The sequence below is a fragment of the Erwinia sp. S43 genome, from assembly GCF_016624745.1.
In the GTDB taxonomy this organism is placed as follows: domain Bacteria; phylum Pseudomonadota; class Gammaproteobacteria; order Enterobacterales; family Enterobacteriaceae; genus Erwinia; species Erwinia coffeiphila.
This window is the reverse complement of record NZ_JACVTX010000008.1, coordinates 115344-173014: the sequence shown is the minus strand read 5'-3', so window position 1 is coordinate 173014 and position 57671 is coordinate 115344. Positions and strand designations below refer to the sequence as shown.

The window sequence follows — 57671 nt, the reverse complement described above, 5'->3', positions numbered from 1 at the left end:
TGACCGGTGCCAACGGGGCCGGTAAATCAACGCTGATGGCCGTCTTGTCAGGCGCCTACGATCACTTTACCGGTGAAATTCTGCTCGACGGTCAGCCGGTGAGCATTCGCTCCCCGCGTGATGCCAAACAGCTGGGCATTCACCTGGTTCAGCAGGAAGTGGATGTGGCGCTGGTTCCCGGCCTGAGCGTGGCGGAAAATATCATGCTGGACCGGCTGGCCGAAGGCGGCCAGCTGTATCGCTGGGGAGCCATGCGCCGCCAGGCCCGTTCGCTGCTGGAACAGCTGGATGTGCAGATAGATGTCCGCCGTAAGGTTGAGCACTGCACGCTGGCGGAAAAACAGCAGATTTTACTGGCCCGCGCGCTATCGCATCACTGCCGCTTCCTGATTCTGGATGAACCAACGGCACCGCTGGATCAGCATGAAAGCGAGCGCCTGTTTGCAGTGGTTCGTCGGCTACAGGACAGCGGGATTGGCGTGGTGTTTATCTCGCACCGCATCCACGAACTGAAGGCGATCTGCGATCGCCTGACGGTGCTGCGCGATGGCGAGCAGATTGAAAGCGGACCCATGCAGGATCTGAGCGGCGAACAGATTGTGGAAAAAATGCTGGGCCACCAGTTGGACGACATCTATCCACCGCGCCGCCCACCGTTCAGCGAGGAGATCCTGCTGCATATTGACGGTCTGCACGATGAACAGCTGCTGAAGGATATTACGCTGACGCTGCGTAAGGGCGAGATCCTGGGCATTGCCGGACTGGCGGGCGCAGGGAAAACCGAGCTGTGCAAGGCACTGTTCGGTGCCAGCGCCAGCCGGGTTACGCGCGGCGAGCTGCGCGGCAGGCCATGGAAGCCTTCAACGCCCCATGCCGCCGTTGAAAAGGGCATGGCGCTGATCCCCGAGGAGCGGCGCAAAGAGGGCATCTTTGTTGATGAATCGGTGGTGATGAATCTTAGCGTCAGCGCCGACAACAGCTTTTCCCGCTGGAGCCTGTTCGGCCATCGCCAGGCATGGCGCTGGGCGGAAGAGGTCATCAACAGGCTGGGTATTCGCACCACCGGCCCGCGACAAACGCTGCGCCGCCTGTCCGGCGGTAACCAGCAGAAAGTGGCGATTGGTAAATGGCTGCGAAACGATGCCGACGTGCTGATTTTCGACGAGCCGACAAAGGGCGTTGATATCAAAGCAAAAACAGACCTGTTTGAACTGATCGACGGACTGGCTCGCCAGGGTAGAGGGGTGATTTATGCCTCCGGCGAATTTGCCGAACTGGTCGGACTGTGCGACCGCATCTGCGTACTGTGGGACGGGCGCATTGTGGCCGAAATGGCCGCCAGTGAAACCGACGAAGAAACACTTTTACTTTATTCCACCGGAGGAACACCTGCGTGAGCAGCAAAGAAATTTCCCTCAAGCCGACAGCATCTGTCCGGCACCAGCTGTTTGATTTTCTCTATAAGTGGGGAATGTTGCTGACGGTAGCGGCGCTGATTATCGGTTTTGGCCTGGCGTCAGACAGTTTCCTGGAACCGAGTAACATCATCAATATTCTGCGATCTATCGCTATCGTGACGGTGATTGCAATTGGCGTATCGATATCGCTGACTATCGGCGGTTTTGACCTCTCCGTCGGCTCAACCGCATCGCTGGCCAACTCGCTGGTGATCTCCTTTTTCGTCTGGTACGGATTCGGCCCCACGGCGGCGATTGCACTGACGCTGCTGCTTTGTACGCTGGTTGGCCTGTTTAACGCCTTTATGATCGTCGTGCTAAAGATCCCTGACATGCTGGCCACGCTCGCCAGTCTGTTTGTGGTGCAGGGTGTGGCGATGACCTATAGCTTTGGCGGCTCCATTACCGAAAACATGGTGTTACCAAGCGGTGATATGGCCGAAGGCACCATTCCGGCGGTGTTCTCGCTGCTGGGCCAGGTACCAATTATCGTTATCGTAATGTTGGTGGTGACGGTGCTGGCGCAGCTGCTGCTCTCCCTTACCAAGCACGGACGCCGTATGTACGCCATCGGTGGTAATCCGGAGGCTGCACGCCTGTCCGGTATTCGTACCAACCGTTATCGCGTGGTGGCGTACGTTATCGCCTCGCTGCTGGCCGGGCTGGGCGGTATTCTGCTGGCATCCCGTATCGGTTCTTCGCAGGTTAACGCCGGCGGTGGATACTTAATGGATGCCGTTGCCGCAGCGTGGATTGGGCTTTCTCTGGCCGGGGCCGGGAAGCCAAACGCGCTGGGAACCCTGCTTGGAGCGGTAATCCTCGGCGTGCTGCAAAACGGCCTGGTGATGCTATCCGTTCCCTACTATGCCATGGATATTATTAAAGGCCTGGTGCTGGCGGTTGCGCTGGCGATAACCTACGTTCAGCGTCGGCAGTAACGACTGCCGGACCCACCCTGGCCCGAATAAAACGGTTTATATGCCTTGCGCAGTAAACCGTTTTTTCATTCATCATTACAAACATACAGTGGGGTAGTCAGCCCCGAAACCAGCCATGCATGTTGATTAAATCGCGTCAGATACAGGATAAAAGATCGGCTCTTCATCAGGTTACGATAAAAAACCTCATCCGGAACCGTATCTGTCTCACTGACAATACTCTGGCCCCAGGACAGTTCCAGTGCGTGGTTTTCAGGATGATAACGGTAATCCATTAGCAGTGTTCTGCTCAATATGAAGCGCCCCTCAGGTGCAACCAGACGACCGGTATACAGTAATGCCAGCCTTTTGCTGCCCAACGTGGTCAGGCTCAGACGCCCCTCCATATGTGCCAATGCATCAGGCTGTCTTATCTCAATATCCACCTTCGCGCTACAGGAAAGCACCAGCTTATTATTAGCAAAATAGGTATTTTTTTTGCCCGGGATGATAATGCCTCCCGCAATTAAACATAGAGCAGCGAAGCAGAAAAAAAGTATTTTCTTCATGGTTTATGTATGGTTAGTGAAAGATAGTTCTCACACTTCGATTTATTTTCTCTCTGGTCAGAGAAGCATTGCACAAGAAAAGCCGCCTGCTGATTATGCTCTGCATCATTTGTAAATTGAGTCGTCTTGAGATAAATGTGACTTTTTTTATTAACGCAGTTAATGTTTTTTTGATTGATGATTTTCTTAACGATATCCATTTTATTCTTATCGACAATTTCCCTACCTGATTCTAAATCAAAAACATGGCACAGCCCAACTGAAGAAAATGCGCTTTTATCTCTGGAGAAAAAACCATTCGGGAAACGGGACGTGATAATAACCAACGAGAATAAAATGACTGCCAGAATAATGAAATTGATATTAAAAATTTCTCGTCTAATGAAAATATTTATGAAGCGTTGAAATCTTTTTATTTTACCTTCTCTGGTATCAGGCTTTAATTCCGTAAAACTATCTTCCTCCTCCTCCTCCTCAATTCTTTCTTCTTGCCTACACTGACTGTCGATGACTATCAGAACCTCAGCTTCAAGCCTGAACCCCTCTCTTGGGGAGGTAATGATGATATCCTCCATCCCCAGCTGTGAAAAAATCTTTCTCAGAAAGCTGATATGATTACTAAGATTGTTACTGGAGGGGCTCAATCCGTGATTTCCCCAAACATTTTGTAGTAACTCATCACGTGTTAACGTAATACCCGAATGAGTAACCAGTTCATTCAAAAGCCTGCAGCCCGGTTTTGAAAGCTGTACTGGGATATTTTCTTCCCCTAACAGAATCAGCATTCCAGTGCAAGCATCAAACTCCACCAAATTATTTATTGAGTATTTCATTAGGTATCTGTATGTGAGGGTTCATTGATATATTCATGAGTATCATTTCTTTCAGGACCAAAACAATCTCATCTGACATTCTTAACGCCTTACTTATAAGGATCATTCATTTAATCATTAGGTTTTTAAGTAATGCCACATCTTAATTTTGCGAGCTAATGTTCTTAATAAATTACATTTTTAACCAAAAGACAGAATATAATGCTGAAATAAATTAAAAAATTGGATTATTGTTATGTAATTTTTAACTAATTGATATTAAGTTTTGATTTATGAAAACAAAAGTTATCATTGAACCACTTGATTATCAGGGGGTTTGTTTTTTATTAATCGGCAGGAGCCGGGTTTACTAAGAAGGAGTTATAAAATGATTGAATCCACCAGGGGTTTTCAAAGAGCAACATCCGTAGAACGTGTTATCAATGCACTTCATGATTTTTTTAAAGAAAGTGATTCAAATGATGATGCCACGGCATATGCCAGTACCAGAGATATCGCCGACAGATCTGAACTCAGCATCTATAATGCACGGCATATTTTAATCAAGCTGGAAAAAGAAGGCGTTATTACTTCCGTTAAACTGCGGAAGAGTCTTTACTGGAATAAAACCGACTCATTCACGGGTTAACTCAAAACAAAATGACGCATTCAGTTCTACTGAATGCGTTTTTATATACCCAATTAAAAAATCTGCACCAACATTACTTTTTCGCATTTTCTGGATAAACATCTGAAACGCGCAGATCATAAACCATAGTTGCATTAGGCGGTACTTTAGGCGGATATCCTTTATCACCATACGCCAGCGCAGGCGGAACAACAATGGTAATAGACCCATGGTTTTTAAGCTTTGACAACGCTTCGCGGAATACCGGCGGGAATGCTGATATCGGCTGAGTCAGCACAATACCTTTAGCATCCATATCCTCAATAACCATGCCATTGGCCAGACTCTCTTTTACAACGACATCAATTGTTGCGCCCGAAGGAATAGGCGTATCTCCCGTATACCCGAGACGATACCAAAAACCAGATTCACTTTTTTTGACATTCTTCTGTTTGGTAAAATTAGCCATGAAGTTTTTAGTCGACTTGTCTAAATCGCCCATGTACTTCTCACGACCCGATTTTACCCGTTCGCTGATGTTCATTAATGCCTTATGCAACTCAGCTGGAGGAAGCTTTTCCTTCCCCTGGAAGGAATCGATGATCCCAGCAAGAACGCTCGGTTTATCACTATCCGTTGATGCCCAGTTACGGTTTTCGGCCTGGAGCTGGAGAATCTCTGTTCCAAGAGAAACACCTATTGCATATGCCTCACGGGTTGATTTCTTCTTCAGCGTTTCAGAGTTAATCTCCAGCAAGCCTTTAGCTTTGGATGAAACATTCTGTTTTGTCGCTTCGGTAAGCTCGGCCTGAGTTGCATCCAGTTTTAGCTGCAGCTCCTTAATCTTATTCTCTGCCGCCTTGTTCTCTGCGGTGAGTTTTGAATCATCAGTTTTGACCGCCTCTCCGCCGGTAGTAACAGCTTTTTTCTGCAGCATCAACGCAGTATCTAACTGCCCCTGAAGGGCTTTTATTTTAAGCTGACTATCAGCCAGTTGAGCCGCACCAGGTGCGTTATCTAACTGGTGCTGTAATTTATCTTTCTCTGACTGAATAGCGCTTTGCTGTTCCTGGGCTGAAACCAGTTTGCCCTGCAGCTCTTTTAACTGCATAACAAGAGCGGCATGACTTGCCTCATTACCCTTAAGATCGCTTTGTAGCTTCTGCTGGAATTCCTGTTTTTCAGCAAGCAGAGCCGTCTGCTGAACCTGTAATGCATCCAGTTTTTCCTGAAGCGCCTTAATTGTATTATCAGCCAATTGCTTCTCTGCCAGCAGAATGACATTGCTAGCTTTCACCTGTTGGCTGGTGCTGATTTCCTTTTTCTGCAGCTGTATAGCGCTGGCATCCAGCTCACTTTGCAGGGCCTTCACCTTCTGCTGGCTGTCGGCCAACTGCGCAGGGGTGGGGGCATGTTCAATCTGACGCTGAAGTTTTTCTTTATCTGCCAACAAAACCGTTTGCTGCTGCTGGGCGGTGGTCAATTTATCCTGCAGCTCTTTAAGCTGCACGGCTATCGCTGCGCTATTTGCTTCTTTACTAAGCAGATTGTTTTGCAGCTTTTGCTGAAGTTGTTTCTGTTCTGACTCCAGAGCCGCTTGCTGAATTTGGGATGCGGCCAGCTTCTCCTGTAGCGCTTTAATCTTATCTTCCGCTGATTTTTTCTCAGCGATTAGCATTTCGCTGCTCGATTTAGCCTGCTCAGCGGCGCTGCGTTCTTGTTTCTGTAGCAGCTGGGCATGGGCATCCAGCTGATTTTTCAGCTTAATAACCTGCTGCTGACTATCGGAAAGTTGGGCAGGCGTAGGAGCCGCCGCCAGCTGTTGCTGCAGCTGCTGCTTTTCGTTTTCTAAATCAGTGAGTTGCTGCTGCCGGGAAGCCAGCTCTTCCTCAAGTTTATTCTGCTGTTTTTTGACTCTTTCAAGCGTTTCACTTACGCTGCCATGCCCGGAGATCTGCAACATAAGCTGTTTATTATCGTCAGCATACTGCTTGTTTTCGTTCTCTAACTTGCGCATGGAAGCTTCAAGTTGTTGAACCTGTGCCGACGCCTGTGATGATTTCTGGCGGCTTGCAGCAAGGTCCGATTCCAGCCGGTCTTTTTCCTTGTTCAGCTTTTCAAGCCTGGCACTCAGCGATGTTTCACGTACGCCGTGCAACTCAGCATTGTTCTTCTTGAGAACCACGGTTTTGTTTTGTAAATCATCAAGCTGTAATTTCAGCTCTTTTTGCTTTTCTTGCATCGCAGCTTCTGCCAGCCGGGCATCTGCCGCCCGCTGATTAGCCTGCTTCAGATTTTCAGCAAGAGCGTCAGGTGCAGGGCGTAAAGTGAAAGTCCTGTAGAGGCTCTCAATCATATTTTGAACCATCTTCACATCTTGCGGTGAAGCCGCTGGAACAGCAGCTACTGCCGCAGACGCTTTCTCAGCTGCCTGCTTGAGTGTAGTAAGTTGCTTTTCGAGTTTTTGAATGGTCTGACTTTGCGCCGCAATCTCACGCTCTTTTTGGACAACATGCCCCTTTAACTGGAATAGCTGACGCCGTTCAGACTCAGTCATCAGAGCCTGATTGACTACGGGTGCAGGCACAGGTTTTTTAGGTACAGACGACACATTACGCTTCGGTTTAGGCGCTTTTTTGGCGGGTTTGTACCGCGGAGTGTCGATCTGTTCTTGCTGATACTTACGCGCAAACTGAAGAACCGCAGGTGCTTCATTTGGCTCGGCATAGGCTGGCCTGCCAACAACCGTCAGGCTAAATATGAGCAACGCAATCTGGGAATGAACGAAAGGGAATGCGCCTGGCTTACGGTTCATGGACGAGCCTCACCTCGGCGCGTCAGTCCATCCAATAATGTTTGAGCGATCTGAGCACAAAGCAGATTAGCTCGATAACGATACAGGGCATCTACTGTGTCCTGCGTATCGGCATTAATCTTTTGGCGGAGGTTAGCGTATTGAGCAGCGCCATTCATCAGGTAGTCGAAAGAATTACGCATACGCGTGTACTGCGCCGGGCTCATCACTTTCAGTGCCTCCAACTGAGACTGGCACTGCTGTAGCTTTTCACTTTCCGTCTGATATTTTTCGCTGTGCGTCTCCGCATTGCTATTCTGCCGGGCAAGCACCGGCTTTCCGCTGTCAATAGCAGCGGAAGCAGATACAGCACCCGCAGTGGCAGATTGCACTTGTGCAGTATTGGATGATGAACGGACCATCGATTTACCTGTATTTGATGTGGTCTGACAACCCAATAAAAAAAATGCAAAAAATAATATTGCATTATTTCTTGCATACAAAAATAAATTGGAAGATGTTTTAATCATGAATATCTCAGTTATTTTTCACGGGCACGCCATGATTCACACCACCCTTCCTGAAGAAGCCAATAGTTCAGCTCGGCAGGACGAATCATGTTCAGCTTAGACATAATATTTCGTTTATGGGCACTTACTGTTTTTTCACTGATGTGAAGAAAACGGGCCACCGCACCATTACTAATACCCCGAGCGAGATAACGAAGTATCTCCGTTTCACGCCTGGTAAGATTGTTTTTAGATCGTACTGAACACGGTGGTATTAAAATGTTGCGCAAATCAGATTGTGGCTCAAGGTGATTACGGATAGCTTTAGCAACATCATCAACGGCCTGATCTCTGTATAACGAAGTATACTGATTTAACTTGCTGATTTTCAGTGTGTTTGCTGTATTACTCGATGCAGCATCATGAATGATAAACACGCTTAATGCGCGAGAAGCCAATCTACGATTCAAATAGTGAAGATTCGCAACCGATACTGTGTCAGCAGACAAAAATATTAGTTTGGCCCGACTGTTAAAAACGCAGTCGGTAAACTCTACGTTCAGCCCCATTGATGATGAATTATCACTGATGCAATTCATTAGCCCTTCAGCAAAAAAGCGATTAGGGTCATTGATGACAACTGTTAAATGGTTTCTTTTCATAAATAGATCCTGATGTTATCCCTAACCCGAGAAGTTGTTATTTAATCTCAACAACTACCCCGCTATCTCCTGATGGCAATCGTTGGGATTGTATCTCAGAGCATTTAATAAAAAAAGCAAGCCGTCATTAATACATAAACTGCGATATAATATATCGCACATATTTTATTGATAGTTTAGATCGTCGCAAGAGGTTATTTTTTATTTTAATGGCGATGTTTAGTTTCTTACTTAATGACATATTTTTAAGTAAGAAGCCATCTGTGGATACTGAGTGAAACCTACTGTTTTAACTGGAAAAATCAACCGTTAAAAAGGAAAGTGTTGCTGAGCATCTTTTTAATGTTTTTAAAAATTAATGTCAAGACACTCAGCCAACACACAACTTAGAAAGAATAATTAATGCAGAAGGGATTTCATTTCTACTGTCATGTCATTACCAAAATCATTGAATAATTAGATTATTCATATTCGAGATAAAATGTTGCAACAGCGGTAAATGGACCCAACACAATGTTTTTTTTAGTTATGGCTTCCGGTTCCGCCTGAACGTATGCTTTAAAGTAAATTTCATTGCTTCCCTCTTTCAGCTGGTAATCCGAAGTCTTTTTACCGAGCGGAAGAGATGAACCATCAGCCGTTTCAAGCCCAACCGCAATACCTGATGTTTTCCCCCCTTCCGTTATCGCAAGGAGGTTAGGCAGTGCAATGCTTCTCTGTCCATCGAAAGATATTCTTACATTCTTGCCTACGCTCAAATCGCACTCAGACAGTAATAGACTGAATTGGCGAGAGTATGATCGCCCGTAAATATAAAGTGACTTTTCAATAACTGAATCAAAATTAAGACTAAGCGACTCATTACCCTGATCTATGATACAGGGCTGAGCAACTAACTGCCCCGAAAAGCGCAGATTGTCTGCACCACTACTATCCTCTACAGAATATGCAGATGAACCAGCTGATAAGGTCGATATCAGCAGGCTGGTATATAAAAAAGATCGGCTAAGTCTGAGATATCTTTTCATCCAGCCAGCTCCTGTTAGTGATATTCAGCCTTTAATGTAGCCGTTGCTTCAAAAGTACCATCCGTTAATGTTCCTCCGGATTTATTCACAGGAACAGCCCATATTTCCGGTTGACTATTATAATTAATATCAATAGGTTTGTTCAGGCTAAATTTAGTCTTCGAACCACCGCTACCATAGTAAATTTGAATTCCAAGATCGCCAAGATTGGTTTTAATGACACCATCACCGTAGGCACCGCTCCCAACCAGCGTTAACTGTAGATCCAAACCTGAAGTACCGTCACCACATTTTAGTTTATAAGGAACAGGCTGCATAAAATTAACCCCATCGATTTTACTAATAGGCATACGACCTGGGAACGCAATAACGATCTGTGATCCGGTTTCATCCACACCAATAGTACATTGTGGTGGAATAACTAACGTTCCGGTAAATTTCAAATTATCTGCAGCGTTAACCTGATTACATAATAAAATAGCCAGTGCGAATGCGGTGCCATTTTTCAATAAATTCATCATTACTTTCCTTGTTATCTGATTATTGGTAATCCAGTCCAACATTAATCAGTGACCACCAGTTACCGGCAACTAAGCTTGCACGCGTACGCTCGGGGGCGATTATATAGACTAACTGATTATTCCCCGGTGTGAGTTGTAAAGGAGTGGCATGGCCACCAACACGGACATCTCTTCCGAGCATATCCTTAAGTCGCAATGCCAATCCGCTGGCTCCGTTGACCTGAATCAACTCCGGATTATCAGGGTCCAAAGGAGCCTTAAAGCTAATGGAAACGGATGGTTGCCTGTTGCTCCAGTTGACGTTGCCCGTGAAGCTATCACTCACTCTTGAAGCAGAAGATGCACAATCCTCCAGCTTTATTTCAAACCTCACGGCTTTACCACGTTCACCAATATGTCGTAGCTGTGCAGTTCCTATATTTCCCATGGAGATATCTTGCCAGGCAGAGCTGGTAGCCAAACGGCAGGCACTTTCCGTTAGCGAACCATGAACGTGTATTTCGCCATGTGCACCGTCTACCTCCCAGTTATCCGCGGCCAGAATGGCAGGATGATATAAAGTACATGCAGCAAAAATTGCAGACGCAACGGCGCACCTGATTGAATGAGAGGGCCTTTCATTCTGTACCAACGGGCTGCAATTTATTTTTCTCTGCTGTTTTTGCACACCTGATCTCCTTATCCCGCAGTTTATTCTTTATATCCGTTATTAAGATTTAATCGGCGTCGCCTTGCAGGTAATGCCACTACAGGTAAATTTCAGCTGAGGGCGCCCACCGTAGTCATTGATATAAGTTAATACCGGACTATCGCCTAATACTGCTGCACCAGATTTAATCGGAGCCTGGCCGTTTGGAGCAATCATTACGGCTTCAAAATCTTTTGCAGACGGTCCCTTCACGCGACTACTGGCATCGACGAGAGTGACATAGTATGGCGTCGGATTATTAACCACATAACGATCTCCCTGGCGAGTCAGCGTGAGTTTTTCCTGCCACGGTATGCTGTTGCTCTGAATCATCAGCGCAGCAGGACGGTAAAAGAGTTTTACACGTGTCTGGAGTGCGATTTGCAGTGTATTTGGCTTATCGCTGCGTGGTGGAATCTCTCGCAGGTTAAAATAGAACAGCGATTCGCGTTCCTGGGGCAGGCTCTTTTCTGCGCCCACCGACTGAATCCTAACCTGGCTTTGAGCACCAGGCTCAATGCGCTGAACTGGTGGTAATACAGTTAATGGCGAAGATACTTTGTTACCTTTCTCATCTTCAAGCCATGCCTGAGCCAGATAGGGCAGCTGTTTATTTTCGTTACTGACGCTAAGACTCACCGATTTTTGGCCACCGTCAAATACAATGCGGGTACGATCTAACGCAATAGCCGCAAATGCAGACTGGATCATCAATGGAGCCAGTACCAGCCCCATAATAATTTTTTGTTTCATTTTCTCATCTCATCTATTTTTTATTACCAGCCACCATGTGGCATGGCAACAGTAAATTTGTCTCTTCGCTGATTAACAGATTCTTAGGCAGTGACAATTCACATTTTTCTTTGCCATCCCAGAATACTTTCATGGTTTCACCTGCTTTAATGCCAGACAGATATACGCTACCGCCATCATTAACAATCCCGACGCTCTGATTTCTGCTATTTCTGACGGTGGCACCAAATGGCGGTGTAGACCCATCTGCCAGACGGAGTACCGCCATCGCTTTTTCCCCAGAAATAACTTCGAATTTACGATAACCAATTGCGCCTTCAGTCAGGGTCGCCTGAGTGACAGAACGAATAGCTTCAGAATTCTTTGGTAACTTATTGAGATCGATTCTAAGTTTGTTTCGGTAATAATTACTCACGTCAGCTATTACAACTTTTCCGAAGCGGTTAGACGAGCTCGTTGCGCCATAACCACTAACTGGAACATCCGCCACACCATCGGTATCCAGAAGAATACGGGTTCCCCCAATAATACTGGTTCTGTGCAATGCTGCACCTTTCAGTGTTGCAGTTGCCCCACCCTGGACGCTCAATCCCACCGAGCTGTATTCTCCTTCCTGATAAGTGGCATTAGCATCAATCTGGGCAATATCACCTTCATGAGTATAATAACCACTTGCCAGCGCCTTACTGTGTGATAGTCCACTACTGACCTGATAGTTGTTATGTTCATCGATCCGTCTGTAATAGCTCGCTTTATTTGTATTTTCAGAACGCCCCCAACTGCCGTTATAGCTCAGGCTGGCATCGGTGCCGATCGGTAATGATAGCGACAAGTACATCCCGTCATCAGTATGACCGTTATATTTATTTCGGAAAGCAGTTAATGACAGACTTAAGTTTTTTAAGCGACCTAAGTCAAAATAGCTTGACACTGTCATATCGTAGCGATCGTTATCTGGTCTGTCCCAATATGTCTGATGGTTATAATTAAGGTACGCACTAACGCCAGTATCACGGAACTGCTGGTTAAAGGAGATGGTATACATCTCTTTACTGTTTTGCGTGCGGACTCCGGTTATTCTGGCATCGAGATATTCACTCATGCTCATGTAGTTTTTCTGCGAGAAGCGATATCCCGCAAAGGTCACCTGATTATCATAGTCATCAAAGCGCTTCGAATAGCTCAAGCGATATGAACCGCCCGAGTATAGCTCATCACTATGAGGCAATTTTGCCCTGGATTGCGTTGCGTCAAATGAAAGAGCGCCAAGGAATAACAGATCGCGACCAATACCTAATGCAAGAGCATTATATCTGCCGTCGGATACACCACCGCCATATAAAGACCAGCCGTTATTAATACCCCAAGAGAACTCTCCGGAGCCAAACATCGGTCCATTAGCATGATGTCGCCAGTCTGTAGGGCGACCAGATGCAATTTTGTAACGGATTGTTCCTGGACGAGTCAGATAAGGAATGTTCGCCGTATTGATCGAAAATTCCTGCACGCTTCCGTCCTGCTCTTCAACGCGTACATCTAATTTACCGGTAACCGCATCGTTAATATCCTGAATACGGAATGGACCAGATGCGACCTGAGTTTGCTGTAACACACGCCCTTGCTGAGTGATAATGACTTTTGCGTTAGTTTTCGCTACGCCGGTAACTTCTGGCGCATAGCCACGTAGATTGGGCGGCAGCATCGCATCATCGGTTGCCAGCGAAGCGCCGGTAAAACGGAAGCTGTCAAAAATATCAGAGTTGAGGTAGTTCTCACCCAACGTCAGTTTTGCACCAAGACGAGCTATGGTCCTGTAGGCGTAATAACGACTCCAGTCCCAGGTCATCTTGTTAGATGCTCCATTACCTGACTGATGATTGTAACGGCTTTGCCAATCGGCACGAAAACGCCATACGTCAAAGTTGGCACCTACGGTACCATTGCCACTAACATCATAACTCTTTTCTCCGCCCTTACTTTGGCGTTGTCCCTGAGCATTGACGTTATAGTCGAACAACAGCCCTGGAATACCATTGTCCCAGCGCGAGGGCGGGTCCCAGTCATCAGAGGTATATTCCAGGTAAGCCTGCGGAATGCTGAGATAAACCGTCGATACGGACAGATCGCTTTTAACCACCGTTCCTTTCAGACTGTCAGCAACCAGGCAGCGTCCATTGTGCCACCAGGTCAGTTTGTTCTTCATTGGTGGCTTCAGGCCAATTTGCTCTACCAGCTCTGGTGTAATACATGCTTCACTGCCTTTAGGATCGTTATCCGGAGCATAAAAGCTAACTGGCTGTTCTCTCAGCTGCTGCTTGTTAATATTGACGGACATGATGTAATCACCCGGCATAACGAAACCAGCACGGGAAAACTGATTGAGGTCGATATTTTTACGATCGTTAACATCGAGTACATCGACGTTAAAATTGAAGTCCTGGGATTTAGCGGGAAAGACAGCGCCGCTGATGATGCAACTAATGATTAATCCCAGAATATGCGGGCGTGTAGAAAAAGACCTAAAATAATATGGCGTCATCATTCCCTGACCTTTTTTATTCCATTCAGCGCCATAGAGTCATCTACATCAATGGTTCTGCGCCATGCCGAATATTCATTTCAGCAAAGGATTAATTTATCGAAAGGATAACGCGGATTAGTAGTAGTCCATTTTATATTTAACTATGGAATTGTACTCACCAGCGTGCAGTGCTTTATGGTTGCTCACAAGCTGAATAGAATAGTTAAGTGACATCTTTCCCGACTTAAGCTCACCAGAAGGAAGCGGCGCTCCTGGCTTTGCAACGTTTCCATCACTGTCAATTATTCTTAATGCAATACCTTTTGCATCGCCCTCGATGTTAAATAATCCTTCATCATTCATACCATCGAAAGTTATCGTGAAATATTTCCACTGATTTAAATTTTCATCATTTTTATTTAAAATGCATTTTACCAGATTTATAGTGATACTTTTTTTTAAGCTATAACCATCTCGAATAATTCGGCCAATCGGGACTACGCCCATATCAAGTGTCTGATCGATACTGTTAATATCAATTGCACAGGCCGTATCAATGATGCTACCAGCCATCTTTACGTGCCCAGATCCCATATCAGAGGACCAAGTCTGGCTGACAGCACTCATGTTCAACAATAAAACTAAAATGCTTATTTTCTTGAACATAGAGGAAATCCAACAATCGCAGATTAAATCAGTACATGTGGAGTTATCCCCCACATGTACTCTTCATCAATAATGAATATTACTGATAAGCGAGGGTGAAGCTAGCGATACTATCGAACTGACCCAGCTGAACGGTTTCACCCGGGTTGCCCTGTACATAAGCGGAGAAGGCCAGGGTGTTAGAACCGTTTGCCAAAGTCTGCAGTGCAGTAGGGGTACCCAGCTTGATTTTGTTACTCGCGCCATCTTGCATAATGATGCTGGCACCAGTCGCTTTGCTCATACCCAGAGAGTTTTCAATTTTACCTTCGGCACCGGTAAAGGTAACGCTAACAGTTTTATATTTATCTGCCAGATTACAGTTTGCCAGTTCGATTTTGAAGCTCGCAGGGACTGAAGTACCGCCATTAGCCAGCGCTGAGTTAGAGATCTGTCCCATTTCAACAGACTGATCTTTATTACCAACGATAGAACAAGGTGCATCAATAATAGAACCTTTAAAGGTTACAGTACCGCTACCCTGGTCGGTTGGAGTTACTGGCTCTTCAGCAGCCTGAGCAAAAGTAGCAGCACCCATAGCTAAAGCAACGCCAAGTACGATTTTTTTCAGTTCCATTACACTATTCCTTTATTGATATGAAGATATCTTTTGTCCGTTTTCAAGAATGCAAAAAAACATCTTGCACTGAATTCTTTCAGAGAAAATATTTAACGAACCTATGCATGACTAATATTACATGACATCTATAGTCACGGATAAATAACCACCAGTGGTTGCTCGTTGAAAAGAATTATTGCAAATCCAGTTCTTCATTTGAAGAGAAAAAATACATTCACCAGAATTCGATATATCTCTCTGGAACTTTAAAAACGAAATAATAATTTCGGATTTAGTCTCTTTTATGCATTTAATTTGCGATGTCCTTTAACCGTACAGATGACGTTTGGCAGAATTTAGCACTATGGAAAACACCGTTAACAGATAATGAAACTGGTTTTTGAGAAAAAATGGGCTAATGAGGAAATTTTTTAATACAAAAGCGCAAAAGGTGAGAGTTTATGAGGATATTTAAGGAAGTTTGATTTCATCAACCAATTGTTTTAGATGAAAAAACCGATGACTTAAGATACCCGGAGCTAAGTCCGGGCAGTGTTCTTAAAACTCAGACTTCGCAAACCCTGTCATCTCTTTAAGGCCCATTTCGCGGCCCAAAGCAGTAGTGGGATGTACGACAATCAGGCCACGTACGCTCTTTTTCAGCGCCCCCATATTAGCCTGCTCTTTCTTGGTGATAGCCCGGCTGAAGGGCAGTTTTTTCAACTGCTGAGCTTCTTTACTCAGCTTCTCTGCCCGCACATTACGCAGACGTTCGATCTCAGCGGTCAGTTTGTCTTTCTCATTCAGTAGTTCACCCAGTTTTTCGCTGTCGCCCGATGCCAGCAGGCCAGGTTCTTTGTGATTAAGAGCATCCAGCTTGTCACTAAGGATTTTAATTTCTGACTGTACTTGTTCTTTCATAACGATTAACCGTAACAATGATTCATTGCTGCAAAGGATACACCAAACCGGTGTAAAGCGGGTAAAGAGAGGTTATTTTTTGAAGGCCTGTTTCTGGCTTATCAACGAAATCAACGCGGTGAGCGACAGGACCATAGTTGAGCGCACCACCTGCTGGTAGCGCAACTGCTGCATATTGCGTAGTTCCGCATCTTCGATGGCGAAGTCAGGGCGAGGAGGAAGGGGGGTTACGCAGTGCAGTTCACCAAAAGGACCCAGAATTTCATCATCAGTGAAACGGTATTCATGGCCATCATAGTTCAGCTCCTCACGCAGCGCCATGAGCAGCTCACAGTCTTCATATTCACTACGATTAATCATCCCTAAGCCATAAATCAGCTTAAGACGAACAGACAGCTCACCGAGCGGGCCATCGCCGTGTAACAGCGGCTCTACCGCGTACTTTACGGCATAGTCATCTTTACGGAACACCTGGATAACCAGAATATTAATCGCCTCTGCCAGCAATTCGACGGCAGCGATCAAAAAACTTCTTACCGATCGCCCGGCGTTAAGGCGCTCCAGCACTCTGTTTTCAAAAGCCTGAGGTTGTTCCATGAGTGCCTGCATATCATTCATCGTATGGCGGAGTAATGCCAGCGCGGGCACAGCGGTGGAGCTGTGCCCTGATTGTTCGTCCCTGAGGAGCGCGTTCACCGGCATTATGCCATAGCGCTCCAGACTTTCACTACGGCCTTAACCACATCACTATTGGCATCAAGGCCAGAGATCTGCGCCAGCGTGGTCGCGACATCCTGCTTCGCAAGGAGCTCTGCCAGTTCCTGCGCCTGCGGGTCCTGCTCACTGTGATAACGCAGCGCGGCGGCAATTCCGGTTACCAGGTTCTCATGAGGAAGCTGATATTCCAGCGTACCCAGCGTTGGCTTAATCAGGCGATCCCCGGCGCTGAGTTTACGCAGCGGCTGGCGCCCCACCCGCTCAACGTCATCTTTCAGGTAGGGGTTTTCAAAACGGCCCAGGATTTTCTGGATATATGCCGCGTGCTTATCCGCTTCAAATCCGTAACGCTTGATCAGCACCGCACCGCTTTCTTCCATTGCACCTTTAACCACCGTACGCACCTGTGGGTCAAGAATCGCTTCACGAATGGTGTTATGCCCCGCCAGCTGTCCAAGGTAGGCGGTAATGGCATGCCCCGTATTGAGCGTGAACAGTTTACGTTCAACAAATGCCATCAGATTGTCAGTCAGCTCCATACCCGGGATAGCAGGCAGTGGTCCTTTAAACTGGGTTTGATCGACAATCCATTCGCTGAAGGTTTCTACCGTCACTTCCAGCGGATCGCTGCTGCCCGCTTCAGAAGGCGGAACGATGCGGTCAACGGCGGAATCCACAAAGCCCACGTTCGCTTCAACCCAGGCATGATACTGCTCGGGTAGCGCTTTCAGCACGTGGCCTTTTAACTGTGTAGTACCGCGAACCATGTTTTCACAGGCGATAATATTCAGAGGACGGGAATTAGCGTTATCACTGCGTTTGGCCAACCCTTTTGCGATGCCGCTGGCAATGCGTTCGAGGATCTGTGGACCAACCGCCGTGGTAACGATATCAACCTCAGCCACCAGGTCGACAATATCGTCGCTGGTGCTGTTAACTGCATTCACACCTTTTACTACCTCAACCTGTGCCTGTTCACCCACCACGTGAACCGGGTACTCATGGCGAGCATTAATTGCGTCCAGTACAACCTGGTTTACATCAGCAAACGTCAGCTGAATACCGGCGTCGGCCAGCAGCTTACCAATAAATCCCCGGCCAATGTTACCCGCGCCAAAATGTAAAGCTTTCATGATATTACCCACTTAAATTATTCAGGAATCGATCCAAAAAAGGCCGGGCATGCCCGGCCCTTACGGAAATACATCACCACTCGCTGAATCAGGCGCTGGTCTTACCGGACAGCAGATCCAACACTTCCTGCACGCTGGTCGTGGTCGCCAGTCGGGCAATCACGCTGTCATCGTCAAGGGCATTGGTCAGGCTGGTAATTACCTGGATATGCTCATTGTTACGGGCAGCAATACCAATCACCAGGCGAGCGATGTCGTCTTCTTCCTCACCGAAGCGTACGCCTTCCGGATACTGGCAAAATACCACGCCGGTTTTCAGCACGCGGTCTTTAGCGGCAATGGTACCGTGCGGCACGGCAATCGACTCACCCAGGTAGGTTGGCGTCAGTTTTTCACGTTCCAGCATCGCTTCAACGTATTCCGGCTCAACGTAACCGCCTTTCACCAGCTGCTCGCCGGCAAAGCGAATGGCCTGCTCTTTGTCGCTAGCATGATTGCCGAGAAACACGTTGCTGGCGGTCAGCTGGAACAGATGCTCCTGGCCTTCATCAAAACTGTCGCTGAGGGTGGTGCTCACTTTTTCGCGATGTTCAGCGCTGCGGTTGGCTTCAACCAGACGTGCGGTCAGATCGTTATACAGGCCGCTGTCGAGGAAGTTGGTCAGGGAAATATGCTGCGCATGAGGCGCCTGGCGCATCGCACGTTCCGTCAGATCGCGATGAGTAATCACCAGATCGACGTCACCCGGCAGACTGTTAATCGCCGTATTGGTCACCGAGATATTACTCAGACCCGCATCGTTCACTTTCTTACGCAGTACGCCCGCACCCATCGCGCTGGAACCCATACCCGCATCACAGGCAACGATGATTTTGCGCACGTGGGATAAATCAGAGTGCAGTGCATCGGCACCGGCGACAGTTGCTGACTGGCCTTTTGATTCAGCTTTCATTTCCTGCATACGACGTGTTGCCGCTTCGATGTCGTCTTCTTCTTTAACCTTGCTGGTTTTCAGCAGAACGGCTGAAACCACAAAGGACACGGCGAAGGCAGCTACAATCGCCGCGATATTAGCGAAGTAGGCCCCTTTAGGCGTCATCGCCAGTACGGCAAGGATTGAACCCGGAGATGCCGGTGAAACCAGCCCACCGTTCAGCAGGGTCAGGGTAAAGACACCGGTCATACCGCCAAGAATAACGGCCAGGATCAGGCGCGGATTCATCAGCACATAAGGGAAGTAAATCTCATGAATACCACCCAGGAAGTGGATAATCGCAGCGCCACCGGCAGACTGTTTTGCGTTGCCCCGGCCGAAGAACATATAGGCCATCAGCACGCCCATGCCCGGGCCCGGGTTCGCTTCAATCAGGAAGAAGATGGACTTACCGGCTTCACTGGCCTGCTGGATACCCAGCGGCGAGAAGATACCGTGGTTAATCGCATTGTTCAGGAAGAGGATTTTTGCCGGTTCAACAAAGATAGAGGTCAGCGGCAGCAGGTTATTCTGCACCATCAGATTCACGCCGGCGGCAAGGATATGCGACAGGCCTTCAACCAATGGGCCAATAGCCAGGAATGCCAGGATAGCCAACAGCATGCCGATAATACCGGCAGAGAAGTTGTTAACCAGCATTTCAAAGCCACTTTTAATCTTACCATCAACCTGACGGTCGAAGGTTTTGATTGCCCAGCCGCCCAGCGGGCCGGCAATCATTGAGCCGAGGAACATTGGCATATCAGCACCAACGATCACGCCCATAGTCGTAATGGCACCAACCACACCGCCGCGATCGCCACCGACCAGGCGTCCACCGGTATAACCGATCAGCAATGGCAGCAGATAGGTAATCATTGGGCCAACCAGCTTGGCCAGCGTTTCGTTTGGCAGCCATCCGGTTGGAATAAACAGCGCGGTGATAATACCCCAGGCAATAAATGCCCCGATATTTGGCATTACCATATTACTCAGAAAGCGACCAAAGTTCTGAACCTTGATCTTGATATCTGATGAGGACATAAAAGCACACCTCTTATTGGTACGCGCTGACCATGTAAGAGAGCGCGCTGATGTTGTTTGAAGACGGTTACGGCGAAAAAGCCGTCAGTATCACTGTATGCAAGCGGACTCTATCACGCGAATATGACGCTGCGTAGTCGCACAATAATATGTGATCAAGATCACTATAAATGAATGGGAATGGGGGGTTATTTGGTGATAATGATCACATTTTTACTGTGTAAAAAAAGAGCACGGCTCACTTAAAAGCCTTAATCGGCTAAAAAATGTGATTTTCATCACATAGTTAAAAGCCATATTTGTTTCCAAAGTGTGATTTAGATCACAAGAAATTTTTGTGCAAAAATCCCTTATTCCGACTTAAAAGCTTAGCTCATCAGGAGCGGAGCCAGGTCTGTAGCAAACAGCGCCGCAAGCGGTAATATCATGCTTTGATATGTTGAAAGGAAAACGCTAATCCCAAATCTAACAATATGAATCTCGTTTTTTAGATAATCTAATTAGTGCTATAAGGTGCATAATATTTCCATTAAAATTTAGATATTAACCGCTATGAAACATCTATCCATTTTTAATAAAAATCAGTCATTAACTTCATCCAATTATGGATACGATGCTATTTATTTAAATTAAATTCAATTTAATATTGGCGCGTTGACCCCAAGTCAGCGCTAATATCAAAAAATAGGGAGATTAAAAAATGAGCCTTCGTGAACTAACCACTTCAGAACTTTCACAGGTTAGCGGTGCAGGATGCGGCGTTATAGGCATGCATGAAGAGCGCGCAACAGCAACGCATCTTCAGTCATTGCTGGAAGTTGCCAAGCTTTATTCCCAAGTCGACCCACGATATCGCGGTATGGATTATCGTATGGTTGCTGCGACAGAGCCAAGTGTACGCAGCGCACTGATCAAAATTGTTGACGATCTGGGTGCCGGTGGTAAAGAAACAGCTAACGCATGGGCAAACGGCTGCTGGTAACATTCACTATATTCACGTGAATGGGTAAAAATCGAGGCCACAGTAATGTGGCCTTTTTCATATCGAGAGAAATAAAATTCAGCAGGGAAAATAGTTCCCCACCTCTTCTATTACTGAACGCTGTTCAGTACGCTTTGCGCCTGATTAAGTGCCTGAGCATTCATGCTCAGATTGCTCATTAACGTGTTGTAAGCGGATGCCTGCTCCTGCGTGGGGAACTGCACCGCCGAGCCGTTAAAGGTGACGCGCGTCCCCTGCTGCTGCAGGAAATCACCCGCCTGAATCACATCCTGGCTCAGCGTTTGTAGGGTAGGCAGCAGAGGCATTAATGCGTCCGCTGGCTGGGTCACCACTTTATTAAAGACGTTGTCATAGACTGTTTTCAGATCTTCCGGCTGTTTCAGCGTTGCTTTACTGCTGTCGGCCTGGGTTTTAGCAGTCTGAATCTGCTGATTCAGCACGGCCAGAGAGCCGCTGGCCTGGCGCAGCGAATCACGGCGAGTCAGATAGTCCTGCGGAGTACGAATGGCGGAAAGCTCATCCACAACCGGTTTTAATCCGGAATCAACCGCCTTATTCACCTGCTGAGAAAAACCGTAGATGATGGCGTAGTCGCTAACGTAGTTGCCGAACTTCTGCTTCTGATCTTCGCTCAGCGAAGGCAGGTGCTCACCGCTGCGCATCACCGTATTTTGCAGAAAATCGATAAACGCCTTGCGTTGGTCGGCTTCTTTATCACCGCAGCCGGTCAGCTGCAGCACCAGAAACAGCGCCATAAACGGCACCAGCAAACGCATCCAGATGCGTGCAGGTCCTTTGGTCATGGAAAAAACTCCTGTTAACTATCTTGCGGGTTGTGAAGAAGATAAATCCTGAATGAAGGATAGTCGAACTCGTTTTCGAAGGATAGCGCGATCGTTGATGTGACCGTCCAGTATCAATCATTGCCGATGCGGGTGGGCAGATTGGCTGATTGGCTGATTGGCTGATTGGCAGGACTGTGACAAGTAAGTATGGCTTATGCGACCTAAGCCAATGACATCTAAGCCAACGGAGATAACGCCCTTCAGTTTTTGCAAAGCAGAACGAAAAAATAATTAAAAAATATGATCTGAATCACCAGGATTAGTCTAATACTTAAGCTCCTGGCGTTTCCCTGTGCTGCCTCGCAGTTTTCCAGCGGTTGATGTCCGCCAGTATTCTGAGCCTGAGCTTGAGGCTCTACCCCTCTGGTTGTTCACATTAAGTGAGTTTAATGAGGTGTGTGCTTATGGAAACAAAAGATCCAATGCTTGAATTACTCTCCAGCCTGGAACAAATCGTGTTAACGCGTGATGTGGTGCGGGCTGGCGCGATGACAGAAAGTGAAGCAGCGATGCCGGAACCGAGACGGATCAGGGAAATTAGCGGCATGCAGATTGATGAGTTTGCCCTGGCGATGGGCGTGAGCGTTTCATCAGTAAAAAGCTGGGAAGCGCAGCGAACCAAACCGTCAGGTAGCGCACAGAAGCTGATGCAGTTGATTCATTCGAATCCGTATCTGGGACGACAGTTGCTGGAAAGATAAAAGAACGAAAAAACAAACCCGCCACAGGGCGGGTTTTATGCAGGAGAGTCTTAGCGTCCCGCTTTCATATCAATGACAAAACGGTACTTCACATCACCCTTCAGCATCCGCTCAAACGCATCTTCCACCTGATCCAGACGAATCACCTCCACATCCGATACGATATTGTGCTGGCCGCAGAAATCGAGCATCTGCTGCGTTTCCTTGATGCTGCCGATCGAAGTGCCGGAAATACTCAGGCGTTTGAACACAATGGGTGTGACGTTGGGTGACTTATGCGGGGAGTCAGGAATGCCGACCAGAACCAGATGACCGTTGGTTTTCAGCGCATTGAGGTAGGGGTCCAGATCGTGCGGTGCGGCTACGCAATCGAGGATCATATCCAGACTGTTCTTCACGCTCTCCATCTGCTCTGCATCTTTCGACACCACGACCTGGCTGGCACCCAGGCGCAGCGCATCGGCACCTTTCGCCGGTGAGGTGGTAAACAGCACCACTTCGGCCCCCAGTGCACTCGCCAGCTTCACCGCCATATGGCCCAGGCCACCCAGCCCGATAATTCCCACACGTTGGCCCGGCTGCACGTTCCAGTGCTGAAGCGGTGACCACGTGGTCACACCGGCGCACAGCAGCGGTGCTACCGCGCTCAATTCCAGGTTATCCGGAACGGAGACGACAAATTTACTGTCGACCACGATACTGTCGGAGTAACCGCCGAAGGTCATACCGCCGATGGTTTTCTCTTCACTGTTATAGGTTGCGGTAAAGCCTTCTTCGCAGTACTGCTCTTCACCGCCGTGGCACTGAGCGCAGTGGCCGCAGGAGTCGACCATCACGCCCACACCCACCAAATCGCCCGCTTTAAACGCGGTAACGTCGCTACCGGTGGCGACAACGCGCCCAACGATTTCATGTCCCGGCACCAGCGGGAACTGGCTGACGCCCCATTCGTTACGCGCCATATGCAGGTCAGAGTGGCAGACGCCGCAATAGTGGATGTCGATATGGACATCACCGGCCTGCAGGTCGCGGCGCTTGAATTCGAAGGGTTCGAGAGGGGTGTTGGCTGCCTTTGCAGCGTATCCAAAGGATTGCATAACTGTCTTAACCTGAATGGCAAAAACCGCACAGGGTAAGGAAATGGAGCTTCAGGGGCAAGGTGGAATTGTAAGGCGGGGTGTCTGTGCGATAAAAAAGGCGGACCGATGGCCCGCCTCTTAGGGTAGCGACTTACTGCAGCAGGGAGATATCCGCAACCTGCAGGAACAGCTCGCGCAGCTTAGCCAGCAGCGTCAGGCGGTTAATACGCACCGCCTGATCGTCGGCATTCACCATCACCTTGTCGAAGAAATTATCCACCGTCTCGCGCAGCTCAGCCAGCTCGATCAGTGCTTCCTGATAGCGGCCTTCTGCAAAGTAAGGCTGCAGCTTGCTGCTCAGTGCAGACACATAGGTCGCCAGCTTGATCTCTTCATTCTCTTTTAGCAGCACGGCCTGCACGCTGTCGTTCAGCGGTTCGCTCGACTTGGCAAGAATGTTAGAAACACGCTTGTTGGCGGCGGCCAGCGTGGCTGCGGCTTCCAGCGTACGGAAGTGAGACACTGCCTTCATACGGGCATCGAAATCCGCCGGACGGGTCGGACGACGCGCCAGCACGGCCTGGATGGTATCCACGCTGTGGCCTTCTTCCTGATACCAGGTACGGAAACGACCCAGCATAAAGTCGATCACTTCGTCCACGACCTTAGCGTTAGACAGCTTGCTGCCGTACAGGCGCACCGCTTCTTCCGTCAGGGTTTGCAGATCCAGCGGCAGGTTTTTCTCGACGATAATACGCAGCACGCCAAGCGCGGCGCGGCGCAGAGCGAACGGGTCTTTGTCGCCTTTCGGATGCTGACCAATGCCGAAAATCCCGGCCAGGGTATCCATCTTATCGGCAATCGCCAGCGCGCAGGCAATTGGGTTAGACGGCAGCTCGTCACCGGCAAAGCGCGGCTGATACTGCTCGTTCAGCGCGACCGCAACGTCTTCGGCTTCGCCATCGTGACGCGCATAGTGCATGCCCATCACGCCTTGGGTGTCGGTAAATTCGAACACCATGTTGGTCATCAGATCGCACTTGGACAGCAGGCCAGCGCGGGTCGCATGATTCACATCCGCGCCGATCTGGGCAGCAATCCAACCGGCCAGCGCCTGAATGCGGTCGGTTTTATCGCGCAGGGTGCCCAGCTCTTTCTGGAACAGCACGGTTTCCAGACGCGGCAGGTTATCTTCCAGACGACGCTTACGATCGCTGTTGAAGAAGAACTCGGCGTCGGCGAGGCGTGGACGCACCACCTTCTCGTTACCGGAGATAATCTGCTGCGGATCTTTCGAAATAATGTTCGACACGAAGATGAAGTTTGGCAGTAGCTTGCCCGCGTTGTCGTACACCGGGAAATACTTCTGGTCGCCCTTCATGGTGTACACCAGCGCTTCAGCCGGAACCGCGAGGAACTTCTCTTCAAACTTCGCCGTCAGCACCACCGGCCACTCTACCAGGGAGGTGACTTCTTCCAGCAGGCTGTCGCTCAGATCGGCAACGCCGCCGATTTTACGGGCAGCTTCTTCGGCATCGGCTTTAATCGTCGCTTTACGGGCGTCGAAATCCGCCTGCACTTTACCGCGCTCCAGCAGGATCGCCGGATACTGGTCGGCGTTATCGATGGTGAATTCCGGCTCGCCCATAAAGCGGTGGCCGCGAATGGTACGCGCTGAGTCGATGCCCAGAATGGTGGCCGGGATCAGCTCATCGCCGAGCAGGATGGTCACGGTATGCACCGGACGCACGAACTGCACGTCAGACGCGCCCCAGCGCATCAGTTTCGGGATCGGCAGCTTAGCCAGTGAAGTAGCGATCATCGCCGGCAGCAGCGCCTGCGCGCTTTCACCGGTCACTTTCGCACGGTACACCAGCCATTCACCTTTATCGGTGCTCAGACGCTCGGCCTGATCGACGGTGATACCGCAGCCGCGTGCCCAGCCTTCGGCGGCTTTGGTGGCCACGCCGTTGGCATCAAACGCGGCGGCAATCGCCGGGCCACGTTTTTCCACTTCGCGATCCGGCTGCGCGGTGCTCAGGCTGGCGACTTTCAGCGCCAGGCGGCGCGGCGCGGCGAACCACTTCACGTCGCCATGGGCCAGGCCTGCGGCATCCAGTTCAGCGGTAAAGTTAGCCGCGAAGGACTCCGCCAGACTGCGCAGGGCTTTCGGAGGCAGCTCTTCGGTGCCGATTTCCACCAGGAAGGTTTTTTCAGTCATGGCTGCCTCTTATTTCTTGTTATTGCACATCGGGAAGCCCAGCGCCTCGCGGGAGGCATAGTAGGCTTCAGCCACGGATTTCGTCAGGGTGCGGATACGCAGAATATAACGCTGACGCTCGGTGACGGAGATGGCTTTACGGGCATCCAGCAGGTTAAAGCTGTGTGCGGCTTTCAGAATACGCTCGTAGGCAGGCAGCGGCAGCGGTTTTTCCAGCGCCAGCAGGCTCTGCGCCTCTTTCTCGTACTGCTCGAAGCAGGCGAAGAGGAAATCGACGTCGGCGTATTCGAAGTTATAGGTGGACTGCTCCACTTCGTTCTGATGGAACACGTCGCCGTAGGTGGTTTTACCCAGCGGACCGTCGCTCCACACCAGATCGTAAACGCTATCCACGCCCTGGATGTACATCGCCAGGCGTTCCAGACCGTAAGTGATTTCACCGGTAACCGGTTTGCACTCCAGGCCGCCAACCTGCTGGAAGTAGGTGAACTGCGTTACTTCCATGCCGTTCAGCCACACTTCCCAGCCCAGACCCCAGGCACCCAGCGTTGGGTTTTCCCAGTTGTCTTCCACAAAGCGGATATCGTGGATGGTCGGGTCCATGCCCAGCTCTTTCAGCGAGCCAAGGTACAGCTCCTGAATGTTGTCCGGCGATGGCTTGATGATCACCTGGAACTGGTAGTAGTGCTGTAAGCGGTTCGGGTTTTCACCGTAGCGGCCGTCGGTAGGGCGGCGCGACGGCTGCACGTAGGCCACCGCCGTTGGCTCTGGCCCCAGCGCCCGCAGGCAGGTCATCGGGTGAGAAGTACCAGCGCCCACTTCCATATCCAGCGGTTGGATGATGGTGCAGCCCTGGCGCGCCCAGTAATCCTGTAAGGTCAGGATCAGGCCCTGGAAAGTCTTGGTATCAAACTTTTGCATGTTGATTTCGCACGCGATACGAGTGGTTAAAAAAGTGGGCGTCAGTATACCCTTTGACCGGGTTGATTACCAAAATGGTAATGATAACGGCGGTGATTTAATCGAATTCGCTGCTTTTGTCGGCGACGCCACACATTTTATTCGTCCTGTTCCGAGTTTTTGCTCGTCGGGTTGTTGAAGTCCGTTCCCCTGGCCAGGCTTAGCGGGCATCGATACGGATTTTTTCCCGACAAACAGGATTGAAATAATGCAGAAAATTGGCTGGATAGATAATTTGCGCGCGGTGGCGTGTTTGATGGTGATAATGATCCACACCACCACCTGGTACGTGACCACCGGGATGTCGGTCGGCGAGCACAGTTGGGATCTGTCAAACCTGCTGAACTCGGCATCCAGGGTGTGCGTGCCGATCTTCTTTATGATCTCCGGCTACCTGTTTTTTGGCGAGCGCAGCGCGCAGAAGCGCCATTTCCTGCGCGTAGTGCTGTGCCTGCTGTTCTACAGCGCGATTGCGCTGGCCTATATCACCCTGCTGACGCCAATTAATGAAGTCACCTCGGTGAAAAACCTGCTGCAAAAACCAATCTTTTACCACCTGTGGTTTTTCTTTGCGATTATCGCCATCTATATGTTTTCACCGCTGATTCAGGTGAAGCCGGTCAGCGCGGGCTATATGGCGATTGTCATTCTGGTGCTGGCTGTGCTGGCGAACCCGAATACCGTCGACGGTTCGATCGCCCGCTTTCACTGGCTACCGGTAAACCTCTATATCAACGGGGATTCCATCTACTATCTGCTGTACGCGCTGACCGGTCGGGCCATCGGCACGATGAAAACCGACAGGCCGGGCGTAAGCTGGCTGGCGGCGATAACCTTTATCGTCTGCGTGCTGGTGATTGCCTTCGGCACCAAACGCCAGTTCGCGATTAACGGGGCCTTCGCCGATACCTGGTATCTCTACTGCGGCCCGGCGGTGTTTATTGCCGCCGTTAGTCTACTGGTGCTGTTTAAAAACACGCTAAACGACCGTCCTTTGCCGATTTTAGCCACCATTTCGCGCTATTCATTGCCGATTTACGGCTTCCACGCGCTGTTTATCCACTATATGCGCACCCACGGGCTGGATAATACCGACCATCCGTTGATCGACATCCCGCTGGTGTTTGCCATCACCCTCGGCGGCAGTCTGCTGCTGGCCATTGGCCTGCAGCGCATCGATAAACATCACCTGGTGAGCTAGTCCGCCTGCCAGCGCTGCTGCGCGCGGCGCAGCTGGCGGGAGGAGGAGAACCCTGCCGCCAGCGCCGCCTGCTCGTTACCTTCGCCCTGCTGGCGGCGCTGCTGGACAATCGCCAGCCGCAGCTGCTCGTGATACTCACGTACGCTGATGCCGAGATGCTGGCGGAACAGCCGCGTCAGATGGCGCGCGCTGACATGGACTCGCTCGGCGATATCATCCAGCGACCACTCCTGCTCCGGCTGCTGGATCAGCAGATCCTGGGTGCGGTGAATGGCCGGATGCATATGGTTGCGGTAGCGCAGCCACGGCGAGAGCTGCGGATCATCCCCCGAGCGGCGGAAATAAACCACCATTTCCCGCGCCACGTTTAGCGCCATCTGCGAGCCACACAGGTGGTTAATCAGATGCAGCGACAGATCGATACCGGCGGTAATCCCCGCGCTGGTCCAGATACCGCGATCTTCGATAAAGATGCGATTTTCCCGCACGATAGCGGCAGGTTCGGCGTTTTTAAGACGCGCAATCACTTCATGATGGGTGGTGCATTCAACGCCGTGCATCAGCCCGGCGCGGGCGGCAAGCAGGGAGCCGGAGCAGACGCAGATCAGGGTAATATGCCGGGCATGAATCGCGGGCTGGATGCGCATCAGCCAGTTACGGGCGGCAATCGCCTGCGGGGTGTCAAACCATACCGAGGAGTCCTGCACGCCCGGCACCACCAACAGGCTGCCGGGGGGTAACGTTTCCGGCAGCGGCTGGATGCGGCTGATGGCCATATCCGTGGAGCTCAGCACGGTTTCATCGGGGCCAATATAGTGCAGGCTGAAGGCCCCATCGGCCAGCTTCAGCGTCTCCGCCGGGCCGGTCAGATCGAGGGTCATCACACCGGGCAGAGTCAAAAACCACACCGGAATCGTCATATTATGCAAGCTCCTGCAGGCACTCCTCCACCGTGCGGATCGCGGCGAAGCGATCGATCAGCACGCTTTCGGTACGATGGCGCAAATCCGCCACGCTGAGCGTAATGCCGTTATGGGTAATGGGGAACGTCAGCGTCGCTTCCGTCACAAACGTCACGCGGTAGCCGAGGTCCGACGCCACGCGCGCGGTAGTTTCACAGCACTGCTCGGTACGGATACCGCTCACAATCACGTGCTTCACCTGCCGCTGCTCCAGCCACTGTAGCAGACCGGATTCCGTCAGCGCATTATGTACCGTTTTTTTCACGCTGTGCGCCGCCTGATGGGTCAGAAACGGCAGGCGAACCACCAGGCCGGACGCCGGTGAAAACGGGCCTTCCGTTTCCACATGCAGCACGTCCACCACCAGAATTTCTTTCTGCTGACAGCCCGCAATGAGCCTGCTTAGCGCCTGTTCAAATGCGGGCGTTTCCGGGGTTTGCTGATAGCCACGATGATAGAACGACTGCTGCGCGTCAATTACCAGTAAAACGGTATCGGTCATTTTCGGACTCCTTACCTGAGAGGGATAACCCTATGATGGCAAGGATAAGCGGGGGAAAGAAGGTCAGAAACGGACACGTTGCTGCCGCTGCGGGACATCAAACATCTTATTTAATGAAACCATGGTTTTTATAAGGGTATCACCGATGGTATACTCGCCGCGCTTCTGTATTAAAAGGAAGATCGTCGTCTCCGGTGAGGCGGCTGGACTTCAAATTCAGTTGGGGCCGCCAGCGGTCCCGGGCAGGTTCGACTCCTGTGATCTTCCGCCAATTCCGGCAAAAGAACCATCGTTGGTAGCGGTGGTTTTTTTGTTTACAGGGCGAGATTACGCGCGAAAAAAGGATCTCAAGAAGATGCTTTTTGAAGTGGATATGATTAACGATAAAACAGACCTGTACTTTGACTAAACCGAATCCACAGGCGGGGATGTTTTTCGATACATCTTGCCTCTACGGACATTTCATCAAAGCACAGTAGATCAGAATCTTCATCCGTTCCTCTGTCGATACGATACCCCTCACCAAAGTCCATAATGACTACACTGTAATAATCAGCTTCGCCTTTACCCGGTATACCGTATTTAGCCTGGATCATGTCCTTGTTAGCTTCCCACCAGGCGATTTGACGGCTTTTCAGATACGGAAAATGTCTGACAAGCATAACGTTTCTATGTACAGCCACAATCTCAACCGGTGTCAGGTACTGCCAGAGTAGACAACCGCTGATAGCTGTGGCGATAACCCCCGCGATCAGTCGCTTATTCACCCCGCCTCCCGCTGATTTCTACCGTGGCATTCATCTCGGTGATAAACGGTCTGTAGCCGTATTCATCCCAGCGCTGAAGCGTGAACCATAGCCGGAAGATACGAAATTCCCGGTATAGCGGGTTCAGTACATCATCATCATCGAGGCCAAAGTGATCCTGAATGCGATAATGCACCTTTGCCCTGAAACTCTCTCTCTCAACTTCCAGCGACTCCAGCCTAATATGCGTCGACCAGGTATCATGGATGGTAATCACCAGCCCGTTAGTCCGATCTGTAAGATGGTCAAATTTAGGCAGTACAGCACCGCTAAAGTCCTTAAAGTTGCCCTTCTCATCAAATAACTTGTCCTTTTTATCGAGTGGAATAAATCCATACTCGTAGTTAATAGCAGGCGTCAGAATATCTCGAATTAGTAGCAAAGAGCTTTGCTCGGAACGGTCATTCAGAATTTGCTCTTTCAGCGCCCTGTCGAGTAGTGGACTGCTGTACGGTGTGCCGCTGTTGCCCTGCATATGACCGATCATTTCCGTAATGATGTTCTGATATTCCCCCTGGAAGGAGAACACCTTCGCCAACGCCCGGAATTCATCAAACATCAGCCCCGCGCTTTCCTCCTTGCTCACCGTCCTGGCAGGTTCATCCGGCAGCATGGCCCGCTCATAAGGGGACAAAAATGGATAAGAGTTAAACAACTCCTTTGCTGTCAGGGTGTATGGATTAACCTTTGTTGAGACATTATCAACATCGATGCGAAAATGGTTCCTGAGCGTCAGGATATCCAGATCGCCGTGATGCATGTCCCTGGCCTGATAGTCATCCATCCGGTTCTTTGTCTGATAAATCAGGGCTGGAACAGGCATAGGTTCAAGCCCCTTTTCCTTCGCCTCAGCCAGTTTTTTCTTGCGGGCAGTATTCTCCCGCTCTGCCATCCTGCCGGAATTACAGTTACTTTCGTAGGCATGCGTCTGAACTGACGGGATAAAGCGTGCGCGGCACGGGCAGGAGCTGTAACTATCCAGCGAACCCGCCCACTCCTTCAGCTCGCCACCGACCTCATAAGTGTCACCCATGCCGCCACAGACGCGGAAACGACCTTCATGCTTCCCGCTGGTTACAGGGTCGCCCGCCCTGACCTGCTGACGTTCGATGCCACCGATTTCGTAGGTGTCATCGGATGCGCCAGCAAGAATGCGCCCGCCGCAGGTGGTTTTATCCAGGTGATACAGAAAAAATCCCGTTGCCATAATCCCTCACGGCCTAAGTGGTTATAAAACCAGCATCATACAGAAGCCACAACCCGAACTGAATTGGGTTTGCCCCTATATATCCAGACGCAAGCGTCTTGTGATCTATGGGGCCAGTCTAATTAGCACATTATTTCTCATCCTCAGATCCCCCCTTTCCCTTCAAAACCCCAGCCTCATCAACCGTCCATTTTTCATCCAAAAACAACGACTACTTAACACTTACGCTAAGTCGATTTGACAATTTTTTGTGTCGATTGCAAATGTATATACAGGAAAATACATGAACAGAAGACACATATTGCAACATCACAACGGGCGGGGGTTACATGGTTTATTCGGGTAAAGTGAATATCCAACAGGCAATCGACGAAGCACCGGTTTCACGCTTTCACTGGGTGATTATCATCCTGGGATTTCTGATCCTCGCCATCGACGGGTTCGACACGGCGGCGATGGGCTATATCGCCCCCACGCTGTCCAGCGACTGGGGAATTAAAAGGCAGGACCTCGGGCCGGTATTAAGCGCCGCGCTGCTCGGGCTTTCCATCGGTGCGCTAATCGCCGGGCCGGCCTCGGACAGGCTGGGGCGTAAAAAGGTGCTGGTTTTCTCCTGCCTGTTCTTCGGGCTTGCCAGCCTGGGTACCGCCTATGCACAAACACTGAATACACTGACGCTGTGGCGCTTTCTGACCGGCCTCGGGCTGGGTGCGGCGATGCCGAATGCGATTACGCTCGTCTCGGAGTTTGCCCCGAAGCGCTGCCGTTCTATGGCAATAAACACCATGTACTGTGGCTTTCCGCTGGGTGCGGCGGGCGGCGGGGCGATCTCGTCCTGGCTGATCCCTAACTATGGCTGGCACAGCGTGCTGCTGGCCGGAGCGATTGCGCCGCTGGCGCTCACCGTGTTGTTGGTTCTGTTCCTGCCGGAGTCGGTCAAATTTCTGGTGCATCGCGGTAAAGACATTGTGCAAATCCGGCGCATTGCCCAGCGGTTTATTGCCGGGAACCTGGCGCAGGTGACGCATTTTTATCTGGACGAGGATCGTACCACCGGCAAAAAAGGCAGCGTGGCGCAGTTGTTCAGCCAGCCGTGGCTGGCCGGTACACTGATGTTGTGGATGACCTATTTTATGGGGCTGGTGATCTATTACGTGCTGCTGAGCTGGATGCCGACACTGATGTTGGGGATGGGCTATCCACTGGCGGAATCCGCCTGGCTGACCTCGCTGTTTACCTTCGGCGGCACGGCGGGGATCCTGCTGGCGGGCTGGATGATGGACAGGTGGGAAGCACACAAAGTGGTGATGACCGGTTTTGCCCTGACAATGCTGTTTGCGCTGGCGCTGGGCTTTGAGAACAACCATATCGTCCTGTTCGGCGGGCTGATCTTCCTGATGGGCATTACCATGAACGGTGCGCAGTCGGGCCTGCAAACCCTGGCAGCCACCTTTTATCCAACCCACTGCCGTGCCACGGGAATTGCGTGGATGCAGGGCGTCGGGCGCTTTGGCGGCGTGGCAGGCACCATGATGAGCGCACAGCTGCTTTCTCAGCAATGGCAGGCCGACAGTATCCTGATGTTCCTCAGCGTGCCGGCACTGCTCGCGGCGGCAGCCACGCTGTATAAGCTGCAGCGCTATAAAACGCAGAATCTGAGCGTTGCATAAACCCCGTTATCCTGCTCCCGCCGGGGCAGGATAAGCTTCACCTCCCCCCGTAATAAGTAAATTAAGATGGATTAATTACCATTCTTGATATCCATCAAGATGTGCATGCCTGTTTTTGTTCAAAAAGGAGGTAGGGGAAAATAAAGGGAAATAATGATGACTGAACAAGTGCAGGTAAAACTGGCATTTCCACTGTGGAAGGGCGTTTTAACGCTCTTTGTGGGCCTGCTAATCTGGTTTATGCCACCACCCACCGGCCTGGATATTGTTGCGTGGCATATGTTTGCGGTCTTCGCCGCGACCATTCTGGCGATTATTTTAAAAGTGATGCCGATGGGCGCGGTAACCATGGTGGCGCTGGTCGTCTCGGCAATGACCGGGCTGACGCCGATCTCCGGCGGTGGCAGCGGCAAAGTAGCCGCGCTGTCCGGCTTTGCCAACGGCACGATCTGGCTGATCGGTATCGCCATGTTTATCTCCCGCGCGGTGATTAAAACCGGGCTGGGCAGGCGCATCGCGCTGTGGTTTATCTCGAAATGCGGGCACAGCATGCTCGGCGTGGCTTACGGTCTGGCACTGTCCGATATGGTACTCGGCCCGGGCATTCCTTCCGCCTCGGCGCGCGGCGGCGGCATTATGTATCCCATCACCCAGTCGATTGCTACCGCATACCAGTCCGAGCCGGGGCCAACGGCCAGAAAGGCCGGGGCGTTTCTGATGATCTGCGTTTCGCAGATTGATGCCATTATCTGCGCAATGTTCCTGACGGCGATGGCCGGGAACCCGCTGATTGCCGAGCTGGCTGCCAGCCAGGGGATTCAGGTTAACTGGGGGATCTGGTTCTTAGGTGCCATCGTACCCGGTCTGCTGACGCTGCTGATTATTCCTCTGTGCCTCTATTATATTTATCCACCGGAACTGAAAAAAACGCCGGAAATACCGGGCATCGCGCGGGAAGAACTGCGCAAAATGGGTCCGATGTCCCTTGCCGAAAAAATTCTGGCGTTCGACTTCGTGCTGCTGATCGTGCTGTGGACCGCGGGCGATATCTTCTTCCAGATCCCCGCCACGCTGTCAGCCTTTATTGGCCTGGCGATCCTGCTGCTCTCCAACATCATGTCGTGGAAGAACATTATTGAAGAGAAAACGGCGTGGGATACGATGTTCTGGTTCGCTGTGCTGGTGATGATGGCCAACGCCCTGAACAAATACGGCATGATTGCCTGGATCTCTAAGGGCATCGTGGGCTACATCGGCCACTTTGACTGGCTGCTGGTGTTCCTGGTGCTGATTCTGGTTTATTTCTACACCCGCTATTTCTTTGCCTCGGCGATGGCGCATATTTCAGCGATGTATCTGGCCTTCCTGGCGGTATCCGTTTCGGTCGGCGTGCCGCCGCTGCTGGCCGCGCTGACGCTGGGCTACACCTCCAATCTGTCGATGGGCCTGACCCAGTACTCCGGCGGCCCCGGCCCGGCACTGTTCGGCTCCGGCTATAACTCTACCGGCCAGTGGTGGGGCGTCAGCTTCCTGGTATCGATCGTGTCTATCGCCATCTGGCTGCTGGCCGGCGGCGCATGGATGAAAATCGTGGGCATCTGGTAATACTCACGTTCGCCAGCGGGCAGGCGCTCAGCCTGTCCGCTGCTGAGCGCCGGTCTGCCTTGCCTGTCTGCAACTTAATCGTTATCCGTATATGCCTGGTTATCCTAGTTTTTTTATCGATATCAGCGTCAGCAGCGCCACTATTACCGGCACCAGCGATCCCCACAGTACGGCATTCCAGCCGAAAAGATGCAGCAGCGCGCCGGAAGAAAATGAACCAATAATCATCACGCCAAAGACGATGAAATCATTCAGCGACTGCACCTGAGTTTTCTCTTCGGGGCGATGGAAATCAACGATCTGCGCGGAAGCACCGGTAAAGCCAAAGTTCCAGCCAACGCCCAGCAGGATCAGCGACACCCAGTAATGTACGATCTCCGTTCCGGCAAGCCCGGCCAGCACAGAAAGAGCCGTAATCACCAGCCCCGCAGCAGCAACGCGAGAAGCACCGAAGCGGCTAATCAGCCCGCCGGTAAAGAAACCCGGCGCGTACATGGCAATCACGTGCCACTGGATGCCCAGGTTAGATGCCTCCTGAGAGATGCCGTGCATATGCATCGCCAACGGTGCGGCGGTCATCAGAAAGTTCATCACCATATAGGCAACCGCGCCGGTAAACACCACGCGGGCAAAACCCGGCTGGCGAATAATTTCAGCCAGCGCGCGGCCAGCGGCCCCAGCTTTATTCTGCGCCACCGGCTCGGCCGACTTCACGCCGGAAAGCACCAGCGCGGAAATCGCAGCCACCAGCGCCTGGGCAATAAAGGTCACCGCGAAGGTATGCGGCGGCCAGAGATCCATCGTGCCGGTCACCAGCATCGGGCCGATAACGCCCGCCGCCACGCCGCCGCCCATCACCAGCGAAAGCGCCCGTGCCCGCCGTTCTTTGCCCACGCCATCGGTGGCCGCAAAACGAAATGACAGCCCCACCGCCGCATAGGCTCCGCCCATAAACGCGGCAAGGCAAAACAGAGAGAACGAACCTATGACCACCGCCAGTGCGGCGGCCAGGCCGGTGATCACCCCGGTACCGGTGCCCAGCAGAAAGGCCGCTCTGCGGCCATACCGACGGGTAAACGCGCCGAGCGGTAAAATACAGGCGGCCATCCCCAGCACAAAAATCGTCAGCGGCAGGGTTGCCAGCGTGCTGTCCGGTGCAATGCTATTACCGACAATCGCACCCGTCGTATAGAACACCACCGCATTCGCACCCGCCAGCGCCTGAGCGGTGGCAAGGCGAAGAATATTGCTATTCTGCTGCCGCAGGGGCAGGGTTATTTCAGCGTTCATTGAGTCTCTTTGCACCTGTTAAATGCCCGGTCCCGGGCATAATTTATCCGCTTATCAGATAACAATAATGTCGCCGCCGCCGCAATGTCAGGAGTTGTCCTTGACAATCACGCACTCATACAAATCGCTAAAACTGACTACAAAATACGTGAAGTTCAACACAGATAAACGCTTTATCGCCGCCATTTTGCCGGATATGATCCTGAGAACGAATAAGGATGGTCTATGGCAAACTACACATTGCGTCAGCTGAAGTATTTCGTCACGACGGTTGAATGTGGCAGCGTGGCGGAAGCTTCCCGCAAGTTATTTATCGCACAGCCGTCGATCTCAACGGCAATAAAGATTCTGGAAGAGAGCTTCGGCGTACAGCTTTTTATTCGCCATCACGCGCAGGGCGTGTCGCTAACGCCTTCCGGCACCCGTTTTCATCGTAAGGCGGTCAGGCTGCTGCGAATGGCCCATGAATTTGAGCAAAATGCGCTGGCCGATACGGACATTGTGGCGGGTAAAATCGATATCGGCTGCTTTGAAACGGTCGCTCCACTGATTCTGCCAAAGCTGATCCACGGCTTTAAGGCTCTGTATCCCGGCGTGGAGATTATGATCCGCGACGGCGAGCAGCACGAACTGTTGCAGGGGCTGGCCGCAGGCCGCTTCGACGTGGCGCTGCTCTATCAGCACGATCTCGACAACAGCCTGAGCGTGGAACCGCTGGTCGCACCAAGGAAACCGTACATTCTGCTGCCTGCGGCGCACCGACTGGCGCAGCAGAGTGCGGTTTCCCTGTCTGAACTGGCCGATGAACCGATGATCCTGCTGGATGTGCAGCCCAGCCGTAACTACTTTATCAGCCTGTTTACCCGCGCAGGCATCACGCCGGATATTGTCTTTAGCTCGCCATCGATTGAAATGGTGCGCGGTATGGTTGGCCACGGTTTTGGTTTTGCCGTGCTGGTAACCCGCCCGAGCGGCAAGTTCAGCTACGACGGGAAGCCGCTGGCCATGGTGGAGCTGAAAGATGAGGTGGAGGGTTCCGGGCTGGCCGCCGCCTGGCTGGCTGGCGATCGGCTGACCAAACCCGCCGGACTGTTCGTGGAATACTGCAAAGCCGAACTACCGGGCATGCTGTAAACGGATCAGCGCGCCGTTCAGGCGCGCAGCCATTGGGTCAGATTCCCCAGCATTTTCATACAGGCATCGATCTGTTCCACGCTGATGAACTCATCCGGTTTATGCCCCTGTTCCATACTACCCGGACCGCAAACCAGCGTCGTCATACCCGCCTGATGAAATAATCCGCCTTCCGTGCCAAAAGCAACGGTACTGAAACGGTCGCAGCCGCACCATTCGGCCAGCAGGCTGGCGAACCGACACGTGGGATCGGTCAGCAGACCGGGATACTGGCTGAGCGGCTGAAAGGTGATGCTACAGCCGTCGGCTTTTTGCCGCATAGCGGGTAACAGCTCGCACTGCGCATACTGTGCGATCCGCTCAATGACCGCGTCAGCCGGGGCATCGGGCAGATGGCGGATTTCAAAGTCAAACTGGCAGGACTGCGGCACGATATTTAACGCTGTGCCGCCGGAAATCGTACCAACCTGCAGGGTGCTGAATGCCGGATCGAAACGGCTGTCCTGCACCTCGGCCAGCTGGTCCCCTTCATCCATCAACCGGGTAATCAGCCGGGTAGCATACTCAATCGCATTCACCCCCTGCGGCGCATAGGCGGAATGGCAGGCGTGGCCGCGCACGTCGCAGCGCATCGCCACTTTACCCTTATGGCCGTAAACCGGCCGCATTTCAGTGGGTTCGCCAATAATGCACAACGCCGGTTTACTGGCCGCATCAGCCAGCAGCTCCGTCAGGCTGCGCACGCCCAGGCAGCCGACCTCTTCGTCGTAGGAGAATGCCAGGTGCAGCGGCAGTCGCAGCGGTTCGGCAACAAATGCCGGAACCGAGGCCAGCACGCAGGCGAGGAATCCCTTCATATCGGTGCTGCCGCGCCCGTAATAGCGGCCTTCCTGTTCCGTCAGCGCAAACGGCGGCACGCTCCACGTCTGCCCCTCGACCGGTACTACATCGGTATGGCCGGAGAGCATCACGCCACCCGCTGTATCGGGGCCAATCACCGCGTAGAGATTCGCCTTGCTGCCGCTGTCATTATGCAGCAGCCGGGATGCCACGCCGTGTTCCGCCAGCCAGCTCTGAACAAAGTGAATCAGCGCAAGATTGGATTCACGGCTGGTGGTATCGAACGCCAGTAGCTGCGCCAGTAAATCGCGTACCGGGCTATTCATCGCCGGGAACCCCATAGCCGGGGGCCTGACGCGGATCGAGTGCTCGCGTCAGATAGTCCTGCGCCTGAGGTTGCCAGGCGCGCCAGAGATCGTTCAGCCGGGCCAATGGAGCAGCATCCGCCCAGTCAACTCTGAGGTCAACCAGCGGCCAGCTTTGATCGCCCACCACTTTCAGCGCGGCGGAATGGACCGGGCCAGCTTCTCCTCCCGCCGCCAGCCCCGCTTCCATCGCGAGGATCAGGCGCTCTGCCAGTGAACCCTGGCTTTTCTCAAATGCGCTGACCATAGCGACGATCACCTGTTTCCCTGCCAGCATATTTCCCGCAGCCACGCACGCTTTCCCCTGAACCGCATGATGCACACCCAGCGTCTGGCTGCCGCTAAATATGGCGGTGTGGCCATCGCGCCCAATCACCGTCACCTGGCGATACTGGCAGTGTGCGTCACGGGCCAGCGCATCATCTAACGCTCGCGACACGGTCGCCCCCTGATCCAGTGCCGCGAGGATTTCCGGGCCAAGAGCGGGCAGGGTGATGTTCTGGCTGGATACTGCACCGACCCCGCTCAGTACCCACGGACAGCGGGCACCCACCGCCATGCTGGAGGAGCTGACGGCCACGCCAAATTGCCCGGTTTCACTACAGCGTGCCGCGATTGAGAAGGTCACAGCGCCTCCTCATCCGGAATAACGGCTATGACATCAATTTCCATCAGCCACTGCGGCTGCGCCAGTGCAGACACCACCAGCCCGGTAGAGATAGGGAAAACGCCCTTCAGCCACTTTCCGACTTCCTGATAGACCGGCTCACGGTAGCGGGGATCGATAAGATACGTGGTCGTTTTGACGATGTGCGACAGATCGCTTCCCGCCTCTTCCAGCAGCTGTTTCACGTTTTTCATCGCCTGCTCCGCCTGCGCGCGCGGATCGCCCAGCCCCACCAGCGCCCCGGAAAAATCGGTACCCACCTGGCCACGCACGTAAACGGTATTACCTGCACGTACCGCCTGGCACAGATCGTTATCCAGGCTCTGATTTGGATAGGTCGCTTTGGTATTGAACATGCGAATACGGGTATGCGTCGGTTTGCTCATCTTTTAACTCCTGTAAAACGGGTAAATGAGGCCGCATAACGCGGCCGGTGGAAAATTCAGGCGGGTCGGCAGTAGCTCTGCTGCCTGCGGCGATACGCGCTGTTGCGGCTGGCCAGCCAGTAATAAAGCGGTGAGGTCACCAGCAGGCCGATCAGCCAGGAGAGATCCGCGCCGTTAATCCACGCGGAAACGGGGCCAACATAGAGCGGGGTATTCATAAAGGGGATCTGCACCACAATGCCGATGCCGTAAGCCAGCAGTGCCTGCGGGTTATAGCGGCCATAAATCCCACCATCCACCTGGAAAATGGAGCTAATGTCGTAGTTGCCTTTGTGGATGGCATAAAAATCGATCAGGTTGATCGCAGTCCAGGGCACCAGCACCACCAGCAGCGCCAGAACCAGATCCACAAAGTGGCTGATGAAATCCGCCGAGGCAAAGATCGCCGCCACCGAGCAGATCACCAGGGCGATTGCCGACAGCACGGCCCGGCTTTTACTGCCGGGTATCCAGCGCCAGAAAAAGGTTTGCACCAGGGTAATTAACGACATCACCGCGCCGTACAGGTTAAGGGCGTTATGGCTGATCACACTCAGCAGAAACAGCACCAGCATCAGTGGCCCAATCGCACCGGTGGCAGCCCTGACGGCGTCCATGGTTTGCAGGCCCGGCGGGGTCGCCAGCACCGCCACGGCACCAAAGATAAATGACAGGCTGGAGCCGAGCGTCGATCCCCAGTAAGTCGCCCAGAACGTACCTGCTACGGACACATTTTCCGGCAAATAGCGGGAATAATCGGAAACATAGGGGGCAAAAGCGATCTGCCACAGTGCCGCCAGCGATACCGTTGCCAGCCAGCCGTAAAGTGAAAATCCGCCGCGCGTCAGGAAATCCGCCGTATGGATATGGCTAAAGATATAGCCGAAGCCCAGCACGATACCGATCCCCAGCACCCAGGTCCCGATGCGGTTCAGCACGTGGATAAACCGGTAGCCGATAATGCCGATTATCCCGGACCCCACGGCACCAATAACAATCCCGACCGGCAGCGGTACGCCGGGAGCGATGCCGTGCAGCGACTCACCGGCCAGGACGATATTCGAGGTAAAAAAGCCGACGTACATTACTCCGGCAATCGACACCACCAGCAAGGAACCCAGCGAGCCGAACTGCGCACGGCTCTGAATCATTTGCGGAATCCCCATCTGCGGCCCCTGTGCGGAGTGCAGCGCCATCAGCGCACCGCCAGCGAGATGGCCGACCAGAATGGCCACCACGCCCCACAACAAGTTCAGATGAAACAGCTGAACGGCCAGTGCGCCGGTGACAATCGGCAGCGGAGCGATATTTCCGCCAAACCACAGGGTAAACAGATCGCGGGTTTTACCGTGACGATCGGCCGGGGGAACATAGCCAATAGTGTGTTTCTCAATCAGCGGGGGCGATGTTTCTGTTGGCGACATAGCAGGCTCCAATGTCAGAAAGTGCAGGGGATTTCGAGGCGTCGACGCATCGTTTTTTTATTGAGGCGATAATGCGCACTCTTTTTTCGACGGGTAAATTAGTAAGTTTATGGTCAGAGAGAATGAAAAAACTTGGCAGGGCAAACCAGTGGTGATTTAACGAAATTTCAACACTTGAGACATATGGATAACATTGAGCAGGAACGAACTCCCGCGGCCTGAATCGTTAATTTATCGTCAATGATGAACTTAATAATATTTTACCGTCTCTGATTCGCTCCCTAGGCTGCATTTGACGATTCCATAAGCCTGAGGATAGAGAGATGACGCCAGAAATAACCTTCATTGATACGCTGGTTGTCGGTGCCGGTCAGGCAGGTGTGGCAATGAGCGAACACCTGACGCGGCTGGACATCCCCCACATTGTGTTAGAAAAAAATCGTATTGCTGAAGCCTGGCGCACCGGCCGATGGGATTCACTGGTCGCCAATGGCCCCGCCTGGCACGATCGCTTTCCCGGCATGGAGTTTTCCGGTATCAGCCCTGATGGCTTTGTACCTAAAGAGCGCGTGGCGGACTATATGGAAGCCTACGCCAGCCGCTTCAATGCCCCCATTCGCACCGGTGTAGAGGTACGGCGGGTCGATCGCAACATTGGCAAGCCCGGCTTTCGTGTAGAAACCTCCGCCGGGGTGTTTGAAGCCCGCCATCTGGTGGTGGCTACCGGCCCGTTCCAGTGCCCGGCCATTCCGCCCATTGCACCGCAGACCGCAGAACTGACGCAGCTGCATTCGGCACATTATCGCAACCCCGCGCAGCTCCCGGATGGAGCCGTGATGATTGTCGGTGCGGGTTCATCCGGTGTGCAGATCGCCGAGGAACTGAATCGCGCCGGGAAAGAAGTCTATCTTTCCGTTGGTCCGCACGACCGGCCGCCGCGCAGCTATCGCGGGCGCGATTTTTGCTGGTGGTTAGGGGTGCTTGGCCTGTGGGATAAAGCGACCACGGAGCCGGGCAAAGAACACGTGACGATCGCCGTCAGCGGCGCAAACGGCGGCCATACGGTTGATTTCCGCAAGCTGGCGGAGGAAGGGGTCAGGCTGGTTGGCCGCACGAAGCGTTTTGCCAACGGTGTGGTGGAATTTGAAAACGATCTGGCGCAGAACATCGTGCGCGGGGATGAAAACTATCTCTCCCTGCTTGATGCTGCAGATGAGTGGGTCACACGCAATGGTCAGGATTTTCCGGAAGAGCCGCAGGCGCGGATCATTCGCCCGGCGCCTGCCTGTATGACCTCACCGGATCTACAGCTGAATCTGGCCGCAAACAACATCACCACGATTATCTGGGCGACGGGCTTTACCTCGGATTATCGCTGGCTGAACGTTAATGCCTGTGATGCACAGGGCAAACCGCAGCATCAGCGCGGCGTATCATCGGAACCCGGGGTTTATTTCCTCGGTTTACCGTGGCTCTCCAGGCGCGGTTCGTCATTTATCTGGGGCGTATGGCACGACGCCAAATATATCGCTGACCAGATTGCCATTCAGCGCAACTACCTTACCTGGCAGTAAGCCCTTGCAGCCAAAGCGAAAAGCATAACGCCAGAACCACGATGAAGATGAGATAGCGCTTGCCGGAAAGGGGGATGCCCCCCGCTTTCCGGCCGTTTATCCCGCCGTTTTCTCCGCAGCGCGAGTTTTCTTCACCGCCTGCAAAATCACCGGCTCCAGCAGCCGGGCCACGGCAGCAAAAGCGGGCACCACCACCGAATTCCCAAATTGACGATAGGACTGGGTATCCGACACCGGAATACGAAACGTCTTTTCCCCCGGCTTTTCGAAGCCCATCAGGCGAGCGCACTCACGCGGCGTTAACCTGCGCGGGCGGTGTTCAAGGTTGGCTGCATCGTGGAACGCTTTCTCGCCCAGCGCTTTATCCCACCCCCGGTCGATCAGGATCTCAGAACCATCTTTGTGGTAACGCGCGGAAAGGGTGCGCGAAACAACCTGCCGATCGGCGGGTGACACCAGTCCGTAACCAAAACCATTCCCTTTAGCCTGGTGTTTCTTCGCGTAGTTGTAGAGGTACTCCCACAGTTTTACCGTCAGGATATATTTGCTCTCAACCTGCTTATCCAGCAGATCGGCAAAGGCGGGGCGCTGCGGCGGATAGAACTTCGCAATATCGCGCAGGGTAAAGTCTTTTGCCAGGCCAAGATCGCGGCGGAATCCCACCAGCACAATACGCTCGCGGTGCTGCGGTAAAAAATGTTTGCCGTCGATGATTTTGGGATCGGTCGCACCGTTAACATCAGCATCAGCGACGTCGTAGCCCAGCTCATCCAGCGTTTGCATAATTACGCGAAACGTTTTGCCTTTATCGTGGCTTTTCAGGTTTTTTACGTTCTCCAGCACGAAGATTGCCGGTTTTTTGACGGCGATAATTCGCGCCACATCGAAGAACAGTGTGCCCTGCGTATCACATTCAAAACCGTGCGCGCGGCCGAGGGAATTCTTTTTGCTGACGCCCGCCAGGCTGAACGGCTGGCAGGGAAAGCCCGCTAACAGGACATCGTGCTGGGGGATCTGCCGATCGATATGGGCATAGGCTTCCGCTTCGGCCACCTCGGGTTTATCGCTCAGCGTGACCTTACGGATATCAGTATTAAACGTGTGCTCGTGCTCATCGTTAAACCAGTTAGCCCGGTAGGTTCTTACCGCGTGCGGATTCCACTCACTGGTGAACACACACTGACCGCCAATCGCCTCAAAGCCGCTACGAATACCCCCGATACCGGCGAAGAGATCGATAAAGCGGAACGGATAGTGGGGATGATGCGACGGTGGCTGCGGCAGCATGGCCTCAAGCGCGCTGACTTCCGCTGCGGTTAATGCCTGTGCGGCGGATTTTCCGCTTATCCAGCGGCTTACCGACTCACGCGTCCAGCCGTCACCGCCGACCGATTGCAAATGTTCGGCAACGGTCCGTCGATCGTAAATTTCCAACACCCGCAGCAGCAGTGCGAGATCTTCCGCGATGCGGGCCTGTAATCCTTCACGGGAACCGGCCATCAGCGGCTGCACGGCAGGCGGTAATTCTTTCATGACGATAATATTCCGGGTTAAGTTCGTGACAGGCTATCACATAATTGACCCGGATTTTACAGACGGCTCTCGCTATCCACCTCGTGCAGCGGCTCGCTGTGGCTTAGTGGCAGAATACGGCTGATTTCACCACCAAAACCGGTGATGATAAGCCTGTTCCCGTTGAGTTCGGCAACGGCAAAAGGCACGTTATCCGGGCCGTCGAGCATCCCTTTCAGAGTAATAAAATCGGTATTTCCACGTCGGTAGTAGCCGCCACGGTGATCGTGACCGGCGAAGTAGGCGCGAACCTGATAGCGGCACAGCAGATCCGCCACCGCTTCACCATTCCACAGAATGTGTTTTTTTAGCGGAGCCAGCGGATAGTGGCCAAACACAATAACCGTTTCACCCAGCGCCTGCGCCTGTTGCAGATTCTGCTCAATCCACGCCAGCTGCTTCTCGCCGACCGCACCGTTCCAGCGCTGGGCCTGCGGCTGCTGCTGCGCAATCAGTTCATCAAGCTGTTCACGAGCCTGCTGCAGATCGTCACCGTTGCCCGCGTTGCAGTAAAGGCTGATGTCGTTGCCATCGATGACCAGAAAGCGATAGCCGCTGAGGCGGAAGTGGTAATAGCTTTTCGGCAGGCCCAGCGGCGGAGTGTGCGCGGCCAGATGTTCGGAAATCACCTGCGCATCATGATTACCGATCACCGCGACATGCGGATGGTGCAGGGCATCATAGCGCGGCAGCAGCTCGCTGTAGCTTGACCACTGGCGATCGACCAGGTCGCCCAGGGTGGCAACAAAATCGAGTGACAGATCGTTCAGCGCGCTAATGGCCGAGGAAAGCTTACACAGCCCGTGGCGGTAATAGAGGTTATTTTCCACATCGGGATCGGCATCCGCATACTGAGGATCGGCAATCAAGCCAAATCGCAGGGTGCTGTCGGCGGGGTTAGGCGAGCGTAAGGCAGGGGGCTGGTAAAGAATTCCGGCCTCGCCCAGCGCCAGTCGCTGCGGCTGGGAAAGCGGATTTGGCAACGTTTTAAGGGACATCGTGCAGCAGATCCAGGCAATAAATAAGAGCCCTATCCTCGCCGTGCGGAATGACGTTTTTATTGCCGAAACGTGACGTTTATACGACAGAAAACGGACTGTCGGGAAGCGACAGTCCGATTACACTCAGCCAATCCCAAGATGCCCGGCCAGCGTTGTGGATGAATACTCGCGGCGCAGCAGGCCCTCTTCACTCAGGCGCGGCATCAGCTGGCTGAGGGTGAGATCCATACAGCCCGGCGAGCCGCCCGGAATGGCGATGATACCGTCCAGCGCACCGGCCTCAAAGCGTTCACGAATTTCGCGTACCGCATCTTCCACCGTGCCGATAACCTGCCAGTAGGCGGAACCAACCACCTCCGGCCGCGTCATCAGATCGCGCAGCAGCGGCTGCTCGCGCTCGATCAGCCGTCGCAGCAGATTGGCGTGAGTCTGGCTGAACACTTTACCCGGTGGTGGCAGCATGTCCGGCGTAATACGGGTATCCGGCGACAGCTCGCGCAGGTTAATGCCGAGCAGCTCGCTGGCGCGGGCGAATTTGCGCTCCGGGTCCAGCCCTTCCTGCGTGGCACGGTAAAGTTCCTGCGCCTCCTCCCGGGTATTGCCCAGATACAGACTGACGCCCGGCATCAGGCGGATATCATCAGCGCTGCGCCCGTGCGCCACCGCCCTGCGCCGCAGATCGTTGCGCAGCTCTACGCCCGCAGCGATATCAGGCGTGGCGGCAAAAATGGCATCGGCGGTACGAGCTGCAAAGTCACGGCCGGAATCGGAAGCCCCCGCCTGGAACAGCGGAATGCGCGGGCCGTCCCATTCAGGCACGTTAAGCGGGCCCTGAACGCTGAAGTGCTCACCCTGATGATCGATCGGCACCACTTTATCAAAATCGGCATACACGCCCGCTTCACGATCGATGCGCAGCGCCTCTGCCGGGTAGCTGCGCCAAAGTTTGCGCACCACCTCGGTGAATTCCAGCGCCTGAGCATAGCGCTGCGCCGACGGAGGCATTTCGCTGAGGCCAAAATTCAGATTCCCGGCCAGTGAGGTCACCACGTTCCAACCTGCGCGGCCCCGGCTGAGCTGGTTCAGCGACTGGAACTGGCGCGCCACCACGTAGGGCGGCATAAACGTCGTTGAGGCGGTGGAAACCAGCCCGATGCGGCTGGTGTGCGCGGCAATGGATGCCATCAGCAGAGTAGGATCAACGCTGCTGAAGGCTGGAGATTCAACCACCGCCTGGCGTGATAACCACATCGCATCGGGGCGGAACAGGAAATCGAGCTTTGCTGCTTCGGCGCGCCGGGCGATATCAACATAAAATTCGCTTGAGTAAATTGACTCTACGTCACTGTCATTTCGGCGCCATCCATTGCCGGTTAGCCAGGTTACAGCAAGCGATAACCCGACGCAGAGCTGCCTGTTATTATTCACTCCATTCTCCTTATATCCTTGCATTTACTGATGTTGTTGTAGATGTGCGTGCGGAATATACTGCCCGTCGTTTTATGAATACGCAATGGCGCAGGGCAGCGTGTGCTGTGCAAAATAGTCCTTACAAATGAAGGGATATATGAAAAATATTAAACTAAATTTGCGATACTTATTATCTCTGGTGCTGTTGATAACGGCTTTTTCCAGCCAGGCTGAAGGTGAAAAAGGCTGGCCGCGCCAGTTCCACAATGCGGATGGCACGACCACGACCATCCCGGCGAAACCAAAGCGTATTCTTTCCACATCGGTCACCGTGACGGGTACGCTGCTGGCCATTGATGCGCCGCTGGCGGGCAGCGCCACCGGCGTGAACGGCGACTGGTACGCGCAGTGGCAGCCGGTAGCGGCAGAGCGCAAGCTGGAAAAACTGTGGTCGGCGGGCACCGTCGATCTGGAACAGGCGTACGCAGTCACCCCGGATCTGATTGTGGTTTCCACGGGCGGAGCGGATTCCGCCAAGGCGCAGCTGGCAGACTTCCGCCAGATTGCACCAACGATCATCGTTGACTACGGTGGACAAACCTGGCAGGAACTGGCGACGCTGCTCGGTGAAGCCAGCGGACTGGAAAAAGAAGCCAGCGCACGTATCAGCGAGTTTGACAGCCTCGTGCAGCAGGCGCGGGAAAAAATCACCGTCCCGCCGGGCCAGGCCAATATCATCAGCTATAACGGCCCCGGTATCCCTAATCCGATCGCGACGGCAAGAGGCGTGCACAGCAGCCTGCTGGCATCACTCGGCTTTAAAATGGAAGATCCGAACCCGGCCTGGCAAACCACGGTCAAAGCGCAGAATGATTTTGTCTGGGCAACCTACGAGAATCTGACCCAGCTGACTGCGGCCACCACCTTCCTGCTGCGCGCGCCGCAGGAGCGGGTCGATGCTTTTCTTCGCGATCCGATGCTGGCGAATCTGCCTTCGGTGCAAACGAAGCGGGTTTACAGTCTGGGGATCAACTCCTTCCGTATTGACTACTACAGTGCCAGTGAGATTGTGCGTGACGTGGTGAAAAACTTCGCTAAAACCCCGGCAGCCAGCGGGCAATGAATCAACTTTTCAGTCCGGATTTTCGCCGCAGCGGTTTGCTCTGGGGCATGCTGCTGTTGGTTTTACTGACCATCTGCAGCATGTTTATCGGCACCCGGGCGATTTCGCCTGCGACCACCTGGCAGGCGCTGGTACATTTTGATCCACGTAATAGTGAACATCTGCTGGTGCACTATTTACGGGTACCGCGCACGCTGCTCGGGCTGGTTGTCGGTGTGGCGCTGGGCGCGGCCGGTGCGGTAATGCAGGCGCTAACCCGCAATCCGCTGGCCGACCCGGGTCTCCTCGGCGTGAATGCCGGAGCCACGCTCGCCAGCGTTATGGCGATCGCCTTTCTCGGGCTGTCCAATATCAATCAGTACATCTGGTTCGCCCTGGGAGGTGCTGCACTGACCGGCGGTGCGGTATGTGCACTGGGTGGCCTGCGCGGCAACAACCCGGTGCGGATGGTGCTGGCCGGGGCTGCGCTGTCGATTGTGATGCTGGCACTGACTCAGCTGATTACCGTTAATAGCGATGAGGCCGTATTTGACCAGTTTCGCCACTGGGTTGTCGGCTCATTACAAGGGCGAGGCTATGTGGTGCTGCTGCCAGTGTCATTACTGGTTTTAACCGGCGTGGTGCTGGCGCTTATCCTTGCGACGGCACTGGATACGCTGGCTCTCGGCCTCGACCTGGGCAAATCCCTCGGAGTGAATCCGCTGCGCATCTGGCTGCTGGCGGCGCTGTCGATTGTGTTGCTGGCAGGATCGGCAACCGCCGCCGCCGGACCGATCGGGTTTATCGGACTGACCGCGCCGCACTTCGCCAGGGCATTTTCCGGCGCGGATCACCGCTGGCTGCTGCCCTGGGCGATGCTGATTTCGGCCATTCTGGTGATGGCGGCAGATACGCTTGGGCGTCTGGTGGGATATCCCGGAGAAGTCAGTGTAGGCATTATGGTCGCGCTGCTTGGCGGACCGGTATTTATCTGGCTGGTGAGACGCTGGAAGAGGGTACAGGCATGAAGTATCAGGATCTGCCGATTACGGGCCGCATCTGGCAGTGGCGACGGTTTTCACTCCGCTTGTCACTGCGCAATCTGCTGGTGTGTTGTTGCCTGCTGGTGCTGGCGCTCATACTGGGCTGTTACGCCATGACCGTCGGCCGCCTGCCGATTGGCATTCCGCAGGTGCTTGCTGCACTGTCCGGCAGCGGTGATGAGGGGATTCTCGGCCACGTTATCCGCAATATTCGCCTGCCGAGAGTACTGGTGGCGCTATTTGTCGGGGCGGCACTCGGTGTTTCCGGGGCAATTTTCCAGTCGATTTCACGCAATGTGCTGGGTTCGCCTGACATTATCGGCTTTACCACGGGGGCAGCCAGCGGGGCTATCATGCAGATTGTGCTGTTTGATGGCGGAACGCTACAGGTCGTGATCTGGTCGCTGGCGGGCGGGATGCTGACGGCACTGCTGGTCTACCTGCTGGCACGCCAGGGAGGCGCGGTACGGGGCTACCGGCTGATTCTTACCGGCATCGGCGTAGGCGCGATCCTCAGTGCATTCAACGGATTAATGCTGGTTAAAGGCGATCTCGATAATTCCATCATGGCAAATCTGTGGCTCTCAGGTACTACCGCCGCACGCAGTTGGGATCATGCTATTCCGGTGATTGTCGGTGTGATCGTACTATTGCCGCTGGTCCTGCTTGGGGCACATCGTCTGAATTTAATGGAGATGGGCGATGACCTGGCCCGTCAGTTAGGCGTTCCGGTTGAACGTATGCGCTTACTGATGCTGTTTGCCGGCGTAATGCTGGCGGCAGTGGCAACCAGCGCTACCGGACCGATAGCCTTTGTGGCGCTGGCCGCTCCACAACTGGTGGTTCGCCTGACCGCCGGGCGGGGAGTGCCGGTGATGGGGGCCGCATTAATGGGTGCCTGCCTGCTGATTCTGGCCGATCTATTCACCCAGCTAATGCCTGTAGGGATCACCGTTCCCGTTGGACGCATGACCGGAATTATTGGCGGGATCTATTTGCTTTGGCTGCTGACCCGTACCCGACAAATTTAAACCATCTCCAGTACAAATAACTGCAACAGAATCATTCCCCGGCATATAAAACCAAAATTTACTTTTGTTACATTTGATAATGATTTGCATTAACATGTGCAAATCATTATTATTTTTGACGATTTTTTAGCGCGGTATTACTTACCTCATAGTGACCACTTCTCAGCTGAATCTCTTGATGGCGCGTTAACATCATGGTTAAAAAGCATAATTTACCAGCGTGACTATTATTTTCGCAGAAAGTCAGCGTAGATATTACATAACCAAAAGCCAGGATGGCCGATAAAGTCATTAGTAATGTGAATGTTATTGTCGTTTCACCCTCGTAAAAACAATAAAAGCAGTGCGCATCTGGGAAAGGAGAAAGACACATGGCCGAGCAGACTCAGGCTCAACGTCAGCCCGAAGCAGGACGGGTTTTCAAACGGACATTTTCATCGCTGTTAATTGGCTTATGCGTGTTAGGCGCAGGTAATGCCGCGGCAGCTGAAGAGAAAGTGGCTGATGACAAAGTGGCAGAAGGTAATCAAAAAGAAACCGAAACCGCCGTTGATAACACGATGATCGTCACCGGTGAGAAGACCAACCGCTCGATCTATGACACCGGCTCCAGCGTCAAAGTTTACGACAAAGACGCAATCGATTCCCTGCCGCACGCAGTGGAAATTCGCGACATCATGCAGATGATCCCGAACATTACCGATGTGGGCCCGGGTAACGATCTGCCTACCATTCGCGGCCTGGACGGTTCCGGTCCGGCAACCGGTGCGACCGCATTCTTCACCGGTTCACGCCCGCGTATCAACATGTCCGTCGATGGCCGTTCGCTGAGCTATAACGAAATGGCATTCGGCAGCCAGTCGCTGTGGGATGTGGACCGTACCGAAGTTTTCCTCGGCCCACAGAGCTATGTGCAGGGACGTAACGCCATTGCCGGTGCGGTGGTAATGACCACGCGCGATCCGTCGTTTGAATGGGAAAGTGCGGTAAAAGGCGGTATCGGTAATCAACACGCCTCGCAAACAGCCGCCATGGTTTCCGGGCCACTGATCGAAGATGAACTGGCCTTCCGCGTCAGCCTCGATCGCCAGCGCCGCCAGAGCACCGTCGACCTGATTGATTACGATCCCTATCCGGGGAAAGTGAAGCAGGTTGAAACCAATACCGCGCGTATGAAGCTGTTGTATAACCCGTCATCGCTACGCGAACTGAGCACCAAGCTGACAGTCAACCACTTTGACAGCATCGCACCACAGAACGAAGCGCTCAGCCCGGAAACCAACACCGTTGCCCGCTACGATCGCCGCCGTCCGGTCTTCCAGAATCAGTACAACAGCACGATCTGGGATATCTCCTGGGATCAGTCGGAACAGCTGCGTCTGTCGAACAAAGCGCTGTATACCGCGTTCAATCAGCATCGCCATACCTACGCCAGCAACGTCAGTGCTAACGTCGATGGCCATGAATTCCAGATGTCACCACTGGTGAACTTTGCCACCGAAGATAACGTCTGGCGCGGTCTGGCCGGACTGAACTACTTCACCGCCAGCCAGGATGAGGATGTGTACCTTTACGGCGGCAGCTTCTTCAAGGATGAAACCAAAACTTCATCGGCCTTCGCCGAACTGACCTATGCGCTGACCGAACAGGTTGATGTCACCGCCTCCAGCCGCCTGGAACGCGAACATCGCCGCCGCGTTGGTAGCGGTGGTGCATCCGCAGTGAATTTCGATGAAACCTACAACGTTTTCCTGCCGAAACTGGACGTGGCATGGAAGCCGATCGAAGGCCAGACCTTCGGTGCCAAAATCGCTCGCGGTTATAACGCCGGTGGTGCGGGCATCACCTTCGCCACGCCGGTGGTCACCTACACCTACGATCCGGAATACGTCTGGAACTATGAACTGTATACCCGTCACCACATTGATGCGGCCGACCTCGATCTGACCAGTAACGTGTTCTATAACGATTACAAAAACATGCAGCTGCCGTATACGCTGTCATCAGGCTCATCGATTATCGACAATGCGGACAAAGTGGTGACCTATGGTGCAGAGTTTGGCGCTATCTGGAAGCCGAGCATTGATTTTGAAATGAATACCTCCGTTGGCCTGCTGAAAACCAAGATCAAAGAGTTTAACGGCAGCACCAACGAAGGCAATGTTCTGCCACGAGCACCGGGCTATACGGCTAACGTGGGCGCGAAATATATGCTGCTGCCGGGCGTTGAGTTGAGCGGTAACGTGAAATTCAGCGGATCTTATTACTCAGCCTATGATAATGACAATCGTGGCCGGATTTCCCCATACTGGGTTTCTAATGCGCAGCTGGCTTATACCTTCAAATATGGTCGCGCGACGCTGTATGCGCAGAACTTATTTGATAACGATCACAGTTTGAGTATTAGCGCCAACGACAGAAATACGCCAATTACGCTTCGTGAGCGCGCAATTGGAACCACGCTGGAACTGAACTTCTAATATTTTTAGAGCATACCCTGATGTCGGGGAGTTGTTGACTCTCCGACATTTTTCACCTCTCCCCCTCCGAAAAACACCCCTCCCGTTGAAATCTTTTTTCATTAACCGATTATTTAAAATAATCAGACTATCGTAACCGCATAAAAAAGAGTGAATTTACCGCCGAGAACAACAAAGAAACCGTTAAATCAACGCCAATTCGATATTTAATTTCATTAATTTACCGCCATGAGACCTTAATATCATTTTCATAAAAAACGTCTGATTAGTGATTTTTAGGTTGATTTTATCATTCATATTCCCTCATCGCATCGATAAGAGATTTCTATCAAGATGATAACTATTTTTTGCTTTACTCTTATTAGCTGCAATCAACAGGATTTGTAATATTCAGTTAATTTTTATGGGGGATGATTTGAAGGAATTTATTTTCTTCTGAGTTAATTCTGTAATTAGTTTTCGCTGAGATAATTTCATTTATTTCTGGCGCGAGATTTTATGCTTAAAAATTAATGAAGTAAAACAGGAGCCAGTGAGGCGAACTGTTTAATTGTTTATTATAAAAGGAATTGCAGTGATGAAAAAAAACAGTTTTAAGCTGAGTGTCCTGGCGGCCTCAGTCATCGTCAGCCTTAGTACTCCAGCATTTGCCGCCACCGCGTCATCGTCCATCGCAGTGAAAGACAAAGCCGCGTTGAGCCATAACACCCAAGGACATTATACCGGTGGTGGTGCCGTATTTATTGGTGGCAGCGACCTGCCCATTATTAATAACACCGTGACCGGCAGTGAATGGGTTGCGATTAATACGGATACTCAAGGCTTTAACGCCCTGGTCAATAGCAGCGGGTACAAAGATTATCTGAACGCTACCGTTCCCAGTCTGCCCGGCGATGCTAACTATATTATTTTCGAAGACTATCAGCGCGCCGTTCACGGTGAGCGCCTGGCAAAAGCGACAGCAGCGAACGGTTATTCGGTTCCGGTTGGCGTGGTTGAAGGCCTGAAAATGGGCACCGCAAATAATCGTTATCAGAAAACGCAAACCGCAACGATTTATCAGCGTGATGCCAGCGGCGCTATTCAGTATCAGAAAAAATCCGATGGCACCTTTGTGCTCGATACTACCGGAAATAAAATTCCATTAACCGTCAGTAAAGCGATTGTTCTTGACCGGAACTCTGATGTTTATATCGAACCAGTCGCTAGCACCGGCGGTGTTTTTGGCCTGCAAAATGCGGCTATTTATTCCCAGGTGAAAAGTCTGAATCAAAGTGTCGCAGCAGTCGCCGTCGACGGTAATCTGCAGGAAAGCGCCACACATGACCGCGCTCGCGATGTTCTGATCATTAAAAACACCACTATCGATAACACGCTCAATACGGATTCCGTAGCGGTTAATCCATCAGGGAATGTATCCGGGGAAGAGCATGTCTATACCCAACGCCCTTCCGCAACCGGCTTAAGTATTAACAGCAGCAGCGTAAATTATGCCGTTGACAGCAAAGGCAATCATATTGCGGCCAGTCAAACGCTGACCCATCAGGTGGCGAAGGCACCAAACGTTATTTTAGACAATGCTCAGATTACGGCTAAAAACATTGCCGCCGTTCGTGAAGACGATAATTATGACGGCAGCCATAAAAATAACGGCAACTACAGCCGCGACGCTGATAGCAAATCAACCGCAGTGGCCATCTCCGGTTCCGGTTTATTCGTGTCGGTGGCCAATAACTCAACGTTGACCGGAGGGGTAAACAACGCCGGTTCCGCACTGAACCTGTCCGGCCATGCTAACCGCGTAGATGTGAATCACTCAACGCTGAATGGTAACGTCAATCTGACCCATGATGGCTATATTCCGACGATCAACGTCACCGTGGTTCGCGATGCAAAGACCGGCGATTATGTAGCAAGCGGTGCCAGCATTACGAACCCACAGGTGATGGACCGTGAGCACAACGGCACGACGCTAAATCTGACCAATAATACCGTGCTGAATGGGGATATCACCGCACGCGGTACGACCGGCTACGTTGTGCAGCTGACTGACGTAACAGATGCTAATGCGCCGGTTATTCTGGGCCAGGGTGCAATCGATGCCTCACTGTCTGCAACCTCTATCTATAACAATGCCGTAAGCAGCGTTAGTAATACCATTTTGGCTAATGCCAGCAATGCATGGACACCGGTCAACGTCAGCCTGAATCACAGCACGCTGAACGGTAAAGTGGGCGGCATCACCAACGTGAGCCGCCCTGACGGTAGCCTGGTTTCTTCATGGAACCCGGGCATCAACGTCAAAAATGGTGCGGTGTGGAACGCTGCTGCAACAGCTGACGGTGGGTTGGCAATCAGCGACGTACACGATATGAATCTGTCCGCCTCCTCTTTGAACTTGATCAATCTGGCAGACGATACCCCAACCCTGGGCGATCGCGGACGCTATGAAGACCTCGGCGCTGCGCGCGTTGTTGTTCATGGCAATCTGAACCAGGACAAAGACAGTACGGGCCATTATCAGGCATCGGTAATCACCGTCGGTAAAGCCGTGGCTGAACCTCTGCTTAATCTGGGTGGCGATTACGCGTATGGCTCAGTGCAGGTCAAAGGCACAGCGAAAGGGGAATACCACCTGGAAATCGCTAACTCTGGCGTCGAACCTTATGTTAAAGACGGCTACGTTGCCGATCGCGACCGCATTAACGGCGTAAATCCTCATAGCTTCGTTAACTATCTGGATAAAGGCAGCGATGCACACTTCACGGGTCGCACCGAGCTGGGTGTCTACCAGTACGACGTTCAGGATATCCTGAATGACAAAGTACACGATGAGCGTAACGTCTATTTTAAAAATAACGGCCATCTGTCAAACAGCGCAGCAACAGCACTGAGCATGGCAGCCGCGCAGGTTAACGTTGCCAGCATGGAGTCCGATGCACTAAACCTGCATATGAATGCTTCACGCCACGCCAGGGATGACGGTGGTGTATGGATCTCTTACTTCGGTGGAAAAAATCACAATACGACATCAGCCGGCGCGGGATATAAGTTAGACACCAACGGCGTTATGCTGGGCGTTGATAACCTGTTCGATGCGAAAAACGGCGGCAGCTGGTTGGCCGGCCTGGCGTTCTCGTCAGCGCGTTCAGACCTTAATGTGATGAACAGCAGTGGCGACCTGGATAGCTACGGCGCACAGTTCTATCTGTCCCGTCGCTTCGAAAATGGCATCTTTGTTGATACCTCGGCGCAGTATAACCATTTCAGCAACAGCGGTGATGCCCGTACCCTGGATGGGCAGCGTTCACGTTCTGACTTTTCTACCAACGGCTACGGCCTGGGTATGAAACTGGGTTACACTTGGGAAGACAGCGGTTACTTTGCTGAACCGTACGTCAAAGCGACCGGTCGTGCCATTGACGGCGCGCACTACACCATGAATAACGGTATGGTTGTTAATGGTGATGATTTCAAATCAGTGGTAGGTGAAATCGGTACGGATGTTGGTTATACGTTCGATCTGAACCAGGGTTATATCAAACCTTATCTGCATTTGGCCGCTCTCAACGAATTTGCTGATAGCAATGAAATGAAGCTGAACAACGTTATTATGAATAACAGCATCGATGGCGCCGCATTCCAAATTGGCGGCGGTGCAGAAGTTCAGCTGATGAAGAATGTGGGTGGTTATGCCAGTTTCAACTACACCACTGGGGATAATCTTGAACGTCCATGGCAGGCAAATGTGGGCGTGAATTACTCCTGGTAAAACCTCTCCCCATTGCTCATCGCAATGGGGAAATATTTTCTAGCTACACATAGCTATTTTTTCTGTGTCACTGCGGGTTGGGCAAAAACTCTTTGCCCATTTTTCCCGTTTTCACATAAAAAAAATGAGCCTTGAATCTCATCAGCATTGTACATTTCTTATCTAACAGGGACGGCATGATTATGAGTAAATTCGAAAACGTTACTTCTCCGCGTAATGGGACAGCAAAGGTTGTAAAACAGAGTAATCATGACGGTGGTCGCATACCCGCTGAATTGAGCGAATACGCAGATCAACCTTTGTATGTCCTGATTGCACTGTGGGGTCTGATGCAGAAAACCTGGATTGGCCATAAACAAGTCTCTACCGTATTTGCCATTACCGAGCGCCGGGCATCATTTCAATTATCTTATATTTTACGCAAGGCAGAAGTCATAATCTGCCAGACAAGAAAGGTAAAAGTTCAGGGTACACGCCGCTTATGCCATCAGATTAAGGTTGAGGAGGTTAGAATTTCAGGTAAAACTGAAAAATTATCAAAAGTAAAGGCTCAATCAGGTATCTATCGTCAGACCAGGAGTGAATGCCTGGCAAACACTCAACAGCTTGCGACATAAAAATAAACTTACTTTGTTCTTTATTGAAAATTTATCACTATTTTATAGTTGTATATTATTAAAAAACATAATTCATATGAGTTTTTTGATAATTACAGTTCAAGTCAATAAAGTTTACACTGATAAAATTGATCGCACATTTAACAAGCAACATGTTTAAAAAACCATCTTAATTGCGCGATCAATCTTTCTTTTACTTTTTCTTTTCAGTGAATAAATACCCGAGCGTGGCAAAAAGACACAGGGTATATCCCAGCAGTTCACTCCCTTCTTCTGCCATGTTTTTCACCGTGCGATTATAACCGTCTGGCATCAGATGCCGCCATAACTCATTCATACCAAACAGGCGTGAAAACACCAGGATAGTGAGCATACCGGCCACCATCATTCCCCACGCGGGATGTCGCATAAAATCAGCCAGGCCCGAAACCAGATAACGAGGGTGCCTGAGCGCAGCGATAAGTGAAGCAAACGTTACTGCCAGAGCGAACCAAAACCAACTTCCATGGCTGATTTTATCAAACAAAAAATCCAGCTCACGAATCAACATGCAGGCAAAAAAGCCAGCGACCAGAATTCGTATCGGCTGCTGATCTACAGAATCTCTCGCATGAAGAATAAACAAAAATACGATCACACCCAGTATTACTTCCTGAGTGATTTCCGTAAATGAAGCTTCATGCACCTCATCACTCATCCAGACTACATCAATAAAGACTAACCCCATCATCGCACTAAGAAATACTGCAAAGATAAAAAAAACACCAATTTTATTTCTAATTGTAAGCAGATCTTCAGACATTATTGCCCCCGGTAAACTAATCTCCGGGCAATTATAAGGATGTGAAATCTTGATTCCTGGCATTCTATGCCGTGGACCATACAATGGCACAGAATGCCAGGGTAGCCGGCTGCTTAGAAACAGAACCTGTGTCCGCTGGTTATCAATACTTACCGATATTTTGCTTCCTGAAGAACAAACCAGCTGGCGGGGACATTGTAAGGTGGCTGGCCAAGCTGATGGATACCCTGTTCGATAATTTGATTGGCGGACTGCCATAGCGTTTGATTCCCAGCGGTCAGCAGGGCTATCTGCACGCGCTTTTCCACCAGATAAATACGGGCGAAATGCGGATCGAAATGAATAATAGAACGGGTATTGTCGATAATGTCGGCCAGCTTTATCGTCTGGGCATCAGGTGACGCCTCAGCCGTATGACGAAAGTGAGCGACTTTACGCGCGGCACGGTT

50 protein-coding genes and 1 tRNA gene (2 of these 51 cut by a window edge) are annotated in these 57671 nt (G+C 52.0%); 17 read left to right on the top strand and 34 right to left on the bottom strand.

Annotated features, from left to right (window positions below):
• Together IBT47_RS12735 and IBT47_RS12730 are read left to right on the top strand one after the other, a co-directional pair.
• On the top strand, positions 1 to 1397 hold the 3' portion of the coding sequence (locus IBT47_RS12735; protein ID WP_200560693.1) for a sugar ABC transporter ATP-binding protein. The gene continues 109 nt to the left of window position 1, outside the view; 1397 of the gene's 1506 nt are visible here — the last part of the coding sequence; its start codon lies off the left edge, out of view; the stop codon is at positions 1395 to 1397.
• Complete coding sequence (locus IBT47_RS12730; protein ID WP_105593636.1) at positions 1394 to 2395, top strand: ABC transporter permease; 1002 nt, start codon at positions 1394 to 1396, stop codon at positions 2393 to 2395. The genes IBT47_RS12735 and IBT47_RS12730 overlap by 4 nt, the downstream gene beginning before the upstream one ends.
• Before the next feature lie 65 nt (positions 2396 to 2460).
• Here the strand turns inward: IBT47_RS12730 and IBT47_RS12725 are convergent, their stop codons facing one another.
• Both IBT47_RS12725 and IBT47_RS12720 read right to left on the bottom strand, forming a co-directional pair.
• Positions 2461 to 2943 (bottom strand): hypothetical protein, encoded by a 483-nt coding sequence (locus tag IBT47_RS12725; protein WP_200560692.1) that lies wholly within the window; start codon positions 2941 to 2943, stop codon positions 2461 to 2463.
• Positions 2940 to 3776, bottom strand: coding sequence for a winged helix-turn-helix domain-containing protein (locus IBT47_RS12720; RefSeq protein ID WP_200560691.1), 837 nt, complete (start codon positions 3774 to 3776; stop codon positions 2940 to 2942). Before IBT47_RS12720 ends, IBT47_RS12725 begins: the two co-directional genes overlap by 4 nt.
• Before the next feature lie 367 nt (positions 3777 to 4143).
• On the opposite strand from IBT47_RS12720, the gene IBT47_RS12715 reads away from it, so the two are divergent.
• On the top strand, positions 4144 to 4404 hold the full coding sequence (locus tag IBT47_RS12715; protein WP_200560690.1) for a FaeA/PapI family transcriptional regulator: 261 nt from the start codon (positions 4144 to 4146) through the stop codon (positions 4402 to 4404).
• A 73-nt stretch (positions 4405 to 4477) separates the two neighbouring features.
• Here IBT47_RS12715 and IBT47_RS12710 read toward each other — a convergent pair whose 3' ends face one another.
• The 14 genes from IBT47_RS12710 to IBT47_RS12645 all read right to left on the bottom strand — a co-directional run bounded on the left by IBT47_RS12710 (position 4478) and on the right by IBT47_RS12645 (position 19911).
• A complete protein-coding gene (locus IBT47_RS12710) occupies positions 4478 to 7198 on the bottom strand; it encodes an FKBP-type peptidyl-prolyl cis-trans isomerase N-terminal domain-containing protein (RefSeq protein WP_200560689.1) in 2721 nt (906 codons plus the stop codon).
• Positions 7195 to 7707: a hypothetical protein gene (locus IBT47_RS12705; RefSeq protein ID WP_234471869.1), complete on the bottom strand. Its 513-nt coding sequence runs from the start codon at positions 7705 to 7707 to the stop codon at positions 7195 to 7197. The genes IBT47_RS12710 and IBT47_RS12705 overlap by 4 nt, the downstream gene beginning before the upstream one ends.
• 11 nt (positions 7708 to 7718) lie before the next feature.
• Complete coding sequence (locus tag IBT47_RS12700) at positions 7719 to 8348, bottom strand: LuxR C-terminal-related transcriptional regulator (protein WP_200560688.1); 630 nt, start codon at positions 8346 to 8348, stop codon at positions 7719 to 7721.
• 461 nt (positions 8349 to 8809) lie between these two features.
• Complete coding sequence (locus tag IBT47_RS12695; RefSeq protein WP_200560687.1) at positions 8810 to 9376, bottom strand: fimbrial protein; 567 nt, start codon at positions 9374 to 9376, stop codon at positions 8810 to 8812.
• Between the two features lie 14 nt (positions 9377 to 9390).
• On the bottom strand, positions 9391 to 9897 hold the full coding sequence (locus IBT47_RS12690) for a fimbrial protein (protein ID WP_200560686.1): 507 nt from the start codon (positions 9895 to 9897) through the stop codon (positions 9391 to 9393).
• 19 nt (positions 9898 to 9916) lie between these two features.
• A complete protein-coding gene (locus tag IBT47_RS12685) occupies positions 9917 to 10564 on the bottom strand; it encodes a fimbrial protein (RefSeq protein ID WP_264546343.1) in 648 nt (215 codons plus the stop codon).
• Positions 10565 to 10606: 42 nt separating this feature from the next.
• Complete coding sequence (locus IBT47_RS12680) at positions 10607 to 11338, bottom strand: fimbria/pilus periplasmic chaperone (protein ID WP_200560685.1); 732 nt, start codon at positions 11336 to 11338, stop codon at positions 10607 to 10609.
• Between the two features lie 13 nt (positions 11339 to 11351).
• Positions 11352 to 13877, bottom strand: coding sequence for an outer membrane usher protein (locus IBT47_RS12675; protein ID WP_200560715.1), 2526 nt, complete (start codon positions 13875 to 13877; stop codon positions 11352 to 11354).
• Between the two features lie 117 nt (positions 13878 to 13994).
• Positions 13995 to 14525 carry a fimbrial protein gene (locus tag IBT47_RS12670; RefSeq protein WP_200560684.1) on the bottom strand — a complete coding sequence of 177 codons (531 nt, stop codon included), beginning with the start codon at positions 14523 to 14525 and terminating at the stop codon, positions 13995 to 13997.
• Positions 14526 to 14604: 79 nt separating this feature from the next.
• Positions 14605 to 15141, bottom strand: coding sequence for a fimbrial protein (locus tag IBT47_RS12665; RefSeq protein ID WP_200545906.1), 537 nt, complete (start codon positions 15139 to 15141; stop codon positions 14605 to 14607).
• Positions 15142 to 15681: 540 nt separating this feature from the next.
• Positions 15682 to 16044 (bottom strand): YibL family ribosome-associated protein, encoded by a 363-nt coding sequence (locus IBT47_RS12660; RefSeq protein ID WP_200545905.1) that lies wholly within the window; start codon positions 16042 to 16044, stop codon positions 15682 to 15684.
• 72 nt (positions 16045 to 16116) lie between these two features.
• The gene (gene mtlR / locus IBT47_RS12655) at positions 16117 to 16662 is read right to left on the bottom strand and encodes a mannitol operon repressor MtlR (RefSeq protein ID WP_200545941.1); all 546 of its coding nucleotides are present in this window, start codon (positions 16660 to 16662) and stop codon (positions 16117 to 16119) included.
• Positions 16663 to 16745: 83 nt separating this feature from the next.
• A complete protein-coding gene (gene mtlD / locus IBT47_RS12650; protein WP_200560683.1) occupies positions 16746 to 17894 on the bottom strand; it encodes a mannitol-1-phosphate 5-dehydrogenase in 1149 nt (382 codons plus the stop codon).
• Positions 17895 to 17982: 88 nt separating this feature from the next.
• Positions 17983 to 19911, bottom strand: a complete 1929-nt coding sequence (locus IBT47_RS12645) for a PTS mannitol transporter subunit IICBA (protein WP_200560682.1) — start codon at positions 19909 to 19911, stop codon at positions 17983 to 17985.
• A gap of 700 nt (positions 19912 to 20611) precedes the next feature.
• On the opposite strand from IBT47_RS12645, the gene IBT47_RS12640 reads away from it, so the two are divergent.
• On the top strand, positions 20612 to 20893 hold the full coding sequence (locus IBT47_RS12640; protein WP_200560681.1) for a hypothetical protein: 282 nt from the start codon (positions 20612 to 20614) through the stop codon (positions 20891 to 20893).
• A gap of 110 nt (positions 20894 to 21003) precedes the next feature.
• Here IBT47_RS12640 and IBT47_RS12635 read toward each other — a convergent pair whose 3' ends face one another.
• Positions 21004 to 21717 (bottom strand): DUF3053 domain-containing protein, encoded by a 714-nt coding sequence (locus IBT47_RS12635; protein WP_200560680.1) that lies wholly within the window; start codon positions 21715 to 21717, stop codon positions 21004 to 21006.
• A 446-nt stretch (positions 21718 to 22163) separates the two neighbouring features.
• On the opposite strand from IBT47_RS12635, the gene IBT47_RS12630 reads away from it, so the two are divergent.
• Positions 22164 to 22460 carry an HTH-type transcriptional regulator gene (locus IBT47_RS12630; protein WP_200560679.1) on the top strand — a complete coding sequence of 99 codons (297 nt, stop codon included), beginning with the start codon at positions 22164 to 22166 and terminating at the stop codon, positions 22458 to 22460.
• 50 nt (positions 22461 to 22510) lie between these two features.
• Here IBT47_RS12630 and IBT47_RS12625 read toward each other — a convergent pair whose 3' ends face one another.
• The 3 genes from IBT47_RS12625 to glyQ form a co-directional block, all read right to left on the bottom strand.
• Positions 22511 to 23557 (bottom strand): NAD(P)-dependent alcohol dehydrogenase, encoded by a 1047-nt coding sequence (locus tag IBT47_RS12625; RefSeq protein WP_200560678.1) that lies wholly within the window; start codon positions 23555 to 23557, stop codon positions 22511 to 22513.
• 133 nt (positions 23558 to 23690) lie between these two features.
• The gene (gene glyS / locus IBT47_RS12620) at positions 23691 to 25760 is read right to left on the bottom strand and encodes a glycine--tRNA ligase subunit beta (RefSeq protein WP_200560677.1); all 2070 of its coding nucleotides are present in this window, start codon (positions 25758 to 25760) and stop codon (positions 23691 to 23693) included.
• 9 nt (positions 25761 to 25769) lie between these two features.
• Positions 25770 to 26681: a glycine--tRNA ligase subunit alpha gene (gene glyQ / locus IBT47_RS12615; protein WP_105593659.1), complete on the bottom strand. Its 912-nt coding sequence runs from the start codon at positions 26679 to 26681 to the stop codon at positions 25770 to 25772.
• A 244-nt stretch (positions 26682 to 26925) separates the two neighbouring features.
• Between glyQ and IBT47_RS12610 the strand changes: the two genes are divergently transcribed.
• On the top strand, positions 26926 to 27921 hold the full coding sequence (locus IBT47_RS12610; protein ID WP_200560714.1) for an acyltransferase: 996 nt from the start codon (positions 26926 to 26928) through the stop codon (positions 27919 to 27921).
• On the opposite strand, the gene IBT47_RS12605 is transcribed toward IBT47_RS12610, so the two are convergent.
• Both IBT47_RS12605 and IBT47_RS12600 read right to left on the bottom strand, forming a co-directional pair.
• Positions 27918 to 28841, bottom strand: a complete 924-nt coding sequence (locus IBT47_RS12605) for a GlxA family transcriptional regulator (protein ID WP_200560676.1) — start codon at positions 28839 to 28841, stop codon at positions 27918 to 27920. The genes IBT47_RS12610 and IBT47_RS12605 overlap by 4 nt on opposite strands.
• 1 nt (position 28842) lies before the next feature.
• On the bottom strand, positions 28843 to 29385 hold the full coding sequence (locus tag IBT47_RS12600; RefSeq protein WP_200560675.1) for a cysteine hydrolase family protein: 543 nt from the start codon (positions 29383 to 29385) through the stop codon (positions 28843 to 28845).
• Positions 29386 to 29561: 176 nt separating this feature from the next.
• On the opposite strand from IBT47_RS12600, the gene IBT47_RS12595 reads away from it, so the two are divergent.
• Positions 29562 to 29656 (top strand) — tRNA-Sec (locus IBT47_RS12595).
• Positions 29657 to 29762: 106 nt separating this feature from the next.
• On the opposite strand, the gene IBT47_RS12590 is transcribed toward IBT47_RS12595, so the two are convergent.
• Together IBT47_RS12590 and IBT47_RS12585 are read right to left on the bottom strand one after the other, a co-directional pair.
• Positions 29763 to 30152: a DUF943 family protein gene (locus IBT47_RS12590; protein WP_200560674.1), complete on the bottom strand. Its 390-nt coding sequence runs from the start codon at positions 30150 to 30152 to the stop codon at positions 29763 to 29765.
• Positions 30145 to 31398: a PAAR domain-containing protein gene (locus tag IBT47_RS12585; protein WP_234471866.1), complete on the bottom strand. Its 1254-nt coding sequence runs from the start codon at positions 31396 to 31398 to the stop codon at positions 30145 to 30147. Before IBT47_RS12585 ends, IBT47_RS12590 begins: the two co-directional genes overlap by 8 nt.
• Before the next feature lie 329 nt (positions 31399 to 31727).
• Here IBT47_RS12585 and IBT47_RS12580 point away from each other — a divergent pair, with 329 nt between their 5' ends.
• Both IBT47_RS12580 and IBT47_RS12575 read left to right on the top strand, forming a co-directional pair.
• Entirely contained in the window at positions 31728 to 33068 is a 1341-nt protein-coding gene (locus tag IBT47_RS12580; protein WP_200560673.1) for an aromatic acid/H+ symport family MFS transporter, read from the top strand.
• 153 nt (positions 33069 to 33221) lie between these two features.
• Entirely contained in the window at positions 33222 to 34673 is a 1452-nt protein-coding gene (locus tag IBT47_RS12575; protein WP_370569891.1) for a DASS family sodium-coupled anion symporter, read from the top strand.
• Positions 34674 to 34772: 99 nt separating this feature from the next.
• Here IBT47_RS12575 and IBT47_RS12570 read toward each other — a convergent pair whose 3' ends face one another.
• Positions 34773 to 35963: an MFS transporter gene (locus tag IBT47_RS12570; protein ID WP_200560672.1), complete on the bottom strand. Its 1191-nt coding sequence runs from the start codon at positions 35961 to 35963 to the stop codon at positions 34773 to 34775.
• Positions 35964 to 36188: 225 nt separating this feature from the next.
• Between IBT47_RS12570 and IBT47_RS12565 the strand changes: the two genes are divergently transcribed.
• Positions 36189 to 37097 (top strand): LysR family transcriptional regulator, encoded by a 909-nt coding sequence (locus IBT47_RS12565; RefSeq protein WP_200560671.1) that lies wholly within the window; start codon positions 36189 to 36191, stop codon positions 37095 to 37097.
• Positions 37098 to 37114: 17 nt separating this feature from the next.
• Here the strand turns inward: IBT47_RS12565 and argE are convergent, their stop codons facing one another.
• From argE to IBT47_RS12545, 4 genes are read right to left on the bottom strand one after another with little or no spacing between them, the layout of a single operon-like run.
• Complete coding sequence (gene argE, locus IBT47_RS12560) at positions 37115 to 38263, bottom strand: acetylornithine deacetylase (RefSeq protein ID WP_200560670.1); 1149 nt, start codon at positions 38261 to 38263, stop codon at positions 37115 to 37117.
• Positions 38256 to 38930, bottom strand: coding sequence for a DUF1028 domain-containing protein (locus tag IBT47_RS12555; protein WP_200560669.1), 675 nt, complete (start codon positions 38928 to 38930; stop codon positions 38256 to 38258). The genes argE and IBT47_RS12555 overlap by 8 nt, the downstream gene beginning before the upstream one ends.
• Complete coding sequence (locus tag IBT47_RS12550; RefSeq protein WP_200560668.1) at positions 38927 to 39355, bottom strand: RidA family protein; 429 nt, start codon at positions 39353 to 39355, stop codon at positions 38927 to 38929. The genes IBT47_RS12555 and IBT47_RS12550 overlap by 4 nt, the downstream gene beginning before the upstream one ends.
• A 56-nt stretch (positions 39356 to 39411) precedes the next feature.
• Positions 39412 to 40818, bottom strand: coding sequence for a cytosine permease (locus tag IBT47_RS12545; protein ID WP_200560667.1), 1407 nt, complete (start codon positions 40816 to 40818; stop codon positions 39412 to 39414).
• 323 nt (positions 40819 to 41141) lie between these two features.
• On the opposite strand from IBT47_RS12545, the gene IBT47_RS12540 reads away from it, so the two are divergent.
• Positions 41142 to 42392 (top strand): NAD(P)/FAD-dependent oxidoreductase, encoded by a 1251-nt coding sequence (locus IBT47_RS12540; RefSeq protein ID WP_200560666.1) that lies wholly within the window; start codon positions 41142 to 41144, stop codon positions 42390 to 42392.
• A gap of 96 nt (positions 42393 to 42488) precedes the next feature.
• Here the strand turns inward: IBT47_RS12540 and IBT47_RS12535 are convergent, their stop codons facing one another.
• The 3 genes from IBT47_RS12535 to IBT47_RS12525 form a co-directional block, all read right to left on the bottom strand.
• Positions 42489 to 43892, bottom strand: coding sequence for a DNA cytosine methyltransferase (locus IBT47_RS12535; protein WP_234471876.1), 1404 nt, complete (start codon positions 43890 to 43892; stop codon positions 42489 to 42491).
• A gap of 89 nt (positions 43893 to 43981) precedes the next feature.
• On the bottom strand, positions 43982 to 44962 hold the full coding sequence (locus IBT47_RS12530) for a metallophosphoesterase (RefSeq protein ID WP_200560664.1): 981 nt from the start codon (positions 44960 to 44962) through the stop codon (positions 43982 to 43984).
• Between the two features lie 126 nt (positions 44963 to 45088).
• Positions 45089 to 46393: an NtaA/DmoA family FMN-dependent monooxygenase gene (locus IBT47_RS12525; protein WP_105593675.1), complete on the bottom strand. Its 1305-nt coding sequence runs from the start codon at positions 46391 to 46393 to the stop codon at positions 45089 to 45091.
• A gap of 139 nt (positions 46394 to 46532) precedes the next feature.
• On the opposite strand from IBT47_RS12525, the gene fepB reads away from it, so the two are divergent.
• The 6 genes from fepB (at position 46533) to IBT47_RS12495 (ending at position 56420) form a co-directional block, all read left to right on the top strand.
• Positions 46533 to 47498 (top strand): Fe2+-enterobactin ABC transporter substrate-binding protein, encoded by a 966-nt coding sequence (gene fepB, locus IBT47_RS12520; protein ID WP_200560663.1) that lies wholly within the window; start codon positions 46533 to 46535, stop codon positions 47496 to 47498.
• The gene (locus IBT47_RS12515) at positions 47495 to 48505 is read left to right on the top strand and encodes an iron ABC transporter permease (RefSeq protein WP_200560662.1); all 1011 of its coding nucleotides are present in this window, start codon (positions 47495 to 47497) and stop codon (positions 48503 to 48505) included. Before fepB ends, IBT47_RS12515 begins: the two co-directional genes overlap by 4 nt.
• Positions 48502 to 49551 (top strand): iron chelate uptake ABC transporter family permease subunit, encoded by a 1050-nt coding sequence (locus IBT47_RS12510; protein WP_200560661.1) that lies wholly within the window; start codon positions 48502 to 48504, stop codon positions 49549 to 49551. The genes IBT47_RS12515 and IBT47_RS12510 overlap by 4 nt, the downstream gene beginning before the upstream one ends.
• 371 nt (positions 49552 to 49922) lie before the next feature.
• Positions 49923 to 52031 carry a TonB-dependent receptor gene (locus tag IBT47_RS12505; RefSeq protein ID WP_200560660.1) on the top strand — a complete coding sequence of 703 codons (2109 nt, stop codon included), beginning with the start codon at positions 49923 to 49925 and terminating at the stop codon, positions 52029 to 52031.
• A gap of 577 nt (positions 52032 to 52608) precedes the next feature.
• A complete protein-coding gene (locus IBT47_RS12500; RefSeq protein WP_200560659.1) occupies positions 52609 to 55803 on the top strand; it encodes an autotransporter outer membrane beta-barrel domain-containing protein in 3195 nt (1064 codons plus the stop codon).
• Positions 55804 to 55985: 182 nt separating this feature from the next.
• On the top strand, positions 55986 to 56420 hold the full coding sequence (locus tag IBT47_RS12495) for a CaiF/GrlA family transcriptional regulator (RefSeq protein ID WP_200560658.1): 435 nt from the start codon (positions 55986 to 55988) through the stop codon (positions 56418 to 56420).
• A gap of 193 nt (positions 56421 to 56613) precedes the next feature.
• On the opposite strand, the gene IBT47_RS12490 is transcribed toward IBT47_RS12495, so the two are convergent.
• A complete protein-coding gene (locus IBT47_RS12490) occupies positions 56614 to 57222 on the bottom strand; it encodes a hypothetical protein (protein WP_200560657.1) in 609 nt (202 codons plus the stop codon).
• Between the two features lie 149 nt (positions 57223 to 57371).
• On the bottom strand, positions 57372 to 57671 hold the 3' portion of the coding sequence (locus IBT47_RS12485) for an HD domain-containing protein (RefSeq protein WP_200560656.1). Its footprint extends 282 nt past the window's final position; 300 of the gene's 582 nt are visible here — the last part of the coding sequence; its start codon lies beyond the right edge, outside the window — the gene reads right to left on this strand; the stop codon is at positions 57372 to 57374.

Coding starts and splice junctions, on each gene's coding strand:
- IBT47_RS12575 (WP_370569891.1), top strand. CDS start 33,222: ATGATGACTGAACAAGTGCAGGTAAAACTGGCATTTCCACTGTGGAAG.
- IBT47_RS12645 (WP_200560682.1), bottom strand. CDS start 19,911: ATGTCCTCATCAGATATCAAGATCAAGGTTCAGAACTTTGGTCGCTTT.
- IBT47_RS12660 (WP_200545905.1), bottom strand. CDS start 16,044: ATGAAAGAACAAGTACAGTCAGAAATTAAAATCCTTAGTGACAAGCTG.
- IBT47_RS12725 (WP_200560692.1), bottom strand. CDS start 2,943: ATGAAGAAAATACTTTTTTTCTGCTTCGCTGCTCTATGTTTAATTGCG.
- fepB (WP_200560663.1), top strand. CDS start 46,533: ATGAAAAATATTAAACTAAATTTGCGATACTTATTATCTCTGGTGCTG.
- IBT47_RS12720 (WP_200560691.1), bottom strand. CDS start 3,776: ATGAAATACTCAATAAATAATTTGGTGGAGTTTGATGCTTGCACTGGA.
- IBT47_RS12665 (WP_200545906.1), bottom strand. CDS start 15,141: ATGGAACTGAAAAAAATCGTACTTGGCGTTGCTTTAGCTATGGGTGCT.
- IBT47_RS12500 (WP_200560659.1), top strand. CDS start 52,609: ATGAAAAAAAACAGTTTTAAGCTGAGTGTCCTGGCGGCCTCAGTCATC.
- IBT47_RS12670 (WP_200560684.1), bottom strand. CDS start 14,525: ATGTTCAAGAAAATAAGCATTTTAGTTTTATTGTTGAACATGAGTGCT.
- IBT47_RS12510 (WP_200560661.1), top strand. CDS start 48,502: ATGAAGTATCAGGATCTGCCGATTACGGGCCGCATCTGGCAGTGGCGA.
- mtlD (WP_200560683.1), bottom strand. CDS start 17,894: ATGAAAGCTTTACATTTTGGCGCGGGTAACATTGGCCGGGGATTTATT.
- IBT47_RS12505 (WP_200560660.1), top strand. CDS start 49,923: ATGGCCGAGCAGACTCAGGCTCAACGTCAGCCCGAAGCAGGACGGGTT.
- IBT47_RS12515 (WP_200560662.1), top strand. CDS start 47,495: ATGAATCAACTTTTCAGTCCGGATTTTCGCCGCAGCGGTTTGCTCTGG.
- IBT47_RS12605 (WP_200560676.1), bottom strand. CDS start 28,841: ATGACGATTCCGGTGTGGTTTTTGACTCTGCCCGGTGTGATGACCCTC.
- IBT47_RS12490 (WP_200560657.1), bottom strand. CDS start 57,222: ATGTCTGAAGATCTGCTTACAATTAGAAATAAAATTGGTGTTTTTTTT.
- IBT47_RS12700 (WP_200560688.1), bottom strand. CDS start 8,348: ATGAAAAGAAACCATTTAACAGTTGTCATCAATGACCCTAATCGCTTT.
- IBT47_RS12625 (WP_200560678.1), bottom strand. CDS start 23,557: ATGCAATCCTTTGGATACGCTGCAAAGGCAGCCAACACCCCTCTCGAA.
- IBT47_RS12580 (WP_200560673.1), top strand. CDS start 31,728: ATGGTTTATTCGGGTAAAGTGAATATCCAACAGGCAATCGACGAAGCA.
- IBT47_RS12680 (WP_200560685.1), bottom strand. CDS start 11,338: ATGAAACAAAAAATTATTATGGGGCTGGTACTGGCTCCATTGATGATC.
- IBT47_RS12715 (WP_200560690.1), top strand. CDS start 4,144: ATGATTGAATCCACCAGGGGTTTTCAAAGAGCAACATCCGTAGAACGT.
- glyS (WP_200560677.1), bottom strand. CDS start 25,760: ATGACTGAAAAAACCTTCCTGGTGGAAATCGGCACCGAAGAGCTGCCT.
- argE (WP_200560670.1), bottom strand. CDS start 38,263: ATGAATAGCCCGGTACGCGATTTACTGGCGCAGCTACTGGCGTTCGAT.
- IBT47_RS12585 (WP_234471866.1), bottom strand. CDS start 31,398: ATGGCAACGGGATTTTTTCTGTATCACCTGGATAAAACCACCTGCGGC.
- IBT47_RS12495 (WP_200560658.1), top strand. CDS start 55,986: ATGAGTAAATTCGAAAACGTTACTTCTCCGCGTAATGGGACAGCAAAG.
- IBT47_RS12535 (WP_234471876.1), bottom strand. CDS start 43,892: ATGGCCGGTTCCCGTGAAGGATTACAGGCCCGCATCGCGGAAGATCTC.
- IBT47_RS12690 (WP_200560686.1), bottom strand. CDS start 9,897: ATGATGAATTTATTGAAAAATGGCACCGCATTCGCACTGGCTATTTTA.
- IBT47_RS12710 (WP_200560689.1), bottom strand. CDS start 7,198: ATGAACCGTAAGCCAGGCGCATTCCCTTTCGTTCATTCCCAGATTGCG.
- IBT47_RS12695 (WP_200560687.1), bottom strand. CDS start 9,376: ATGAAAAGATATCTCAGACTTAGCCGATCTTTTTTATATACCAGCCTG.
- IBT47_RS12635 (WP_200560680.1), bottom strand. CDS start 21,717: ATGACCAAAGGACCTGCACGCATCTGGATGCGTTTGCTGGTGCCGTTT.
- IBT47_RS12545 (WP_200560667.1), bottom strand. CDS start 40,818: ATGTCGCCAACAGAAACATCGCCCCCGCTGATTGAGAAACACACTATT.
- IBT47_RS12640 (WP_200560681.1), top strand. CDS start 20,612: ATGAGCCTTCGTGAACTAACCACTTCAGAACTTTCACAGGTTAGCGGT.
- IBT47_RS12540 (WP_200560666.1), top strand. CDS start 41,142: ATGACGCCAGAAATAACCTTCATTGATACGCTGGTTGTCGGTGCCGGT.
- IBT47_RS12565 (WP_200560671.1), top strand. CDS start 36,189: ATGGCAAACTACACATTGCGTCAGCTGAAGTATTTCGTCACGACGGTT.
- mtlR (WP_200545941.1), bottom strand. CDS start 16,662: ATGAATGATATGCAGGCACTCATGGAACAACCTCAGGCTTTTGAAAAC.
- IBT47_RS12600 (WP_200560675.1), bottom strand. CDS start 29,385: ATGACCGATACCGTTTTACTGGTAATTGACGCGCAGCAGTCGTTCTAT.
- IBT47_RS12570 (WP_200560672.1), bottom strand. CDS start 35,963: ATGAACGCTGAAATAACCCTGCCCCTGCGGCAGCAGAATAGCAATATT.
- glyQ (WP_105593659.1), bottom strand. CDS start 26,681: ATGCAAAAGTTTGATACCAAGACTTTCCAGGGCCTGATCCTGACCTTA.
- IBT47_RS12705 (WP_234471869.1), bottom strand. CDS start 7,707: ATGATTAAAACATCTTCCAATTTATTTTTGTATGCAAGAAATAATGCA.
- IBT47_RS12550 (WP_200560668.1), bottom strand. CDS start 39,355: ATGAGCAAACCGACGCATACCCGTATTCGCATGTTCAATACCAAAGCG.
- IBT47_RS12530 (WP_200560664.1), bottom strand. CDS start 44,962: ATGTCCCTTAAAACGTTGCCAAATCCGCTTTCCCAGCCGCAGCGACTG.
- IBT47_RS12675 (WP_200560715.1), bottom strand. CDS start 13,877: ATGACGCCATATTATTTTAGGTCTTTTTCTACACGCCCGCATATTCTG.
- IBT47_RS12630 (WP_200560679.1), top strand. CDS start 22,164: ATGGAAACAAAAGATCCAATGCTTGAATTACTCTCCAGCCTGGAACAA.